The sequence below is a fragment of the Paraflavitalea devenefica genome, from assembly GCF_011759375.1.
In the GTDB taxonomy this organism is placed as follows: Bacteria; Bacteroidota; Bacteroidia; order Chitinophagales; family Chitinophagaceae; genus Paraflavitalea; species Paraflavitalea devenefica.
Genome location: NZ_JAARML010000001.1, coordinates 1,211,099 through 1,268,769, shown reverse-complemented (window position 1 = coordinate 1,268,769; position 57,671 = coordinate 1,211,099). Strand labels below are relative to the sequence as shown.

General features: G+C 47.1%; 47 protein-coding genes (1 of these 47 cut by a window edge). 15 read left to right on the top strand and 32 right to left on the bottom strand.

What is annotated here, in order from left to right; translation table 11 throughout:
* Window positions 1–185, bottom strand: the start of a protein-coding gene (locus tag HB364_RS05100; RefSeq protein WP_167286795.1) for a LytR/AlgR family response regulator transcription factor. 550 nt of this gene lie to the left of the window's left edge; 185 of the gene's 735 nt are visible here — the first part of the coding sequence; its start codon is at window positions 183–185; its stop codon lies beyond the left edge, outside the window.
* Window positions 178–1,332, bottom strand: a complete 1,155-nt coding sequence (locus HB364_RS32885) for a sensor histidine kinase (RefSeq protein ID WP_208419855.1) — start codon at window positions 1,330–1,332, stop codon at window positions 178–180. Before HB364_RS32885 ends, HB364_RS05100 begins: the two co-directional genes overlap by 8 nt.
* Before the next feature lie 121 nt (window positions 1,333–1,453).
* On the opposite strand from HB364_RS32885, the gene HB364_RS05090 reads away from it, so the two are divergent.
* A complete protein-coding gene (locus tag HB364_RS05090; RefSeq protein ID WP_167286794.1) occupies window positions 1,454–2,482 on the top strand; it encodes an LLM class flavin-dependent oxidoreductase in 1,029 nt (342 codons plus the stop codon).
* Window positions 2,483–2,539: 57 nt separating this feature from the next.
* Here HB364_RS05090 and HB364_RS05085 read toward each other — a convergent pair whose 3' ends face one another.
* Window positions 2,540–2,725, bottom strand: a complete 186-nt coding sequence (locus HB364_RS05085) for a hypothetical protein (RefSeq protein ID WP_167286793.1) — start codon at window positions 2,723–2,725, stop codon at window positions 2,540–2,542.
* A 118-nt stretch (window positions 2,726–2,843) separates the two neighbouring features.
* On the opposite strand from HB364_RS05085, the gene HB364_RS05080 reads away from it, so the two are divergent.
* Window positions 2,844–3,080 (top strand): DUF3820 family protein, encoded by a 237-nt coding sequence (locus HB364_RS05080; RefSeq protein WP_167286792.1) that lies wholly within the window; start codon window positions 2,844–2,846, stop codon window positions 3,078–3,080.
* On the opposite strand, the gene HB364_RS05075 is transcribed toward HB364_RS05080, so the two are convergent.
* Complete coding sequence (locus HB364_RS05075) at window positions 3,077–3,292, bottom strand: general stress protein CsbD (RefSeq protein ID WP_167286791.1); 216 nt, start codon at window positions 3,290–3,292, stop codon at window positions 3,077–3,079. The two genes, HB364_RS05080 and HB364_RS05075, sit on opposite strands and share 4 nt — an antisense overlap.
* 179 nt (window positions 3,293–3,471) lie before the next feature.
* Between HB364_RS05075 and HB364_RS05070 the strand changes: the two genes are divergently transcribed.
* Window positions 3,472–6,387 carry a DEAD/DEAH box helicase gene (locus HB364_RS05070; RefSeq protein ID WP_167286790.1) on the top strand — a complete coding sequence of 972 codons (2,916 nt, stop codon included), beginning with the start codon at window positions 3,472–3,474 and terminating at the stop codon, window positions 6,385–6,387.
* Between the two features lie 260 nt (window positions 6,388–6,647).
* On the opposite strand, the gene HB364_RS05065 is transcribed toward HB364_RS05070, so the two are convergent.
* The 5 genes from HB364_RS05065 to HB364_RS05045 form a co-directional block, all read right to left on the bottom strand.
* Window positions 6,648–7,481: an endonuclease/exonuclease/phosphatase family protein gene (locus HB364_RS05065; protein ID WP_167286789.1), complete on the bottom strand. Its 834-nt coding sequence runs from the start codon at window positions 7,479–7,481 to the stop codon at window positions 6,648–6,650.
* Between the two features lie 20 nt (window positions 7,482–7,501).
* Window positions 7,502–9,304 carry a RagB/SusD family nutrient uptake outer membrane protein gene (locus HB364_RS05060; protein ID WP_167286788.1) on the bottom strand — a complete coding sequence of 601 codons (1,803 nt, stop codon included), beginning with the start codon at window positions 9,302–9,304 and terminating at the stop codon, window positions 7,502–7,504.
* A 39-nt stretch (window positions 9,305–9,343) separates the two neighbouring features.
* Complete coding sequence (locus HB364_RS05055; protein WP_167286787.1) at window positions 9,344–12,604, bottom strand: SusC/RagA family TonB-linked outer membrane protein; 3,261 nt, start codon at window positions 12,602–12,604, stop codon at window positions 9,344–9,346.
* Window positions 12,605–12,679: 75 nt separating this feature from the next.
* Complete coding sequence (locus HB364_RS05050; RefSeq protein WP_167286786.1) at window positions 12,680–13,726, bottom strand: FecR family protein; 1,047 nt, start codon at window positions 13,724–13,726, stop codon at window positions 12,680–12,682.
* Window positions 13,727–13,833: 107 nt separating this feature from the next.
* Window positions 13,834–14,400 carry an RNA polymerase sigma factor gene (locus HB364_RS05045; RefSeq protein WP_167286785.1) on the bottom strand — a complete coding sequence of 189 codons (567 nt, stop codon included), beginning with the start codon at window positions 14,398–14,400 and terminating at the stop codon, window positions 13,834–13,836.
* 257 nt (window positions 14,401–14,657) lie between these two features.
* Between HB364_RS05045 and HB364_RS05040 the strand changes: the two genes are divergently transcribed.
* A complete protein-coding gene (locus HB364_RS05040) occupies window positions 14,658–15,257 on the top strand; it encodes a TetR/AcrR family transcriptional regulator (RefSeq protein ID WP_167286784.1) in 600 nt (199 codons plus the stop codon).
* 63 nt (window positions 15,258–15,320) lie between these two features.
* Entirely contained in the window at window positions 15,321–15,806 is a 486-nt protein-coding gene (locus HB364_RS05035) for an acyl-CoA thioesterase (RefSeq protein WP_167286783.1), read from the top strand.
* 1 nt (window position 15,807) lies between these two features.
* Here HB364_RS05035 and HB364_RS05030 read toward each other — a convergent pair whose 3' ends face one another.
* Complete coding sequence (locus tag HB364_RS05030; RefSeq protein WP_167286782.1) at window positions 15,808–17,256, bottom strand: PAS domain-containing sensor histidine kinase; 1,449 nt, start codon at window positions 17,254–17,256, stop codon at window positions 15,808–15,810.
* A 174-nt stretch (window positions 17,257–17,430) separates the two neighbouring features.
* Entirely contained in the window at window positions 17,431–18,318 is an 888-nt protein-coding gene (locus tag HB364_RS05025) for a DMT family transporter (protein WP_208419854.1), read from the bottom strand.
* Window positions 18,319–18,512: 194 nt separating this feature from the next.
* On the opposite strand from HB364_RS05025, the gene HB364_RS05020 reads away from it, so the two are divergent.
* The 3 genes from HB364_RS05020 (at window position 18,513) to HB364_RS05010 (ending at window position 25,086) form a co-directional block, all read left to right on the top strand.
* Complete coding sequence (locus tag HB364_RS05020; protein ID WP_167286780.1) at window positions 18,513–20,879, top strand: TonB-dependent receptor; 2,367 nt, start codon at window positions 18,513–18,515, stop codon at window positions 20,877–20,879.
* Window positions 20,880–20,890: 11 nt separating this feature from the next.
* Complete coding sequence (locus tag HB364_RS05015; RefSeq protein WP_167286779.1) at window positions 20,891–21,763, top strand: DUF4249 family protein; 873 nt, start codon at window positions 20,891–20,893, stop codon at window positions 21,761–21,763.
* 173 nt (window positions 21,764–21,936) lie between these two features.
* Window positions 21,937–25,086, top strand: coding sequence for an AsmA family protein (locus tag HB364_RS05010; RefSeq protein ID WP_167286778.1), 3,150 nt, complete (start codon window positions 21,937–21,939; stop codon window positions 25,084–25,086).
* Window positions 25,087–25,104: 18 nt separating this feature from the next.
* On the opposite strand, the gene HB364_RS05005 is transcribed toward HB364_RS05010, so the two are convergent.
* The 7 genes from HB364_RS05005 to HB364_RS04975 all read right to left on the bottom strand — a co-directional run bounded on the left by HB364_RS05005 (window position 25,105) and on the right by HB364_RS04975 (window position 33,773).
* Window positions 25,105–26,394, bottom strand: a complete 1,290-nt coding sequence (locus tag HB364_RS05005) for a sensor histidine kinase (protein ID WP_167286777.1) — start codon at window positions 26,392–26,394, stop codon at window positions 25,105–25,107.
* Entirely contained in the window at window positions 26,378–27,751 is a 1,374-nt protein-coding gene (locus tag HB364_RS05000) for a sigma-54-dependent transcriptional regulator (RefSeq protein ID WP_167286776.1), read from the bottom strand. The genes HB364_RS05005 and HB364_RS05000 overlap by 17 nt, the downstream gene beginning before the upstream one ends.
* Before the next feature lie 27 nt (window positions 27,752–27,778).
* Window positions 27,779–28,960, bottom strand: a complete 1,182-nt coding sequence (locus HB364_RS04995; protein WP_167286775.1) for an ABC transporter permease — start codon at window positions 28,958–28,960, stop codon at window positions 27,779–27,781.
* A 33-nt stretch (window positions 28,961–28,993) separates the two neighbouring features.
* Window positions 28,994–30,229 (bottom strand): ABC transporter permease, encoded by a 1,236-nt coding sequence (locus tag HB364_RS04990; protein ID WP_167286774.1) that lies wholly within the window; start codon window positions 30,227–30,229, stop codon window positions 28,994–28,996.
* Window positions 30,230–30,305: 76 nt separating this feature from the next.
* Window positions 30,306–30,971, bottom strand: a complete 666-nt coding sequence (locus tag HB364_RS04985; protein WP_167286773.1) for an ABC transporter ATP-binding protein — start codon at window positions 30,969–30,971, stop codon at window positions 30,306–30,308.
* 81 nt (window positions 30,972–31,052) lie between these two features.
* Window positions 31,053–32,516, bottom strand: coding sequence for a TolC family protein (locus HB364_RS04980; protein WP_167286772.1), 1,464 nt, complete (start codon window positions 32,514–32,516; stop codon window positions 31,053–31,055).
* Window positions 32,517–32,525: 9 nt separating this feature from the next.
* Window positions 32,526–33,773 carry an efflux RND transporter periplasmic adaptor subunit gene (locus tag HB364_RS04975; protein ID WP_167286771.1) on the bottom strand — a complete coding sequence of 416 codons (1,248 nt, stop codon included), beginning with the start codon at window positions 33,771–33,773 and terminating at the stop codon, window positions 32,526–32,528.
* A gap of 362 nt (window positions 33,774–34,135) precedes the next feature.
* Here HB364_RS04975 and HB364_RS04970 point away from each other — a divergent pair, with 362 nt between their 5' ends.
* From HB364_RS04970 to HB364_RS04960, 3 genes are all read left to right on the top strand, one after another.
* On the top strand, window positions 34,136–35,533 hold the full coding sequence (locus tag HB364_RS04970; protein ID WP_208419853.1) for an MATE family efflux transporter: 1,398 nt from the start codon (window positions 34,136–34,138) through the stop codon (window positions 35,531–35,533).
* A gap of 119 nt (window positions 35,534–35,652) precedes the next feature.
* Window positions 35,653–36,690 (top strand): AI-2E family transporter, encoded by a 1,038-nt coding sequence (locus HB364_RS04965; protein ID WP_167286770.1) that lies wholly within the window; start codon window positions 35,653–35,655, stop codon window positions 36,688–36,690.
* A 205-nt stretch (window positions 36,691–36,895) separates the two neighbouring features.
* Entirely contained in the window at window positions 36,896–37,672 is a 777-nt protein-coding gene (locus HB364_RS04960) for a murein L,D-transpeptidase catalytic domain family protein (RefSeq protein WP_167286769.1), read from the top strand.
* Window positions 37,673–37,773: 101 nt separating this feature from the next.
* On the opposite strand, the gene HB364_RS04955 is transcribed toward HB364_RS04960, so the two are convergent.
* The gene (locus HB364_RS04955; protein ID WP_167286768.1) at window positions 37,774–38,448 is read right to left on the bottom strand and encodes a hypothetical protein; all 675 of its coding nucleotides are present in this window, start codon (window positions 38,446–38,448) and stop codon (window positions 37,774–37,776) included.
* Complete coding sequence (gene rpoN / locus HB364_RS04950; protein WP_167286767.1) at window positions 38,448–39,935, bottom strand: RNA polymerase factor sigma-54; 1,488 nt, start codon at window positions 39,933–39,935, stop codon at window positions 38,448–38,450. The genes HB364_RS04955 and rpoN overlap by 1 nt, the downstream gene beginning before the upstream one ends.
* Before the next feature lie 95 nt (window positions 39,936–40,030).
* Here rpoN and HB364_RS04945 point away from each other — a divergent pair, with 95 nt between their 5' ends.
* A complete protein-coding gene (locus tag HB364_RS04945; RefSeq protein WP_167286766.1) occupies window positions 40,031–40,435 on the top strand; it encodes a hypothetical protein in 405 nt (134 codons plus the stop codon).
* 117 nt (window positions 40,436–40,552) lie between these two features.
* On the opposite strand, the gene HB364_RS04940 is transcribed toward HB364_RS04945, so the two are convergent.
* Genes HB364_RS04940 through HB364_RS04925 form a run of 4 tightly spaced genes read right to left on the bottom strand, consistent with a single transcriptional unit; the run spans window position 40,553 to window position 44,902 of the window.
* Entirely contained in the window at window positions 40,553–41,770 is a 1,218-nt protein-coding gene (locus HB364_RS04940) for a DegT/DnrJ/EryC1/StrS family aminotransferase (protein WP_167286765.1), read from the bottom strand.
* Window positions 41,771–41,819: 49 nt separating this feature from the next.
* On the bottom strand, window positions 41,820–43,367 hold the full coding sequence (locus HB364_RS04935) for a glycoside hydrolase family 10 protein (protein WP_167286764.1): 1,548 nt from the start codon (window positions 43,365–43,367) through the stop codon (window positions 41,820–41,822).
* Between the two features lie 8 nt (window positions 43,368–43,375).
* Entirely contained in the window at window positions 43,376–43,825 is a 450-nt protein-coding gene (locus HB364_RS04930; protein WP_167286763.1) for a MarR family winged helix-turn-helix transcriptional regulator, read from the bottom strand.
* A gap of 45 nt (window positions 43,826–43,870) precedes the next feature.
* A complete protein-coding gene (locus tag HB364_RS04925) occupies window positions 43,871–44,902 on the bottom strand; it encodes a radical SAM/SPASM domain-containing protein (RefSeq protein WP_167286762.1) in 1,032 nt (343 codons plus the stop codon).
* Window positions 44,903–45,024: 122 nt separating this feature from the next.
* Between HB364_RS04925 and HB364_RS04920 the strand changes: the two genes are divergently transcribed.
* The 3 genes from HB364_RS04920 (at window position 45,025) to HB364_RS04910 (ending at window position 48,178) form a co-directional block, all read left to right on the top strand.
* Window positions 45,025–46,986, top strand: coding sequence for a M1 family aminopeptidase (locus tag HB364_RS04920; RefSeq protein WP_167286761.1), 1,962 nt, complete (start codon window positions 45,025–45,027; stop codon window positions 46,984–46,986).
* Between the two features lie 54 nt (window positions 46,987–47,040).
* Window positions 47,041–47,844 (top strand): glycoside hydrolase family 25 protein, encoded by an 804-nt coding sequence (locus HB364_RS04915; RefSeq protein WP_246228320.1) that lies wholly within the window; start codon window positions 47,041–47,043, stop codon window positions 47,842–47,844.
* Between the two features lie 97 nt (window positions 47,845–47,941).
* Window positions 47,942–48,178, top strand: a complete 237-nt coding sequence (locus HB364_RS04910) for a hypothetical protein (RefSeq protein ID WP_167286760.1) — start codon at window positions 47,942–47,944, stop codon at window positions 48,176–48,178.
* Between the two features lie 19 nt (window positions 48,179–48,197).
* On the opposite strand, the gene HB364_RS04905 is transcribed toward HB364_RS04910, so the two are convergent.
* The 8 genes from HB364_RS04905 to HB364_RS04870 form a co-directional block, all read right to left on the bottom strand.
* Complete coding sequence (locus tag HB364_RS04905; RefSeq protein WP_167286759.1) at window positions 48,198–49,478, bottom strand: hypothetical protein; 1,281 nt, start codon at window positions 49,476–49,478, stop codon at window positions 48,198–48,200.
* 14 nt (window positions 49,479–49,492) lie between these two features.
* Window positions 49,493–49,921 carry a YybH family protein gene (locus HB364_RS04900; protein ID WP_167286758.1) on the bottom strand — a complete coding sequence of 143 codons (429 nt, stop codon included), beginning with the start codon at window positions 49,919–49,921 and terminating at the stop codon, window positions 49,493–49,495.
* 126 nt (window positions 49,922–50,047) lie between these two features.
* Window positions 50,048–50,911 (bottom strand): TIM barrel protein, encoded by an 864-nt coding sequence (locus HB364_RS04895; protein ID WP_167286757.1) that lies wholly within the window; start codon window positions 50,909–50,911, stop codon window positions 50,048–50,050.
* Between the two features lie 117 nt (window positions 50,912–51,028).
* Complete coding sequence (locus tag HB364_RS04890) at window positions 51,029–51,601, bottom strand: gluconate 2-dehydrogenase subunit 3 family protein (protein WP_167286756.1); 573 nt, start codon at window positions 51,599–51,601, stop codon at window positions 51,029–51,031.
* Window positions 51,602–51,627: 26 nt separating this feature from the next.
* On the bottom strand, window positions 51,628–53,343 hold the full coding sequence (locus HB364_RS04885; protein WP_167286755.1) for a GMC oxidoreductase: 1,716 nt from the start codon (window positions 53,341–53,343) through the stop codon (window positions 51,628–51,630).
* A gap of 201 nt (window positions 53,344–53,544) precedes the next feature.
* The gene (locus HB364_RS04880) at window positions 53,545–55,224 is read right to left on the bottom strand and encodes a GMC oxidoreductase (protein WP_167286754.1); all 1,680 of its coding nucleotides are present in this window, start codon (window positions 55,222–55,224) and stop codon (window positions 53,545–53,547) included.
* Window positions 55,225–55,272: 48 nt separating this feature from the next.
* Window positions 55,273–56,166: a hydroxypyruvate isomerase family protein gene (locus HB364_RS04875; RefSeq protein ID WP_167286753.1), complete on the bottom strand. Its 894-nt coding sequence runs from the start codon at window positions 56,164–56,166 to the stop codon at window positions 55,273–55,275.
* 75 nt (window positions 56,167–56,241) lie between these two features.
* Window positions 56,242–57,525, bottom strand: coding sequence for an MFS transporter (locus HB364_RS04870; RefSeq protein ID WP_167286752.1), 1,284 nt, complete (start codon window positions 57,523–57,525; stop codon window positions 56,242–56,244).
* Window positions 57,526–57,671: the final 146 nt, after the last annotated feature.

Below are 57,671 nucleotides of genomic sequence, written 5' to 3'. Positions count from 1 at the left end.
ATTCTGATATCAAGGAAAATAAGATCAACGGGCTGCTGCTGTAAAGCGGCCAATGCCTGTACGGCGTTGGCGCATTCCCCCGCCAGGTGGAGTGTGGGCACATCCTGCACATAACGCCTTATTACCTCCCGTGCCGGTGGTTCATCATCTACGATCAGGCATCGTATCGTCTTTAATTCAGTCATGATTGGTCAGTACAAAAATATTTTCTTCTTTCTTCCGGGCCACCTGGATCCTTTCCAGTTGTAAAGTCAGTTGCACTACAAATACCTCTTCTTCATCCATAATTTTCAGCACATGCTTTTCGGGATACAACAGGTCGAGCCGCTTACGAACATTCTGGATGCCGATCCCAAAGCTATTTGTTGGCTTTTTCTCTTTTGCTTTTCCATTCATCAGCCTCACTTCCATGGTATCTTCTTTCAGTTGTACCTGCAGGCTCAGCCAGGGCTGCTCCAGCATATTGCTGGTGCCATGCTTAAAACAATTCTCTACCAGGGGTAATAACAGCAGGGGCGCTATATGCAGGTTGCCGGTGTCTGTTGGAATATCCAGGTGAATATCAAATTGTTCATCATAGCGTATCTTCTCCAGCGTAATATAGTCCCTGATCAGCGTAAGCTCTTTGGATAAAGGTACCAATGGCTGATTGCATTCATACAACATAAAACGCAACATATCCGACAGTCCCATGACCAGTTGTGAGGCTACCGGCGCCACACCTTGTGTATGCGAATAAATATTGTTCAGCGTATTGAATAAAAAGTGGGGATGTACCTGCGCTTTCAATAATTGCAGTTGGGATTCCGCATTTTCTTTCTGCAATTGCAGGTTGCGCTGCTCTTTCACATACCAGTACTTCATCAGTTTAATGGCCGCCGCTAAACCACCAATGGTGATACCTCCCCGTAATCCGGCCAGCAAACCCAGGAAAAAAGTAAAATGATGCGATGGGTGCTGAAAGTTAGACCATTGGGGGAATATCATGCGCAACATAGGTATTACCACAAGCATCGAAAGCAGGGACGACAGTGCAGCAGTGGCCAGAAAAGCAACCAACACCCAGAAGGCTGTCAACAGGTATTTGTTTTTCAACAAATACCGTGGCAATACAAAATACATCAGTGTATAGGAAAGGAAAATATGGGCCACTAAGAAAATAGCCGACTCGATCAGGGACACCGGAAGCCGTTGGCTATAGGTAAGGCCAAACCGCGCCGGCGTAAAGGCATATAAAACCCCCTGGAACAACCACCAGAAAGTCCAGAAGGCTACGTGCCGGCGTATCCTGTACCGGGGCTCATTGGAAAATATAAAGGGATACTTGTTCATGGCTGCTTGCCTTAAAGGTACGCCACCTTTTACGTTACCACCCGGTCGCGCATCCCAATATCGCCGGAAGTACAGTTTTTGTCGACAAACATTTTTAGTCCCCAACTGTTATTAACCTACTATGTCCTTGCAATTAAGTGTTTTAGATCAAACTCCCATCCGGCGCGGGAGTAATGCGGTAGAAGCGCTGCAGGAATCTATCCAACTGGCCCGCCTGGCCGACCGGCTCGGGTATACCCGTTACTGGCTGTCTGAACACCACAATACCATCACGCTGGCAGGCGCAGCGCCTGAAGTATTGATAGCCCGGCTGGCGGGGGAAACCAATTATATCCGCCTTGGCTCCGGTGGTATCATGCTGCCGAACCACAGCACCTTAAAAGTGGCCGAAAACTTCCGCCTGCTCGAAGCCCTCTATCCCAATCGCATTGACCTGGGCCTGGGCCGCGCGCCCGGCGGAGACCGCATCACCGCTCAATTGCTCAATCCCTCCAATACATTCGATCCGCAGGAATACATCCGGCAGATCAGGGACCTGAAAGATTTCCTGACAGATGCGCCCGGCGAAGGCAATGTGGACGGGAAAATAAGGGCCATTCCAAGCATTAATACCGTACCGGAATTGTGGATGCTTACTTCCAGCGGGGAGAGCGCCTACCTAGCTGCCCATACCGGCATGGCCCTGTCGTATGCCCAATTCATCAATCCTGTTGGCGGCGCTGCTGCTATCGCCAGTTACAGGCAACGTTTCCGCCCTTCGGCACAGCTTTCCGCTCCCCAGGCCAATGTGGGCATCTTTGCTTTTTGTTCGGACAATGAACGTAAAGTACAGGAAGTGCAGGCCACCATGGACTATCGCCTGCTCAGTTTTGAAAAAGGCCGTTTTGATGAAATACCTACCTATGAAACGGCTAAAGCTTATAACTATACGCCAGGCGAATGGCAACGTGTATTATTCAACCGGAGCCGTATGGTGATTGGTACGCCGGAGGTGGTGAAAGAAAAGATAACAGCCCTGGCCAATGAGTTGGAAGTGGAGGAAGTTGTGATAGCTACTTTTGCAGACCAGGCAGAAGACCGGTTTCGCAGTTATGAATTATTCTCAGAAGTATTTGAGCTGGCAGAGCGGCAAACGCGGCAGTTTGCCTGAAACTGCTTAAAAAAGAGCAGGAAGCAGGTATCTTACACCGCTTCCTGCCGGATAATATTAGCCTGCCTTCCTGGGAGTAGTATTGGCATTACCACCCTTCTTACCGGAAGTGAAAGTTTTGTTGGGTATCATCGAAGATCCTTTCGACTGACCACCAGATGATGTATTTTTGACCACCATCCCTGAAAGGGGTGTCGTAGCCTTTTTAGTGGCTTTACCTTTTTTAGATTTTGATTTGCTCATAACTATAAAAACTTGTTGTTATTGTAAACTAATAAATTATACAATAACAACGTGCTTTTGACCAGGATATTTTTGACCGGAAACGGTTGGATAAAGAAAAATTTAACACCTTATAAGAATGGAAATAGATTCCCTGCAACCCAATCCTGATCTTCTGCTACAGTTGGTAACGATGAAAATGCCTTTTGGTAAGTATAAAGAAACGCTCCTCTGCGATCTGCCGGTATCCTATCTCGAATGGTTTCAGCGCAAAGGATTTCCAAAAGGAAAACTGGGCATGTTATTACAAACCATGTATGAAATCCGGTTAAACGGGCTGGTGTACCTGCTCGAACCATTGAAGAAAAAAAGTTAAGATGCTATATCCTGATTGTAAGAGATACTCTCAATAAACCGTTTTACCTCTTCTTTGCTTCTTTCCATTTTTACAGCCAATCTTTCCAGTAAAGCATCTTCCTCTCCCGGTTCAAAGTCCAGGTCTTCATCGGTAATACCGATATTCCTTTCTTTGATCTTTTCCTTTACTTCCTCCCAGGAAGAATGTAAGGTAAGTTTTGTTTTTTCCATACTATACCTGCATGCAATACACAGGCCACCCCATTCCATGTATTCCGACTGCCAGCGGTCATCTACAACCCCCTGATAATTAATTGCTAATAGCTAACGCCTAAAAGCTAATACCTGTATTCCAATGTGCATAACCCATCCTTGTCCCGTCAGAAAGTTTTTATCAAATTGCGGCAGATATGGATAATCAAAAGCCGGGACAGAAGACGATCATTATAACAGAACAATATAAAAAGCCACTGGAAATAGCCGGGCTGCTCCTCAACCTCGATCCCCGCAAACAGGTGGGGTTCTACGTGGAAGCGGTTGCGCTGAAAGATCCCAAACAACCACAAAGCATCACCAAGCAGCCACTTCTGGATAAAGTGGCCGTAAAAGGGCTTAAACCTACACCTTATATCCTGCAGGGTATCCTGAAACAGTTAACTGGTATTTCGGCAAGGCAGGAGCAGGAAAAGTGGCAGCAACGCTACCAGGAAGATGGCATCACGGCCGTTGACCAGGATACCTGGGTGCGGCATAAGATGTACCGCTATTTTTACCAGGCCTTACAGGACGTAAAACCTTTTGCCTCCCTGCTGAAATGGTATTATGAAACCACCGATGAACTGCTCAGCACTACTAAGGTGGTGAGGCCTGGCAGCATCAGCAACTATAGCCCTGTTATATCATTGCAGCTTATCCGTACCCCGGCCGAAGTAATGCGGATGCTGGTACTGGTAAAGATCAATGAACATTTATACCCGCTTACCGACTTTAAACGGCATGGCTTTTTGTTGCGGCATAAAAATGAGTTCTTCCTGCTCAAGCCGGAAGATGCAGTGTTGGCAGAGCGCTATCCGGAAGGGTTCCATGATATTCCTGCCGTCAATGAACAAGCTTTCCTGCAAAAGCAGTTGCCGGAATTGGAGCAGCAATACGCGATAGACCGCACGATGCTGCAGAAGCTGGAAACCCTTGCTGTTACGCCCCAATGCCGCATTCACCTCAGTGAATTGAACGGGAGCTTTTTAATGATCCGCACCCGCTGGCAATATGGTGATTTTGAGCTGGACAATGCTACTACCCCGGCAGAAGAGATCAATACACCGGATGGCCGGTACAGTATTGTAAAAGACCTGGCCGCAGAAAAAGAAACGCTTGATTTTATTCAGTCACAACACAAAAAGTTCAGCCAGCAGAACAATGGTTACTTCTACCTGCCTTTTGCTGATGCAGAGAAAAGCCAGTGGTTTGTAAAGTTCTATCGCAAGCTCAATGACCGCAATATACCGGTGTACGGCATGGAGTCCATGCAACATTTCCGGTACAATGCCAACCGGCCTGTGATACAATTCACACAAAAGGGCAATAGCATTGACTGGTTCGATCTTACTGTTCATATCTCCTACGGCGATCAAACCATTACACTGGCCGAATTGCAGAAGGCCTTACAGAACAAGCAACACTTTCTGCTCCTGAAAGATGGCACACTCGGTGAAATACCCGAAGAATGGCAGGCGCAGTTTGGCCTGCTGCTGCAGATGGGAGAGATTGACAAGGATAAATTACGCTTATCCAAACTGCACTGGACGCTCACAGAAGACCTGGCAAAGAACGGGCAGCTTATCGTACAGAACACCATAGAAACTTCCCGCCAAAAGTGGGAACGGATGCACCAGTCGGCCAATACTTTTACAGTGTCAAAGGCTATTCAGGCTACGCTGCGTGATTACCAACAGGCCGGCTTTGCCTGGTTCTGCATGCTGGATGAAATGCAGTGGGGTGGCTGCCTGGCCGATGATATGGGTCTCGGTAAAACCCTGCAGACCATTTCCTTCTTACAACACCTGCATGAAAAATACCCGGGCGAAACCCACCTGGTGATCTGCCCCACCTCACTGATGTACAACTGGGAAAATGAGCTGAAGAAGTTTGCCCCGGAATTGCGTTACCTGATTTACCATGGCAGTGAAAGAAAGCAGGCGGGAACAGATTGGAAGCATTACGACATCATCATCAGCAGCTATGGCAGTGTGCGGAATGATATAGAGACCATTAAACAATTTACTTTCGGCTACATTGTGCTGGATGAAAGCCAGGTGATTAAAAACCCGTCATCCCTTGTCACTTCGGCCATGATGCAATTGCAAAGCCGCAACCGGCTTATCCTTAGTGGTACGCCTATCCAAAACAATACGTTTGACCTGTACGCACAGATGCAGTTTGTGAATCCCGGCTTACTGGGCAGTCATAATTTCTTCAAAACAACTTTTGCGGTGCCGGTGGATAAATATGGAGATACGGAAAAGACCCAACAACTGCGTAAACTGATCTATCCTTTCCTGCTGCGCAGGACCAAGGAACAGGTGGCTAAAGACCTGCCACCCAAAACAGAGATCACCTTGTGGTGTGAAATGGGAGAAGAGCAGCGGCGGGTATACGATGAGATCAAGAACTATTATCGGGAGAACCTGCTGGAACGCATACAGCAGGAGGGAATGGGAAGCAATACCATTTTGGTATTGGAAGGCTTAACCCGCTTACGGCAGGTGTGTAACGCACCCAAACTGCTCAATGGCGGTAATAACAGCTACACGGATGAGTCGGTAAAACTGGAGGAATTACTACGTGAAATTGAGAACAATACCGGCCGCCACAAAGCATTGGTCTTTTCACAGTTTACCGGCATGTTGCAGTTAATTGCGGCTGCTATGCAGGAGCGCGGTATTCCTTTCCTGTACCTCGATGGCAGCACCAAAGCCATCGACCGCCAGCAACTGGTAGAGCGTTTTCAAACGGAAGAAAATCTGCCTGTATTCCTTATCAGCCTAAAAGCCGGCGGTGTAGGCTTAACGCTTACTGCGGCTGACTACGTGTACCTCGTTGACCCCTGGTGGAATCCCGCCGCGGAACAGCAGGCGATAGACCGTACGCACCGCATTGGCCAGCAGAATAAGGTATTTGCCTATAAAATGATCTGCAAAGACTCTGTGGAAGAAAAAATATTAGCGTTGCAACAGCGTAAAAAAGCCCTGGCGGAAGAACTCATTACAGAGGATACTGGCTTCGTCAAGAACATGACTGCGGAAGATGTAGACTTCCTGTTTAGTTAACGGATGGGCCCGGGCCGGTAACTTGCAGTCTAATGGGCAGGGAATGCCCTAAGATAGCTCTAAGATAGTACTGGGATAGCCCTAAGATAGCACTATGCATAAGGCCATTCCCAGGCAATACTTAGGCCATTCTCAGGCAACTCTTAGGCAACCCCCAGGCAACTTCACTAACATAGTACTATCTATACAATAAAGGGCGAGCTACCACAGAAGGCCGCCCACCCTTTATTCTTATCTTGTGTGCTTTCGGTAAACGCTCACTATTTCAACGTCACATCAGCCACCACCGGGAAATGGTCTGAAGGATACTTGCCATAATAGGTATCTGTGAGAATACCCCATTTTTTAACAGTAAACTGTTTGGTCACAAAGATGTGATCAATGATAGCGGGACTGTTGGATACCCGGAAGCTGTTGAAAGAACCATTGTTGGCATACGGTGATTTCACTAACCTGTAAGTATCGGCCAGCACATCAGAAGTCGCAATAAGCTGGTACCATTGGCTGTTGTGATCACCATTAAAATCGCCGGTTAAAAGAACCGGGTTGCTGCCGGCAATGGTCTTGATCTTTTCAAGGATCAGCTTGCTGCTTTCCTGCCTTGCTTTTACCCCCTGGTGATCATAATGCACATTGAACACGTAAAACTTCTTTTTGCTTTTCACCTCCTGCAACTGCACCCAGGAGCAGATACGGTTAAGGCGCGCATCCCATCCGGGACCAGGCTTTTCCGGTGTTTCCGACAACCAGAAATCTCCCTTATTCAGCAGTTTGTATTTGTCTTTCTTATAAAAGATCGCTGAATGCTCGCCTTTGGCCTGTCCGTCATCACGACCCAAGCCATACCAGGCATACTCGGGCAGGTTGGCGCTCAGGGTATCTATCTGGTGTCTCAATCCTTCCTGTGTACCAAAAATGTCGAAATCATGGAACTGTACCAACGCCTTGATAACAGGATACCGGCTTGTCCAGAGATTACCACTATCCCCTTTGTTGTCATAACGGACATTGTAAGTAGCAATACGGATATCCTGAGCATGTAATGTTGAAGAAAAGAACAACGCAAGGCAAACAATAATGCTGATCTGTTTCATAGTATGTTTTAAAATTTAACTTATTTCCACAACAGGTTCTGACCCAGCTTCGAATTCAACTGAAGGTCGGCCTCAGGTATCGGATACAGGTAGTGTTTCTCTTCCCAGGCCCTTTCTACATTCGTAAGCCAGGTAAGCTCTCCTTTGGTATCGTTCGATAAACGTTGCGGATTCTTTGTTCCATTGGCCAGGGTTTCCGCTACGTTTATGTAAGTAACTCCCGACACTTGCGTAGCAGGTTTTACTGTATAAAAGTAAACATCATTTTTCCCATCGCCATTCAAATCCATCATTACATCAAGGGCCGGTACATAAAATCCATTCCAGGGAAGGTTCATTAGTTCACCGTGATGCCAGCGTACAAGATCATAAAAACGCAATCCTTCCAGCGCCAGCTCTATGCCCCGCTCGCGGCGTATTTCCAGCAGGACGGGCTTGCTGCTGATATCAGGGAAATAATTGGTAGCCAGGTAAGGGTCTGCTACAGTGGGCAGTGCATCGGCAGCAGCAGCGGCTATGCCTGCTCTTTTGCGCAGGGCGCCTATGGTTTTAATCCAGTCGCCTGCCTCAAAAGTTCCCAATTCAGCCCTGGCCTCTGCATAGTTCAACAACACTTCGGCATAACGTATCATGGAGATGGAGTTATCATTACGGCTGCCGCCATCAAAATAAGTATCGTCCAGGCACCATTTGATGGGTTGATAACCTGTATAGGTATAGGAAAATACGGGAGGCGCCGGTTCTGTTTTGCCGCCATTGATCCTTTTATAATCTCCCATGCGGATGGTTTGCTGCAGGCGCATATCTCTGTCTTTCACCTCATCGGCAAAGACCATCGTTTTATAACCGGGCTTGTCGGTAAAAGGGGTTCCATCAATGTTGAGGTAGGTATTCACGAATGTGCGGGTAAAGCTGATGCGGGCCCCATAGGTAGCACTTGTCCACCACCAGTTGGCATCATTGAATACACTCAATGCAGGGTCACAGACTGCCGCCAGGATGATTTCGCTGCTAACAGGCGCTTTGCTGGTAAATAACAGGCGGTAGGCTTTGGCAGGTCCATCGGCTGTATTAAGGCTGTATCCGCCTTTTTTGATTACTGTATCAGCGGCACTTACGGCTTCATCCAGCCAGGTATTGGCTGTTCCGCTTAAACCCTGCGCCAGTCCGCCACTATAATCATGGTACTTTCTGAATGTTCCTTCAAACAGGCATATGCGTGACTTATAAGCATACGCTACCATCTTGGTAACGAGACTGCGTGTTTTGTCGTCTGATGCTTTAATATTTTCGCAGGCAAAGTTCAGATCAGCCAATACAGAGTCCATTACTTTGGCCCTTGGATCACGGCCATTGAACAGGGCTGGGTCTTCTACGGTCATTGCCTTGGTGATCCAGGGAACGTCGCCAAAGCGTTTTACTTTGTCAAAATAAAAAACCGCCCTGAAGAACCGCGCCAGGCCAATGTAATGTTGTTTTACAGGGTTGGCTACCTTAGGACTGTTGCAGTTCTCTATAAAATAGTTGATGTTACGCAGGTTTCTCCAATCCCATCCACTGCTTTGGCGGGAACCAAACCCGCTTCCCTTCCGGTAAAAATCTGGCGCCTGGGTGCGGGCCCCGTAATCACTCATTTCATCGCCCCGGTGTACGGCATTGGCATCGGGTAAAACATCATAAAATGAATACGCATAGGTTTCCAGTCCTTTCTCGCTGCCGAATACAGCTTCTTTCGTGGCGGTAGCTTCCGGTACCTGGTCCAGTTTGCGGCAGCCGGTCAGCAGACCACCTGCCAGTAAAAACCATAAATATTTTTTGTTCATACGTTTAATGATAAGTAGTTAAACATTCTTTTAGTGCGTCTATAATGTCACCGACAATCCAATAGTCACACTCTTCAGCATGGGATAGTTATTTCCATTACCATTGGTGCCATTGGTCAGTACGCGGTCGGAGCCGCCGGTATTTTCGGGGTCAATATCTTTCGTGATCTTGTACATAGGCGACCAGGACCACAGGTTTTCACCGGATACATATACCCGGGCATTGCTCATCTTTAGCTTACTTACAAGCCTTGCGGGCAGGTTATAACCTACCTGGATATTCTTCAGGCGGATGTAGGCAATATTCTGCAGGTACTTTGTTTGCACCGTGGTGAGCTCACCGCCACCGCTTTGCGCTGAATAACCACGCAACCTGGGGAAGTAAGCGTTGGGGTTTTCTTCAGACCATATTTTATCTACCATTGATTTCGGAACGCGGTTGTAAGGCCTGTTATAGGGGCCCCAGAAATAATCAGCTTCTGCACCCGGCCACCAGTCTTGCTTACCCACACCCTGGAAGAAGGCAGAGAAGAAAAAGCCATTCCAGTCTGCATCGAGGTTAATGCTGTAGCTATAGCGGGGCGTTGAATTGCCGATCACCATCATATCACCGGAGTTGCCTACTTTATTGTCGCCATTATTGATAGTGGTATCTCCATTGAGGTCTTTAAATTTAATATCCCCGATCATGGCCTGGCTGGTGGTAGATGCTTTGTATAATTTTTGATATTTGGCGTCACCAATATTGTCTTTGGTGAAGAATCCGTCTGTCACGTATCCCCATATCTCACCCAGCTTCATGCCTTCATAATAAGTATCGGCCAGCTTTTTATCAGGATTGTTGAACTTGGTAACCCGGGCCTGGTAATCAGACAAGGCAACACGTACCTGGTAGTGCACAGGTTTGGAGGCAGTAGCGATCTGATCTTTCCAGGTTAATGATACTTCCCAACCTTTTGTCTCCAGGTCGGCATAGTTGCCTTTGGGCACATCTGTTCCGAATACTGCCGGCAAAGGCATGCCCTGCGTAAACATGTCGGTGGTTTTACGGATATAATAATCTCCTGAGAAGATCAGGCGGTTAGAAAGGAGTGACATGTCCAAACCGATATCCGTGGTAGTGGAGGTTTCCCAGGTAAGCCCATCAGGCAAAACACCCGGCATGCTGGTACGTTGGGGCCTTATGCCATTCAACACCCTGCCCGACTGTGAAATACCGAATTGTTCCTGGAAGGAATACGATCCAATATTCCCATTACCCAGCGAACCATAGGAGCCCCTGATCTTAAGATCGGAAATGATGGTGCGGGGGACATTCCAGAAAGACTCATTCGATACCCGCCACCCTGCAGAAACGGAAGGAAAGAAGGCATAACGCTCATTGGCCGGAAATTTGGAAGAACCATCATAACGGCCATTTACTTCTACAAGGTACCTGTCTTTAAAAGCATAGTTGAGCCTGAAAAACCCACCTGCAATACTCCACCGTTCCCAGCCGCCGCCCGTTACAATGGACTGACCCAATGCCAGGTTAATATCCTGCGCATCTTCATTGATCAGTACGTTCCTGAGCGTTTGTAATCTTTTATACGTGGATTGCTCATAGTTGAAACCGGCCATGGCCTTGAAATAGTGGCCGCCTTTGAACTTGTTTTCAAATTCACCATACAGGTTGGTGGCGATATACTGGGTTTCCTGATAAGTATCCTGGATATCGTTGGTATTGGTGCCCACATATTCTATTACACCTGGTATCCGGCTATAAGGTACCGGCACCCGTATTTGTTTCTGGTTATTATCAGTATTCTGGATGGTGAAATCACCTTTGATCCGTACCTTATCACCGAACAATTGCGCCAAAAAGCCCGTGGTGTTTTTGATGATACGCCTGTCCATATCAATACCATTCTTGCCATACCAGAAATCACCTACTGTATACGCTGCTGAATAGCTCAACGTACCATCGGGGTTGAACATAGGCGCCATATTATGCCCTTCATCTGCAATATTGCGCCAGATACCACCACCTTCACCCACATTCAGTGGGTTATGGTATAATACGTTGGAGTAATCAGTATTATTCTCTATCCGCAGCCAGGGATACAACTGGATAGCACCTTTGGCGCGGAAATTATACATGCGGTAGTCGTCGGAATTGTAACGGAATAAACCTTCCTGGCCAAAATACCTGCCGGTAACCATAAAGCTGGACTTGCCGGTACTGCCCGAGAAGGAAATATTATGCTCCATCGCATTATGGGTTTTCTTATACAGCTCCTTGAACCAATCGGTGTTGTCGTAGTATACATATTCACCGGTAGGCCCTACTTCTACTTTGGACAGGCTGGGGTCTTTTGATCTTCTTTCCAGCTCGGCCAGGTAAGCCGGTGAAAACTTTACTGTTTTGTTCACGTTCTGAGGTGTCTGCGAGTAATCATTCCAGGCAGTCCAGGCTTCGTTGAATAGTTTGGCAAACTGGTAGCCATCTGTTACCAGGTCAGGCACCCTGATAGGCTGTTTAATAGCATAATTGGCCGAATAGGTAATACTGGTCCTTTCTTTCGTTGGGTTTTTGGTGGTGATCAATACCACGCCAAAAACACCGCGGGCGCCATAAATAGCTGCTGAGGCAGCATCTTTCAGCACAGATACCGTAGCCACATCATTGGGATTGATCAGGCTGGGATCTCCTTCCACACCATCAATCAGTACCAGTGCATTGCCGCCCTGTCCGATAGAAGTATTTCCACGGATATTGAATGCCGCCGCCTGGATGGGTTTTCCATCGCCCGGCCTGATATTGAGGTTAGGAATAGTACCCTGCAAGCCCTGGTTAATATTGGGCAGCGAACGGTTATCAAATACCTCCCCGCTCACCTGGTCTACTGCACCGGTAAGGTTCAATCTTTTTTGGGTACCATAGCCTACTACCACTATCTCATTCAGGCGGTTGGCTACCGGCTCCAGCTTTACCGATAAAGTGATCACTTCACCGTTCTTATACTGGTAACCCTCCAATATTTTCTTATCATAGCCTATAAAGGAAAAAGTAAAGGTGTAAGGACCACCTGCTTCCAGGCTGTTGAACGTGAAAACCCCTTCCACATTCGTTTGTGTGGAAGCAGAAAACTGGTTACTCTTGTTTTGTACCGTTACCGATACTGATGGCATGGGCATGCCTTTTTCATCTTTAATAATACCTTTTACCGCAGGATGCTTTTCCTGGGCAAAGCTTTGCCGGGCCAGCAGTAGCCATAAAAGGCAAACAGCCAGCTTTAAACAGTAGTTTAATTGTTTCATAATTATGGTTGGTTTTGGACAATACAATGCCTGCTCCCTTCCGGGAGATTTTTTGAACTGAATAGCAATAACTGATTATTGAATGGTTAGCCGGTAAACAGTTCCCTCCTGTACAACCACATAATTGTTTAATTCCGCAATCGTGGACAGTACCTCATCGGCTACCTGCTTTTTTAAAAAGCTACCTGTAAACTTTCTTCCTTCCGGTTTAGCTTCATCTGTATTAATGGTTATCTTATATACCTCACTGATCTTCTTCAACACTTCAGTTAGGGGGGTATTGGAAAAGCTGATGGCTGCTGCTGTTTCAGTAATGCTGCCGTCTACCTGTATGGGTGCAGTGATTTTCGCCGGTACGGGAGGTTTGGGGGTAATGCTCCGGAAACTATTGCTGTTATGAGAAAAATTGTACGCATCACCCGGATGCAGGTACACCGGTTTGCCGGGATGCTGTAAGTTCTGTAATACTACCTTTCCTTCTATCAGTTTTACAGTTGCTATGCTGCTGCTGTCATACGCCTTGATCCGGAAGGTAGTGCCGAGGGCTGTAGTGGAAAACCCTTTTGTGAATACCGTGAACGGACGGGATTTGTCTTTTGCTACACGGAATAATCCTTCTCCATGTAGTGTTATGTTTCTTTCCGATAAATCAAAAGGTTGTTGGCAGATCAATAAACTCTTTGCATGAAGTGTAACAGTGCTTCCGTCATCTAAAACATAAGTTACATTTTTTAGACTATTGTTCCGGAATATTTTTGGAGTGCTTGCGGGAATTTGCGGACTACTATTTTTTAGGATTGCTTTTTTTGAAGCCGGTTGCACAAACTGGTAAATAGCCACGAACCCGGCTGCTATCAATACGGCTGCTGCTACCTGCACCCACTGCCGCAAAATGACCCGGGCGCCTTTTTTATCTTTGTTGTTCTCAATGTGCTCAAACCAGGTATTGCTTTCAGCCGTGCTTAATGCCATGCCATGCACAAATGATTCCCATTCCCGTTCAGGAAGCCATTTATCCAATTGCTCTGGATGATCCAGGAAATACTGGTGCACCAGGATTGCTTCTTCTTTCGTGCAATTGTTTTCAAAAAAACGCTTTATCGCGGCTTCGCTTACTTCCATACGCTTGGTGTGCTGTGTGCTTTATATAATACGTTCCATCAACTGCTTTGCACCCACCGGTAACAATCAGTTAATATTAGCATGACATAAAAGCGCGCGTGATATAATTACAGGAACATTTCAGGGCCCGACAGCAGGAGCAGCAGTAAAGAAGCAGGCTCATTCATCTTGCGGATTTCACGTACTGCCCGGTTTACCTGGTTTTCAACGGTCTTTTTGGAAATGGAAAGTGAATCTGCTATCTCTTTATTCGATAATCCTTCCAGGCGAAAGCGGATAATGCGCCGGCGCATAGGCGGCAGGTGGGCAAGGCTTTCCAGTACGGTAGTAAGCTGATCATCATTGGTGGGCAAGGGTACCATCACTGAAGAGGAGTCTGTTTGCTCAATGGCCTGCAGGGGGACCGTTCTGCTGACGGCATGTTGGCGGAGCATATCAATCAGGCTTGTTTTTGCAATGCGGAATATTTGTGCAGACAGAGAAAGTGCCGGGTTCAGTTTACTGCGGAAACGCCACAGTTTAATGAAAGTCAATTGTACCAGTTCCTTTCCCTCATCGGCCGATTTTGTTTTAAGCAGGAACCAGGCATACAGTTTTTCATGAAACAAATCATAAGCCTGCCGGAACGCAAGTTCATTACCGGCGCGAATGCTATTTATCAGTGCCCTATCCATTTCCATCCATTAATTCCCGTGCAAGTTAGCCACGATACAAAAGCTGCCGGATTAAGTCATTGTTAACAAGAATACTTGCGCAAACGATTGATTTCCGTTCCCTCACTTGCAACGTTCCTCCCCTTCTGTCATTTCGAATCCCGCCTGCGCACTGGCCTTTTAGCGATGCAGGCGGGATGAGAAATCTGTTGTCGAAGCAAAGGCAGGCCATTCAAAATACATTTGCAAAATAAGACCAATCGGTCTAATTTTGTCCCGTGGCTACCAAAGCAGAGAAAACGAGAGAATACATCATTGAAAAAGCAGCTCCTCTTTTTAATAAGAAAGGATATGCCGGTACTTCTATGAATGATATCATGGAGGCTACCGGACTGGCCAAAGGCGGCCTCTACGGCAACTTTAAGAATAAGGACGAAATCGCTGCCGCTGCTTTTGAATATTCTTACCAGCGCCTTAAAGAAGACCTGGGCGCCAGGGTAGGGCCTAAGAAAACAGCTATGGAAAAGCTGTATGCCATTTTACAGTATTACCGGAATTATACGGTGGATCCCCCCATACCAGGTGGATGCCCGTTGATGAATACGGGGCTGGATGCTGATGACAGCTATCCGTTCCTGAAAAAGAAAGCAAAGGAAGCCATACTGGAAATGCTCCATGTGCTGCAGCGTATCCTGAAAAAAGGAATAGATAACGGTGAAATAGATCCCGGTATTGATGTGAAGAAAGAAGCGGAGATCATCTATGCGCAGATCGAAGGCGGCATTATGATGGCCAAGGTAGCGGACGATGTTTCCATGCTCAACCGCATGCTGGATAACCTGAAGGAGCGAATGAAAGAGAATTACAGGAGCCAATAATTTTTTTGCCTATAAAAAGACCGATTGGTCTAATAATAGTAATCATTAACACATCTATCAACTATGGAATTACAAAGCACCTACACCATTCGCTTCAATGACTGTGACCCGCTTGGGCACCTCAATAATGCGCGGTACATTGATTATATGCTCAATGCCCGGGAAGACCACCTTAGTCAATTCTATCAGCTTACGCTTCCCCAGTTTCACCGGCAGGGCCTTGCCTGGGTGGTAAGAAAACATGAAATACAATATGTACGTCCTGCATTTTATACGGAGAAAGTAACCATCATTTCCCGCCTTATAGAGTTAACAGAAGCACATATTCTGGTGGAGCTTTTAATGTATGATGAAAAGCAGCAATCGCTCAAGGCTGCCATGTGGACCAATTTTACCAGCATTGATCCGCAAACCGGTAAACGTAAGGACCATACACCTGCATTTATGGAGCTTGCCCGGATCATGGACCTGCATACGGTAGACCTGGCTGCCGGGATCGGGGAGCGGGTGAAGCAATTACAGGCACAGGTGAAGGCTGCTGCAGCCTGATCTATATCCTGAAATTCACCAGCATGCGGCATCCTTTACCCGGTGCAGAGTCAATCTCTACATGACCATTAAAGATCTCTGCCCGGTTAATAATATTGGTAATGCCGATACCCGTGCGTTTTTGTTGTACATCGAATCCTTTACCATCATCAGCCACGCACAGGCTCAGTACATTACCCAGTTGCCTGATGCTGATATCAATATTACCGGCGTTTGCGTGGGTAAGAATATTATTAAGCTGTTCCTGTATAATACGGAACAGGGTCATCTTTAATTTGTCGTCCAGCCGGTTTTCCTCCATTACCGAAAAGTCAAACTTAATATGAAAACGGTTGGCAATACGGATACTTTCCAACAGGTTGTCAATAGACAACTGCAGGCCTATTTCCTGCTGGTACCCCTGTATTAATGATTTCGACAGCTCCCGGAGTTCTGCAATGGCAGTATTGATCATTTCTGCGGCCCGCCGCACCATATGCTGCTGTACCGGCTCATTGTCTTTTCCGTGTTCAAGACATACCCGGGCGATGCTGAGTATTTGTTTTACATTATCATGTAATTCACGGCCAATATGGGCCCGCTCTTTTTCCTGTGCGTCAATGGCTGCCTGCATGATCTCCTTCTGTCCGTTTATCTTTTCTTCCATCAACTGGTGGCGTAGGCGTATCTTCTCTGTAATATCATTGGCTACAATAAGGTAGCAGTTATGTCCTTTATAATTAATGGTATGGGCCAGTACCTCTGCAAAGATGATCTCTTTGTTCTTTTTCACATGCCTGCGTATCAACTGCTGGTGCAGTGTTATATCGCCTGAATGCAATAGTTCTTTTAATTCATACTGGTTTTCTGCCGGCGTTATATCAAACGCTGTACGCTCCAGGAACTCTTCCCTGCTGTAGCCATAATGCTGTACCGCTGCCTCATTCGCTTCCAGGAACCGGAGTGATTCCGTACAGCATACCCAGGTAGGTAAGGGACTCTTATTAAACAGGTTCTTATACAGGTCTTCCGATTCCTGTATCCGTTTCTCCACCATCACCCGCTCTGTTATATCACGGAAGTTGCACACAATGCCGTTCACTCCTTCCGTTTCCATCATATTTGTTACGATGCCCTCTACCCATATTAATTGGTTGCTCTTGGTATAGGCCCTCGATTTAACAGAAATAGACACGCCCGGACTGCTCAGCACCTGCATAAATGTTTCCATATGTTCTGCTATATCGTCCGGATGCATAAAGCTAAAAGCGCTGGCGCCGGTAAGATCTGTCAGTTTAGTCCCAAAAAACTTTTCAATGGAAGGGCTTCCATAAACAATATTGCCTGTACCATCTATTACTAAAATAATATCAGTGCTGTTCTCGATCAGCGAACGGAACCTTATCTCGCTTTCCTCCAGTTTACGGCTGTATTCTGTATGGGTGGAAGTATGGTGGGAGAATATTTCCATAGAAACAGGTTGTATTTCAGGTAATCAATAAGAGAACAACTGCCTGAATCAGAAATCTTTAGCCAATCGTTATCCTGTAAATCCTTTACACATGGTCATTCACGCAAACATATAAAATTAGAAAAATATAGGGTAAACTACTAATACTCTTTTAGGGGTAAGCATGTAGAAGGATCAGGCCTGTTTTTTTCTTTGCACGAGGTAGAGGCCGGCAATTACCAGGGCCATGCCCGCTATCGTAAATAATCCGATCGGATCATTCATGAGTACATTGGCAATAATATAACCCGACACCGGGCAGAGGAATAGCCAGAAGGATGCTTTTACCGCATTATCACGCAATAAATACAACCATAACTGAACGGCGAGGATAGATACCGGGATGGCCAGCCACAATACAGCACCCGCAAAATGCATATCCCATACATTTTTGGCAGGCTGGTAGGTAATAGCCGCTGCCGGTAGCAGAAAGATTCCGCCAAGCAAGGTTTGCCAGCCATTGATCGTTAAAATATGCAGGTCGCTCCACCGTTGCCGCGAGAAATACAATACACCCACAGAATAGGCCAGCATACTGCTCATCAGCAAGCCAATGCCAAAGGGCGTAGAGGTACTGGAATGCATGGAGGGCCAGGCCGCCAGCACCACCCCAGCGCTGCACAACAATAAACTGATAACTGTAATGGCCCGTAAACGTTGGCCAAACAATAAAGTAGACATCAGACTGATGAAAACAGGATTGGTAGCCACTGCCAGTGAGCCCAGTCCCGGTGCCACTTCCTGCATCGCTACGATATATACGCCCAGGTAAATGGAGATATTGAGTAATCCATAAATAGCCAGTTGCTTCCACTCCTTACCCCGTGGTAAACGCTTACCCAGTACCACATGCGTAATCAATAACATGATCCCTCCTGCCAGGAAAAAACGCGCAATACAAATGATAAATGGCTGCGCTGATTGCAACCCGATCTTTGTAGCGGTAGAAGCTGAGGACCATAACACCGCGAAAAGTAATCCTGCTATAAACAGCAGTACTCCTTTGGACTGTTCATTTTTCAAAACCACTTCTTTATTGTCCATGCGGCGCAAAAATACTATTGTATTATTATAATGATAACACAGGCTTTGTAATATATCCCTGGCAGTGCCGACTTATTGGCGTTCATTCAGTCTATGTTAATATTTTCTAAATAGTAGGTACAGCGTAGGGGTAAACAACTGCTACGTTGTCATACTGCAAACAAAATTCCCGTATGTTACGTTCCACCATTCGCTTTTTATCCTTGTTCCTAACCTTGTTAACTTTTCATGAGGCCGTACTTGCCCAGACTGGAAAACCATTGACCGTCAGCGGCTATGTCCGTGATGCCGCCAGCGGCGAAGTGCTGATCAACGCTACGATTAATGTGAGCCCGACAGGCGCCACCGTGCAATCCAATGCTTACGGTTATTTTTCCATTACGCTGCCGGCCGGCAAGTATACCATCAATGTAAGTTATACAGGGTATAGCCTCTACAAAACAGAGATAGACCTTACAGCCAGTAAAACATTGGAAGTTACCATGCAAACTGCCGCCGCTGAAATGGACCAGGTAGTAGTGACCGGCGAAAAAAGATTGCGCAGAACCAATACCGTGGCATTGGGCATCCAGCAAATGAGCATGGCGCAGATCAAAAAAATACCTGCTTTCATGGGCGAACCGGACGTGGTGAAGGCATTATTGACATTACCCGGTATCACCTCCGTAGGGGAAGGTGCGGCAGGATTTAATGTGCGGGGAGGTAATGTAGATGAGAATCTTATCATCATGGATGAAGCGCCTGTCTATAATTCTTCCCACCTGCTCGGTTTTTTCTCCGTTTTCAATCCCGATGCGGTGAAGAATGTAACCCTGTATAAAAGCGCCTTCCCGGCCGAATATGGTGGCCGCACCTCTTCTGTGTTGGACATTCGCATGAAAGAAGGCAACAACCAAAAACTCTCCGTGAATGGCGGTATCAGCACCATCTTTAGTCGCATATCCATTGAAGGCCCTATTCAGAAAGATAAATCCTCGTTCATTGTGGCTGCCCGCCGCTCTTATATTGATGTATTGGCCAAACCCTTCCTCGAAGGTGATAATAAATTGTACTTCTATGATGTCACTGCCAAGGCCAACCTGGAGATCAATGATAAGAATACCATCTACCTCAGTGGTTATTTTGGACGTGATGTATTTGGTTTTGGGGGTGATGCCGGTTTCGAATGGGGCAATACCGCCGGCACCTTTCGCTGGAACCACCTTTTTACGCCCCGCCTCTTCCTGAATACCAGTGTATATTATTCAAAATATGACTACAAGCTGTTCTTCAGCAATGCGGACAACGAGCTTAGTGAAAGATACGATTGGAAATCAGACATCCAGACCTACGGCGTAAAACCATCGCTCACCTGGTTCATCAACAACAAACACCAGTTAAAAACAGGTGTGAACGTAGTATATTATAATTTTTATCCCGGCCAGGGGATAGCCTTCAGCGAAGGAATTAAAAATGATATTACGCTCAAAAAGCGGTATGGCTCAGAAATGGCTGCCTGGGCAGAAGATACCTGGAAACTCAGTCCCAAATGGCAGATACAGGGTGGCGTGCGGTTCAACCGCTATTCTTATCTTGGCAATACTACTTTGTATCATTTCCGCGATACTACGGCCAATGTTCGTAAGCCGCTGGACCGGGAAGAAGTGGTGACCAGCAAAAAGCCCGTTATCTCCTGGAACTTCTTTGAGCCCCGCCTTTCTGTGCGGTATGAATTAAAGAAAAACACTTTCCTCAAAGCAGGTTATGCCCGCAGTTCCCAATACCTGCACCTGTTGTCCAATACCGCGTCGCCTACACCGGTCGATCTGTATTTCCCCAGCACCAACAACATCAAACCTTCTGTGACCGATCAGGTATCGGTGGGTGTGGTTACCATCCCGGAGTCCCTTCCCCTTGAGTTCTCTGCCGAAGTATTCTATAAAAAGATGGATGATGTGCTCGATTATATAGACAATGCCAACCTTGAACTCAACCAATTGGTAGAAGGTGATCTGTTAACAGGCAAAGGCAGGGCCATGGGCCTTGAGCTGGAGGTGAAAAAAGAAACCGGTAAATGGCAGGGATGGGTGAACTATACGCTGTCAAAATCAGAACGTAAAACACCGGGCATCAGCAAAAATGAATGGTACCTCAGCCGCTATGACCGTACCCACGTAGTTAATGCGATGGTCAGTTATTCACACAATAAGAAATGGGACTTTTCCGCCACCTTTAATCTTGGCTCAGGAACACCCGCTACTTTCCCCGATGTCCGTATGGACATACAAGGCATGCCTGTTCCCTATAACAGCACCGAAAAAAGGAACAACTACCGCCTGCCTGCCTACCACCGGTTAGATCTGGCAGCTACGATGAAGGGCCGCCAGGGTAAAAAGTTCAAACAGGAATGGGTATTTGGTATCTATAACGTGTATGCCCGTCAGAATGCGTACACCGTCTATTTCCGGCAAAATGAAGATGAGCCGCAGAAAAAAGAAGCTGTCAAGTTAGCTATTATCGGTTCTATCATGCCAGCCATCACCTGGAACTTTAAATTCTAAAAAGTATTACCATGAAGCATTATAAATTATATATAGTTGCACTCATAGCATTGTACAGCCTTTCTTCCTGTGAAAAAGTAATAGATCTCAATGTGTCCGACGGACAGAAGCTGCCCTATGTGGATGCCTGGATCACCGACAAACCGGGTAAGCAGGTCATCAAATTCCAGCGGGCAGTCAACTATCTCGAAAACAAAGAGCCCGAAGTGATCACCGGCGCACAGATCGCTGTGACAGATATTACAGATAATAAGACGTATAATTTCACCTTCCAGAACGGCGCCTACGAATACGATGCCGGCGCTGCCGCTATCGGCATTGTTGGCCACGAGTATAAATTGACCATTAGCTGGGATGGCCAGCAGTTTGAAGCTACCGATAAACTGAACCGGGTAGCCGCCATTGATTCCATCGTTTATAAATACCAGGAAGGGGACGATCTGGAAGCCGATGAAGAAGTTGGTTATTATGCAGATTTCTATGCAAGAGACCTGCCCGGCGCTACCGATTATACCTGGATCCGCACCTATAAAAATGGCAGCCTTAATTATCATGTTAATGAAATGGTGGCTATTGACGCTTCCTTTTACGAGGACGCTTCTGATGGCTACACCTTCATTGAGCCTTTCCGGGAAGGCATCACCTCTGGTGAACACCCCTACCAAAAAGGAGATGTGGTAAAAGTTTTGCTCCGTTCCATGAGTAAGCCTACCTATGATTTCATGGATCAGTTGCTGGATCAGTTGTACAGTGGCGGACTGTTTGCCGAAGTATTACAAAATGTACCCTCCAATATTTTTAATAAACAAACAACCGGCAAAACGAAGATCTATGGTTGGTTTGGTACCGTAGCCGAATCCGAACTTTCTAAAACAATACAATAAGTACAGGTTAACGGTTATTGCGTGTAGTGCATCCCCTGGTCAGGCGATTATTGGTGTAAGCCTGCGGGATGCACTACACATAATAAAAATATCCTCTGTTTACGGCATAACCGGTAAGGGTATCGTACTTTTGAACGGGATTATAACTCCTGCGTACACCTAAATACCTAGTTATGTCATCGTCCTTCAAAAGGATAACCGTTAAATTGCTGAAGCTGACCGGTATCTCTTTCGGCATTGCCCTCCTGTTAATGTTTCTGCTGCCCTATATCTTTCCCGGCTTTGTTTCTACCAAAATCAAGCAATGGGCCCGGAGCAGTATCAACGCAGAGCTGGATTTTTCCAAAGCCCGCCTTTCCTTTTTCCGCCATTTCCCCGCTCTTACCCTCACCTTATACGATCTTTCGCTCAAAGGTTCTGTCCCCTTTGAAAAAGAGACACTGGTACAATCAGAAGAGATCTCCCTGGGGGTAGACCTGTTCAGCCTGTTCTCCAGCGAAACCAGTGTTGACAAAATATTCCTTACCAATGCCAATATCAATATCCTGGTAGATAAAGATGGCCATGCCAACTACAACATCTATCAGTCCAAAAGCAATGACACCACTAAGGTGTCCACAGATTCTTCCGGCGTAGCCCTGAAAATTGAAAAGATCCTCATTGAGAAAAGCCGCCTTGTATACAATGACCAGTCCATTCCCATGCTGCTCAACATGAAAGGACTTTTCTATGAAGGTACCGGCGACCTCAGTAAAGCGATCTTCGACCTCCATACTCACATGGAAGTGGACTCCCTCGACTTTTATTATGACAGCCAGCCTTATGTGGTTTCCAAAAAGATCAATGCCGACCTCATTACCAAGATCAATACCAACTCGCTGGCCCTCTTCTTTGAGCAGAATGACCTTACCATTAATAAGCTCCCGCTCCGGTTCAATGGGAAATTCGAATTCCTCCCTAATGGCTATGACATGGACTTTATGTTGAAGTCTGCGGAGAGTGACCTGCATGATATCTTAACCGGCCTGCCGCCGGAAGTGACCAAATGGCTCGACAAAACAGATGTAAAAGGTTTTGGCGACATTGACGCCACCCTGAAAGGCAAATACATAGCCGATAGCAGTATCATGCCCGACCTGACCCTCAATGTGAAGATCCGGAACGGGTACATTGCACATGCTGCTGCTCCATCACCAGTCACCAATCTGTTCCTTAACCTGCAATCCAAACTCCCCCAATTGAATACCGACAGTCTACAGGTGACCGTTGATTCCATCTTTTTTAATATAGACAAAGACTATTTCAGCTCGGTCATCCGCCTCAAGGGGTTGAACACGCCCCAGGTATATGCTAAGGTGAACAGTGAAATGGACCTGGAGAAATGGGACAGGGCTATTGGGTTTGATCAGTTTGACCTCAAAGGGAAATACAAGGTACACCTGCTGGCGGACGGAGTGTACGCAACGGCTGTAGTACCCAAAGGCGTCCGCGGTACCGATACCATCGTAAGCAGTATTCCCCGGTTTACCCTGCGCTCATCGCTGTCTAACGGTTATTTTAAATACAATTCCCTGCCTCAGGCGGTCAACAATATCAGCTTTAATCTCGATGCTTCCTGTCCCGATCACAACTATAAGAACACCAACCTCTCCATAGAAAACATCAATGCCTCGGTATTGAACAACTTTATCAAAGGCTTTGTGAAATTGGGCAACAGTAAGGATTTCCCGGTAAATGCACATTTGCAAAGCGTATTTAACCTGGCAGATATAAAAAGCTTTTACCCGCTGGACAGCATGACCCTGGCCGGTAACCTCCATATTGATGTACAAACCAATGGAAAGTACATCCCTGCCAAAAAGGTTTTCCCGGTAACGCAGGCCACGCTTACCGTACGGGATGGCAGCATTCAAACAAAATACTATCCGGCCCCCTTAGAAAATATACAGGTAAGCGCTGTGGTTACCAGCCGCAAGGGCTCTATGAAAGACCTGTCGGTACAAATTACCCCGGTCGCTTTCCGTTTTGAAGGGCAGCCTTTCTTTGTAAAAGCCGATCTGCAAAACTTCGACAACCTCCGGTACAATATTGCCTCCAAGGGAACGCTGGACATTGGAAGAATATACAAGGTCTTTGCCCGGCAGGGATATGACCTCAAAGGATTTATTGAAACCAACCTTTCCCTGCGCGGCCTTCAGAGCGACGCCACAGGCGGCCACTATGATCGGTTGTTTAACGCCGGCACCATGAAGCTGCACGATGTAACGCTTCGCGCCGATATCTTCCCCGTTCCTTTCCTTATCCGTTCAGGTGTCTTCCGGTTTCAGCAGGATAAAATGTGGTTCGATGCTTTTAAGGTAAACTATGGTAAAAGCCAGCTCACCCTCAATGGCCACCTCTCCAATGTGATTAATTACATGATGGAAAAAGGCACGCCCCTGAAAGGAGAATTTGACCTGAAAACCAATTACCTGCTGGTAGATGAATTCATGGCTTATGCCGGTACTACGGGTACTGCGCCTGCAGGCAATGGAGCCCCTGCAATAGCGGCTACAGGCGTGGTAATGGTGCCGGATGACCTTGCGGTAACATTCAGGGCCGATGCCCGCAAAGTACACTACAATGGCATAGACCTGAAAGATTTCAAAGGGTTGGTCAGTATTGACAGCGGCGCCATCAAACTACAGGAAACCGGCTTTCAGCTCATTGATGCCCCGGTGGTCATGAGCGGAAGTTATAAGAGCCTTACTCCCCGCAAAGCAGTATTTGATTATCACCTGAACGCGAAAGAGTTTGATGTAAAGAAGGCTTACAAGGAGATACAACTGTTCCATGACCTGGTACCTGCGGCTGAAAAAGCAGAAGGTATTATTTCGCTGGACTACCAGCTTGCCGGCCGGCTGAATGAAAACATGCAACCGGTTTATCCTTCCTTAAAAGGCGGGGGTGTGTTATCGGTGAAGAAAGTAAAAATGAAAGGGTGGAAGCTGTTCAGCGTGGTCAGTAAAGAAACAAGCAAAGACATTGACAATCCCGATCTGTCTAAAGTAGACATAAAATCTGCCATCAATAAGAACCTCATCACTGTTGACCGCACACGCATGAAGGTATCGGTATTCAAACTGCGCTTTGAAGGTCAAACCAGTTTCGATGGAAAGCTCAACCTGAAACTGAGGGTAGGGCTTCCCCCGTTTGGCATCATCGGCATTCCGGTGCATGTAACAGGTACGCAGGACAAGCCGGTCGTACGTTTACGCAGGGGCAAAAATGGTGAGCTTGAACAAACTGAAGACGCGGAAGAGGGCAAGGAAGAACTGCAATAAAGCAAGCGCACTCACTACTCACTTTTCAAACTGTATCCTGAACTCCGTTACCCCCGGCTCAATGGTCTTCAGTGAGAACTCATACCCATGATTCAATAATATCTCCCTGGTAAGCGTAAGCCCGATACCCTGCCCATCCTTTTTGGTGCTGAAGAAAGGGGAGAATAACTGTTCGGCAATAGGAGGGGCAATCCCTTTCCCGGTATCCCGTACGATCAATTCTTTTGGCCAGGAGCGGGTAATAAAGCTGATCGTTCCTTTTTCCGGAATGGCCTCAATGGCATTCTTAATAATATTAATAAGCGCCTGTTCCAGTTGCAGTGTGTCGGCCTGGATCTGTACAGGTGTTGAAGATAACTCAAATGCAAAAGCAATTTGTTTTTCTCCGGCCTTCAGCTCCATCAGCTTACCGGTGCTTTGTAATAACTGGTGAAGGTCTGTGTTTTTCTTATGTGGCTCCGGCAATCTTACAATATCCGCAAAATTGCGCATAAACACATTCAGGTTATGGTTGCGGTCAATGGCTACCTGCAGTGCGTTACTGATCGTGGTGCTGTTTTCATGGGCCTGCAGGGTAGACTGTAAGATGGAGTTAACAGGTCCTACTGTATTATTTACCTCATGCGCCATCATCCGGATCACCTTGCCGTATGCTTTCTTCTCTGCAGCCAATAGCTCTGCCGTCAGCTCTTCCAGCATAATAAAATACCGGGCGAAGCCGCGGTCTATAAAATGGGACTTCTGTAGTTTATAGGTCTCAATCCCATTCACAGTAACTGTTTTACTTTCCCCTGATGACAGCCGGCTGATCTCCTGCAGCAATGGATGGAAAATCGTATGTATAGGCTTGCCCAGCAAGGCCTGCTCTTCCACACCCAACAGTAACAATGCCTGCGGATTCAACTGGTGAATACACTCATCCAGGTCAAGTATAATAATGCCGGTGGGCGAAGTGTTGATCAGCTTCTCCAGGAAAAAATGTTGTTGCTCCTGTTTGGTCCGTTCTTCTCTCAACTCGTCGATCATTGAATTATATACATTAATAAGTTGGTCCATCTCATACCTGCCGGTGGCCAGGAACTTTACATTGAAGTCCCGGTCGCGGATAGCATCCACACCCTGCATGAGCGTTTTAAGCGGCCTGATCAATTCTTTGTACAATTGCCAGGATATAATGGCCGACAGGAGCACCAATACCTCTGAAGCAATAAAAAGGATCTTGTTATCATTGAAAATAATAAACGTAAGAGCCAGTGTAACCAGGTGAATAATGCCAACAAACAGGATATATTTAGTCCGTAGTCTCATCGTAAGGAATATTGTATTTCTCCAGTCGCCTGTACAGGGCGCTACGCGTAATGCCCAGTGCTTTGGCTACTTTCGTAATACGGCCTTTATGGAATTCCATCGCTTTGCGGATCATCTTTTTTTCGAGCTCTTCCAGGGTAATACTGCCTACTTCCGGCAATTCGATATTTCCCTTTTGCCGTGGCGAGGTTTCCAGTTGCGATTGAAAATCTTCCACATCAAGATACTCTTTTTTGCTAACCAGTACCGACCGTTCCACCAGGTTCTTCAATTGCCGGATATTGCCGGGCAAAGGCAATTGCTGTAACCACTTCATCGCTTCCCGGCTTATGTTTAATTGGGGGCGGTTATAGATCTCCCGCAGGTTATTCACAAAAAAGTTGACCAGCAGGGGAATATCGCCCGGCCTTTCCCGTAAAGCCGGCAGCCGTACCGTGATCAGGTTAATACGGTACAGCAGGTCTTCCCGGAAACTGCCTTTGAGCACCATTTCTTCCAACGGGCGATTGGTGGCACAAACAACCCGCACATCCACCGTCTTTGTTCTGCTGCTGCCCAATACTTCATACGTTCTGTCCTGCAACACCCGCAGCAGCTTTACCTGGCTGCCCGGATCAAGGTCACCGATCTCATCCAGGAAGATCGTTCCCTTATTGGCCATCTCAAACCGGCCCGTCCTGTCAAAGCGGGCATCTGTAAAGGCGCCCCGTACATGGCCAAACATTTCACTGTCAAACAAAGAAGTGGAAATACCGCCCAGGTTCACTTTTACAAAAGGCTTGTTGCTGCGCAGGCTGTTCTGGTGTACACTCTCTGCGATCAGTTCTTTGCCGGTGCCACTTTCTCCCATGATCAGTACAGAAGCATCAGTAGCAGCTACCCGGCCAATTGTTTCCAGGATGTCCAGCATGGCGTCATCTTCACCAATAATATGCTGGAAATTATAAATGCTGTCCAGTTTTTTACGGTTCAGCTTCTCCGTTTTCTTTTCCTGCAGGTTCAGTAAAGTTTTCACCGACTGCAGCAAATGGTCATTGCTCCAGGGCTTATTAATAAAGTCATTCGCGCCCAGCTTCATGCCCTTTACTGCCAGCTCAATAGTGGCCCAGCCGGTGATCAGGATCACAGGTACGGCAGGATGTAGTTGCCTGATCTGTTGCAGCAGCAACATACCTTCATCGCCCGAAGTATCAATAGAAAAATTAAGGTCCAGGATAATTAAGGAAGGGGCCTGTTGTTGCAGCAGATCTACTGCTGCTGCAGGCGTATCCACAGCAGCAGTAGCATATCCCTGTTGTTCCAGCAATAGCACCAAAGAAGTCCTTACTGCAATATCATCGTCTATAATTAAGATCATAGCTATCGAAAAAAGTCTAAGTTACTGCTAATCCTCATGCAAAGCCACCGCCGGATAAATAGCCGCCGCTTGTTTGCCCGGATACAACGCACATACCACTACCAGTGCATAGATAAACAAAACAGATAATCCTATTGCAATCAGGTACACACTGGCCGGCATATCAAATACATTGAGCAGTGGGAACTGTACAGCAAAAAAGCAGCCCACCAGCAAGGCAATAGTAGACAATACCAGTGCCTCACTCACCAATTGCCGGGAAATAGATTGCCCGGTAGCCCCAACAGCCCTGCGCAAACCGATCTCACTTTTGCGCCGGTTAATATTATACCATAAAACCCCAAACAGGCCAAGCGCCACATTGATCACCAGAAATCCGGCCACGATCATCATAATGATCATAGGCACCAGTGTCATATTATTCCTGGCCCTCCGTTTATCGGTCAGGTGCTCGATCTCTATCATCGCACTTTTTAAATGGCTGGCCAATGCCTTATACAGCCTGCCTTCAAAAGCGACATTGGCCCCGGGCTTCACCCGTATCAATAGCTCCTCCATCCAGTGATAGGAGCTGGTATCCGCCCGCCTGTAAATAGCAGATTCCACGGATTGGTAGTCACCATGCTCTTTTATGTCATTGATCACGCCTACTATTTTCAAAGGGCGTTCAGATCCCTTATCCAGCAGCTTGCCAACAGCCTCTCCGCTGCCAAACAACCGCTCTTTCAGAAAATGATTGATCACCACCGGCCTGTATTTGGCGCCGGCATCCTCCTTGGAAAACCACCGGCCCGATTGCAGGCTAAGGCCCAACACATTATCATAATCATCCTCCGCCGTATAATCATTCACCTGTTGAATATGCAGGCCTTCATAATTAACATTGTTCTGCGTACTGCTCATAGCAAAGGGAATATTATTGCTGGTAAAGCTGACTGCCTCTACCTCCGGCATAGACTTCAATTGGTTCTGCAGTGTTCCAAAGAATAAATACATGGAATCATATGTCGTAGGCCTTTCTTCTATACGGAATTGAACAGCCCATACCCTTTCATAATCGAAATTCATGGGTTTCCGGTAATTCTGGTAATAATAAACTACCAACGTAAAAACAGCAAAGATCACCAGGAAGGAAACCAGGATCTCCAGCATCAGTACAAAATGCTGTTTCTTTTTATTCCAGATCAGTTTAAACAAATGCTTCAGCATAATAAGCAATTAAATAAGATGATAAATAAGCTTCTATTGCGCTTTTAAGGCCGTCACTACCTGCAATCTCGACATACGCCAGGCCGGATATACGCCTGAGAACAACCCAAACACCAGGCAGGCTAGCAATGCCCAGGCCAGTACCGTGAAATTGATAGTTAGGTAAAGGTGGGGCAGCATCTGGCTGTTGTTGATAATGGCAATAATGATCGCGGAAAATACAACACCCAGTATGCCGCCTATCAGTGTAAGGATAATATTCTCAATAATAAACTGGTATACCAGTGTCCTGGAAGAGGCGCCGAATGCCTTGCGTACCCCTATCTCTGACGATCGTTCCATAATACGGCTGATATTAATATTGATCAGGTTCAGGGTGGGCAGCAGCATAAAGAACAAGGCAAAAATGCTGATGATAAGAATAAAGGTTCCAACGCCGGAACTCTCGTCCTTTCCAAACAGGGTACGTGTAAAACTGGTCAGGTAAGGATCTACATAACTAAGTAACTTGTCATACTCATTATCTGGTAAGGGTACCCGGGCAATTACCTGCTGGTATTCTTCCTGTATTTTAGACATATCTGCTTTTGATCTGGCCAATATAATAGCCGTGTAGCTGCCACCAATTCCTGTATTGCCTATCTCCGTTTTAGACAAGGTATAAGGCACATACATGTTGCCATAGGAGAATAATAAAGTAATAGGAACGCTTTTTACTACACCGGTAACCCGGTATTTCACATTATCCGCTTCAATATATTTACCGGCAGCGGTTTCTTCTCCAAAATATTCCCGTTTCGTTTCTTCCGTTATCACCGCCACGTGGTCCCTATTGGCAATCTCCTGCGCTGTATAAGGTCTTCCTTCGAGGAACTCAAACTCCTGTACGTCCCAAAACTCGGCGTTGGTATACTTCATATCAATCACCATCTTCTTATTATTGACATAAGTATTTGTGGGAAGGAAGATGGAGGCTATGGCCACCTTTTCAGGCGTTTTCATACTATGCACATACTTATTCAGAAAGTAAAAGCTCATGGGGCCATTGCTGTAAGACTGGTGCTTTGTATGAATACGTGTTGTGGTGTTGAGGTACAACGACCGGCCCCGCTTCGTGTCGGGATACTGGGGATTGATCAGGTGGTCCAGGAAAGCCGTCAGCACGATCAGGATCGTCAGCGTAAAGCTGATACCAAACAAGCTGATAAACGTAAAAAACTTACGCCGCTTCAGTACCGCGATCGCTATCTTAAAATAATTCTTTAGCATAAGAAATAAATTGTTCTTGGTTAATACTAATATGGTTGGGCCGCAGCTCAAAGCTCGAAGCCCAAAGCTGTTTTCCTCAGCTTACCTGCGATCCATCAAACAACCTCACCAGCCGGTGTGTCTTGCGTGCCATATTCTCATCGTGCGTTACCATCACGATCGTCGTATTCTCCGTCTTGTTCAGGTGTAAAAGGATCTCCATGATCTCGTTCCCCATAGCACTATCCAGGTTGCCGGTAGGCTCATCGGCCAGGATGATTTCCGGTTCGCCCACAATGGCCCGGGCAATGGCTACCCGCTGTTTCTGACCGCCCGAAAGTTGGGTGGGAAAATGTTTAATGCGATTGCTCAGGCCCACCTTCTCCAAAGCAGCCTTGGCCAGTTGGGTACGTTCTTTGGCAGAGCTGGTGCGGTATAGCAGGGGCAGTTCCACATTGTCCAGCACCTTCAGGTCATTGATCAGGTGATAGCTCTGAAAAATAAATCCCAGCTTCTTATTCCTGAAATGCGCCATCTGCTTATCCGACAAATGGGAGGTAGCTTCATTAGCAATCTTTACATCTCCTTTGGAAGGGGCGTCCAGCAATCCCATAATATTCAGCAGCGTACTTTTGCCACAGCCGGAAGGACCCATAATAGAAAGGAACTCGCCTTTTTGAACGGTCAGGTTCACATTGTTCAGGGCCAGTGTTTCCACCGTACTGGTGCGGTAAACTTTTTCGATATTCTGTAACTGTATCATACGGTTGTATTGTCTGGTTTAATAATAGTTTTAAAATTATATTTCTATTGCTTCAAAGCTTGCAGCTCAAAGCTCACGGCTTTATTTATAACTGATCTTTTCATTTTTCTCAAAATCATACAGGGAAAGATAGCGAAGCTGATAATACGCGCCCCACAGATCACGCAAGGCATAAATATAATCGCGCTTTGCCTGGTCCTTCTCCTGGAAAGCAATGCTCAGGTCGGTAATACTTAAATGTCCCAGCACATACCGTTCCCGCGCAATCTGGTACTTTTCCGAAGCAATACTGTCTGCCTGCGCAGTCAGGCTCAGTTGGTCCTGCATCATAGAAAATAAAGTCACCTGGGTAAATATCTCCTGCCGGAATACCTGTTGTTCCTGTTCCACCTCGTAGGCTATAAACTTCTGATTGGCCTGGGCTGTCTTTAACCGCGAGCGGGAACGGCCCCAGTCCAATATAGGAATATCAAATGCCAGTTGAAGCTGCTGTTGGTCTTTGGGCGATTTGTAAACACCCGGTAAATTAAGCGCGCTCTTGGAAAATCCCAGCCGGGCAGTAAGGGTAGCATTTAAACTATTATCACCTTTTGCTTTTGCTACATCCCGTTTCGCCTCAATGATCTTTCGCTGGAATGCGATGGCGTCAGAACGGTTGGCAAAGGCCTCTGTCAATACCTTGTCGGCGGATACTGCTACGTTAATGGCATTCTCCGGCAATTTCAGCGCTATCTTATCATCACCCGACAATCCCATATAAGCACGCAGGTTCAAAACGGCGATCTCCATATCCCGCCTGGCGCTGGCTACCGACTTTTGCGACTTCAGCAGCTCAAGCTGAAGCTGTAAGATCTCATTGCGCGATATTTTACCCAGCTCAAACTTCTCATTGGCAATACGGAGGATATTCGTTGTATTATTAAAATTGGTTTCTGCGATCTGCAGGTTTACCTGTGCCAGCAGCAGGTCGAAAAAATAGCCGCTTGCATTAATAGCGATCTGTTCCATGGATTCAATATACTCCTGCCGGCTCTCCTGGTATTTCAGGGGTTCAATGCGTTTATCCCATTTCAGGCTGTTGAACATAAACAGGGGCTGACTGTATCCCAACGCATACGGAACACCATTGTACAAAGTATTCTTCCGGTCAAAATCATCGAACCGCTGCAACTGCGTGGTGCCGAAAATGGTACCGCCGGTTTGGGCAATACTTTGTTCCAGCGACAAGTTCAGGGAGGAGTTATTATTCTTCACCGGTTGAAAGTCAATGGTCCCATTGGGTTGCAGGATTTCCTGGTAAGTTTTGCTGTAGCCCGGCAACCTGCCGTCCAACACCAGTTGTGGCTTGTAATTGGATTGATAAGTACGCCATTGCCAGTACCGGTTTTCTTTTAAAGTTACAGCCTGCTTGGCAGCAATAGACTGATTCCGGGCCATTTCCACTACCTGGGGCAACTGTAGCCATAGGGTGTCTTTGACTGTCTGGGCCGTAAGCCGGTAACCTGTCAATATCAATAAAAGGCTTGTATAGCTGATCCGTTTCATAAATACCGCTTAATCTTTAATCGTAATTTCCTTCAGGTGTTTGTACTGGCTCATATCCGTTGTAATAATCACCTCACCTGGTGTAACATTATCTTTCAGTTCCACATAATCAAAATTGGATAATCCCACGTGGACCATTCTGCGGATAGCCTTGCCGTTTTGCACCACAAAAAAATCCTGTGTCGCTGCCCCCTTATAAGCAGGCCCGTTGGCAATCCGCATTACTTGTTTGCTGGTAGCCGTCACCAGGAAAATTTCCAGTTTCAAATTGGGGCGTAACAGCTTATTGCTGCGGTCGTCCAGTTGCACATCGAAAGACAAAACGTTATTTTGTATAGCAGGATGAACATTGATCACTACCCCTCTTAGCAGGGAGTCGTTAATCCGGGCAATCACAGGCATGCCAATGCGCACCTGGTTGGCAAACGCATCAGAAATATGGCCCACGATCTTAAAACTTCCCAGGTTGGCTACTTTTACCAGCGACTCTCCTTCACTGATCTTGGAACCTATATTTTTATTCACCCAGGTGATCACGCCGTTACGGGTAGCCACAATATTGGCCTGTACCAGCTTCCGTTCCAGCTCATCCAGGTCCTTATATTGTATCTGGGCGGCTATCTCCGATTCGCGCATGTCGGCGTGCATTGTCATCTGTTTATTCCGGATCTCATTTTCCAGTTGCCGCTTTTCCAGTTGGGCCACCTTCAGGTCCAGCTCTGCCTGTTCTACTTCCTCGCGGGTACCGCCACCTGCTTTAAACAATCGCCTGGCATCCTGTACGGCTGCCTGGAGACTATTGATCTTTAGCTGTTTGATCGAGTCGTTCGCTTTCATGTCATAAAAACTCTTATCCAATTGCAACTTCAACTTGGTGATATTATTCTGTTTCAATTCCAATTGGAACTTCAGCTTTTCCAGTTCCAGCTTTGTAAACTCCTTGTCCAGTTCCAGTACAGATTGTCCGGCATTAACGGCAGTACCCGCATCCAGCAGCACATTTTTGATCACGGCATTAATGGGACTGGTAATCACCTCTTCAAATTCAGGCAATATTTCCCCGGTGGCCGTAAGGGTATTCTCGACATCGCCTTTTTCCACTACCGCCGTTGTGATAGCCGATCGTTTAACCGATGAGGATAAAGAATGCTGTAGCAGCCACAGGCTTGCTACAAGAAGTACCACGATAAGGGCCACCGAAAGAATAACCTTTCTTCTGCGTTTTCGGATAATGTCGGGGGATAATGCGCTGTCCATGCGATTGTTTCAGTTTGGCTTATATCTTCCAAGCCGGATGCCAATCGCAGATCGGTTATAATCAATGCTTTATCATAAAACAGAAAACAGAAAATGTCCGGTATCGAACATTTTGACCGATAAATTATTTTATCAAATCCAGTAGATCCCCAAAATCAAGGCGCAGACAATCTTGGTTCAGATAGTTAATTTCTTTAGTTTTGAAAATCTCAATACCATTGTAATATGAAAGTCTCCACGTTCGCCGGATATATCGCTTAAGTAAACCGGGAACATATTTATTACCCCCTCTGTCCGCTTTATGTAGCGGTCTTCACAGCTATTATCTATTTTATTAATTCAAACTCAAGAAAGGAGTTCGTATGCCATTGAACCAAACAACCAACAAAACGTCTGTGTTTTCATTTATCATACAGGCGCTGAAAGGAGAACACCAGGATTTTACACAGGGCAGCATTCGTAAAGGAGTGCTCCTGCTTGCCATTCCCATGATCCTTGAAATGGTCATGGAAAGTGTCTTTGCGCTGGTCGATATGTACTTTGTAGGCAGAACAGAGCATGGCCGGCAGGCTGTAAACACAGTAGTATTAACAGAATCTGTACTTACCATCCTATACTCGGTAGCCATTGCGCTCAGTATGGGAGCCACGGCTATAGTGGCCAGGCGGGTAGGAGAAAAGAACATTGACCTGGCTGCCAAATCGGGCGCACAGGCTATTAACCTGGCCTTACTCATCACCGTCGTTATTAGCTTGTCGGGGGCCTTTTTTGCGCCGTATATCCTGCAGATCATGGGTGGGTCTCAGGAAGTAATAGCGCTTGGTACGCCTTATACGCGCATCATGTTTGGCGGTTCTGTTGTCATCATGCTCTTATTCCTCATCAACGGTATCTTCCGCGGTGCCGGCAATGCGGCCATTGCCATGTGGTCATTGTGGATAGCCAACGGGTGCAACATCATCCTCTGTCCTATCCTCATCCATTACTATGGATTGACCGGTGCGGCCATTGCTACTACCATTGGAAGGGGCGTTGGTGTCCTATTCCAGTTATACCACTTATTCAGGGGGAAAGGGCTGCTGCGTATCAAACGTTCACATTTCACACTCGATTTGGGTATTTTTAAAACGCTCTTCGATCTCTCATGGGTAGTTTTTATCCAGTTTTTTATTGCCTCTGCCAGTTGGATGTTCCTGGCCAGGCTCATAACCCGTTTTGGCGAAGAGGCGGTAGCTGGTTATGGAGTAGCTATCCGCATCCTCATGTTCTTCCTGCTACCGGCCTGGGGCATGAGCAATGCGGCCGCTACACTGGTGGGGCAAAACCTGGGTGCACAGCAGCCGGAACGGGCCGAACAATCCGTATGGAAAACGGCCAAATACAACGCCATCTTCATGGCTGTCGTCATTCTTATCTTCCTGGTAGGGTCCGAATACATCACCTCCTTCATGAACAAGGATGCCGGCGTGGTAAAAGTTGCTACAGAGGCGATTCATATAGTCAGTCTCGGCTATATCTTTTACGGGGTAGGGATGGTAGTCACCAGCGCTTTTAACGGAGCGGGCGATACCAAAACGCCCACCTTCATTAATTTCTTTGGCTTTTGGCTCTTCCAGATCCCGGTTGCTTACCTGCTGTCCATTACACTGCAATGGGGGCCTACCGGCGTATTCATCGCCATACTTACCGCCGAAGCAGGCATTAGTATTGCTGGTGTCATCATCTTCCGGCGGGGAGCCTGGAAAAAAGTAAAGATTTAAACCTGCTACCGGTTACCGGTTTCTGGGACTTTATGTGTAGCTTGTCGCATCATATTAAATGATGCGGCAGGCTGCCCATAAGGGCCGGTTTACCAGTAACCAGAAACCAGTAACCAGCTATGAATTCCATTTCGAACAACGCCATACGCCAGATATTATTACTCATTACCATCATTCTCATTGGCATTGTACTCTTCATTCACTTAAAGATCTTTATTCCTGCATTCCTCGGCGCCTATACCCTCTATGTGCTCATGCGCAAATACATGTTTATCTTACAGGGCAAGCACAAGTGGAACAAGAACCTCGCTGCTGCTATTCTCATGCTGCTCTCTTTCCTGATCATCATGCTGCCAATACTTGTATTTGCCAACATGATGACCTCCAGGATCGCCTTTGCCATCGAACACTCCTCCGAACTGCTCACTTCTATCCAGGACTTCATCAATAAATATGAACAACGGTACGGTATTAACATCATAACCGATGAAAACATCCGCCGCCTTTCCACCATAGGAGCAGAAACACTGCCTAAAATATTAGGCGCTACCTTCAATACCCTTACCACCGTAGTCATGATGTATTTCATTCTGTACTTCATGCTGGTGGATGGGCGTAAAATGGAATCCCATTTCTATGAATGGGTGCCACTCAAAGATGAAAACATCCTGCTGCTGCGTAGGGAACTCAACCTCCTGGTTAACTCCAATGCTATTGGCATACCGCTTATTGCCTTGCTACAGGGATTGGTAGCGCTGGTAGGCTACATCTTTTTGGGTGTGGAAGAACCCGTCTTCTGGTTTGTCATCACCTGTATTGCCGCCATGCTGCCGGTGGTAGGTGCTGCACTGGCCTATATCCCCCTCAGCCTTGTCTTCTTTGCCGAAGGTAATTCCGGTAAAGGGATCATTATGCTCATATATGGCTTTGGTGTGGTAGGCGTGGTAGACAATGTGTTCCGCTTTTGGCTGCAAAAAAAACTGGGCGATGTACACCCCATGATCACCGTCTTTGGGGTCATCATTGGTGTCAGCATGTTTGGCTTTATTGGCCTTATCTTCGGCCCCATTCTGATCTCTCTTTTCTTGCTCATGATCAAGATTTATGTCAATGAATTCAGTCAAAGAACAGGCTCTAATGACATCCCGGTAAAATAACTCCCTGATAGTTATTGCATTCAACCTCAACCAGGCCCGTGCTCATATAGTCATTGAAAATATATTAAGGGGTTCCCTCAAATTACTACACAATAAAAATCCCTGCTGCGGAGCCCGGAGATCCTATACTATTTCCTCCCTGCCTGCCGTTTATAAACCGGTAAATAACCACGCATCATAAAATAGTTGATGTACCCTTAAATCCATGTACCCCTTCTTTCGATCCATATTGGCTGTTACCCTGGTATGCCTTTTTGTAGCATGGCCGGTATTCATGTCCGGTAACAACAGGGAAAACCATATAGGGTTTAAAAAGCCGGTGTCCTTAATACTCTACCATTCCCCCGCCAATACAGTTGTCAAATCCGCACAGGAACGATTGTGTGAAGAGGTGACCTTTCTCTATGACAGTTTACACCTGCAACGCCTGGGGCTTAAAAGGGAAGCGCTGGAATATGCCCTCAAAGGATACAAAAAGCTCATGCGCGCGGAAAGTCTTGTCAATGATAGTGTATTATCCATTTGCGATTTCAGCCAGTCATCGCGCAAAAAAAGATTGTATGTAATAGACCTGGCGCATACAAAGCTGCTCATCAATACCTATGTAGCACATGGAAAGCGCTCTGGTAAAGAATATGCCTGGAAATTTTCCAATAAACCGGATTCTTATAAAAGCAGCCTGGGCTTTTACATCACCCGCAATACCTATCAGGGCGCCAATGGCCTTTCATTAAACATTGATGGATTGGAAACAGGGATCAATGACAAAGCATTTGAGCGGAGGATCGTCATCCACAGTTCTACCTACGTGGGAAAGCGCTGGCTAAAGGAAAATAAGTTCCCTGGCCGCAGCCTCGGATGCCCGGCTGTACCGGTCAATCAATTAGATCAGGTAATCGAAACAATTAAAGATGGTTCATGTCTCTTCATCTACCATCCTACAAAATACTATCTGGCAAAGTCCAACATATTGAACGGCTAGGCTTGGACATAAACTTCAGATGGTTTGAAGGCGGGAAAGCTCAATATAGGTTCGTACCCTATGGTTGGGCTTTTCTTTTTGTATTCGGTCGCCAGCCTCTATTACAACCACCAGGCAACCAACTGGCAGGCCATTCCTGTAAACAAGCCGATATAAATCTCCTGCCGGCTATGATTACTCACCATCAGGCGTGAAGTGCAAACAATACCGGCTACCAGCAGGGCCACCGCTAAATATTGGCCCGTTACTTCCTGGCGGTTCAATACCTGCAACAGGAAAAACATCACCATGCCGCCTACTGCAGTAGCATGCATGCTCACCTTCAGCCGGATATTCCACATCCAGGCGCCGCATACGGCCAGGAAGCTGCCCAATAAAAAATGTACAAAGAAAACAGGCGTCTCATGCTGGTTACGGAAAACATACCATACCCAGAAATAGAAAATAATAGCAGCAGCATAGGGAATGATCCGTTCCTTTTGGGTGCGCAGGAAGATAGACTCAATAAATCCCAGCCTCCACATCAGGAAAACAGAAAAAGCTGGTAAAAAGCTACTCGTGAAAAATACAGCGATCAGGGAAAAGAACTTCCGCTGGTCAGAATAACCCGCAAAAGCCAATGGATGGATATATAAAAGAAAAGCGGTTACATACGCCGGGATAAACAGGGGATGGAACACATAAGAAAAAAAATGGGCCAGGAAGCGGAGTGTCGCTGGCTGCCGGTAATCTTCGCCACCGTTTAAAGGAGGGGGATGAGCAACAATATTTTCCATCATAATTCTTTGCGCAGTCTCGCTACCGGGATATTCAATTGCTCCCGGTACTTGGCTACAGTTCTGCGTGCAATATTATAGCCTTTTTCCTGGAGCATATCGGTTAATTTTTCATCGCTCAGCGGTTTCTTCTTGCTTTCCCCTTCAATCAGGTCGCTTAAGATCTTCTTCACCTCACGGGTGCTCACCTCTTCTCCGCTATCGGTGCTCAAAGATTCACTGAAGAAAAACTTCAGCCGGTAAGTCCCGAACTCTGTTTGTACAAACTTGCTATTCGCCACACGGCTCACCGTAGAGATATCCAGCCCGGTGCGTTCTGCTATATCCTTCAGGATCATGGGCCTTAATGTTGTTTCATCACCGGTGAGGAAAAAATCCCGCTGATAATCCATGATCGTTTCCATCACACTGGTAAGTGTGTGTTGCCGTTGCTTGATCGCATCAATAAACCATTTGGCCGCATCTATCTTTTGCTTAATGAACAGTACCGCTTCCTTCTGCCGCTTATCCTTCTTGCTGCCCTTATCATATTCCTTCAGCATCTCCCGGTATCCTTCACTGATGCGGAGATCAGGCGCATTCTTTGAGTTCAGGGTCAGTTCCAGCTTTCCGCCATTATTGAAAATGAAGAAATCCGGCACCACATAACTTTCCGCCTTGTTAATATCCCCATGATTGCCGCCGGGCTTGGGGGTAAGACGGATAATATGGCTGATCACGTCCTTCAATCCTTCATCACTCAGGTTCAGTCCGCGCTGGATCTTATCGTAATGCTTCTTGGTAAACTCGTCAAAATAATTCGTCAGCACATCAATCGCGGTGTCAACCCTCCTCCCATGTACCTTTTGCCGCTGTAATTGCAGCAGCAGGCATTCCTGCAGGTTGCGGGCGCCTACGCCGGGCGGGTCAAAATGTTGTATCAGCCGTATCACACCTTCTACTTCCTGCTCATTGCTGTCAATATTCTGCCGGAAAGCCAGGTCATCCACAATGGCCGAGGCCTCACGCCGGAGGTATCCGTCATCATCAATACTACCCACGATCTGCTCAGCGATCCGCCGCTGGCGGTCATCCAGCTTCAGCATGCCCAGCTGCTCCAGCAGGTGCTCATGAAAAGACGTCTCTACCCGGTACGGGATCACCTTATTATCATCCACTTCCGGATAATTGTCGTCCTTCATCTTATACTCTGCTATCTCTCCGTCATCATCACTCACATATTCGCTGATATCAATATTACCATATTCATCTTCACTTCCATCCGGTTCAAAGTCGTCTTCTGCACTCTCAAATTCATCCTTTACCTCTGATTCAAACTGGTCTTCATGATCTTCATCAGAAACCTCCAATGCCGGGTTTTCCTCCAATTCCTCCTTGATCCGCTCTTCGAGGTTGGCAGTAGGCACCTGCAGCAGCTTCATTAATTGAATCTGCTGGGGCGAAAGTTTTTGTAATAATTTTTGTTGTAAGCTTTGACTCAGTGCCATGTTCGTCAGGGGGTTTTATCCGCCTTTCCTGCCAAAAAAAATGGAAAATCGGCGGCAACCACAAAAATCAGGCCGTAAATTTACGGACAAATGTAATGAACGTGCTCCAACGATTTTATAAAATTATTGTTGCCTTGGCATTTTCTTTAAAAATGTTAATGTTACAGGCACAGCAAAATCAACCACCAGCGGCCCCAATCGCAGTGGTGGGGCCGGTTTCAGCCAGTTCGCATAAACCATGGCGCCTGGCGCACCAATCATTTTTTAACAAATCACCACAGTCTGCGCTCACCAATCGCCCGTTCACAGCAAATGGGTTACCAGGGTCCTTGGTACCAACACGATGGCCTGCTCAGACAACTGTCATTGGCCAGAATTTCTATACACAGCATTTTGGCTTCTTCTGCAGGCAGGAACTCCGGCTGGAAAAAGCATCCGGACTACCCCTGCGCTTCCGGCTGGGCTCATTAAAAGATTGCAATTACCTCGAAGGCAAATAAAAATGGTGAGCCGTCCTGACTAAAGTGCGGGACGGCATAAAGAAAAATGGTGGGTCACCTTCTAAAAGGTGGCTCACCATTTTTCTTTAAGTTTAACTATTGGCCACTCGCCTTGCCCTACACCGTCGCCTGCTGCGCTGCCAATACCTTCTTCACCGCAGCCACCATCTTCTCTCCCTTCTCTTTGATCTGTTCGGCTGTCCAAACCAGGCTGATAGCAGTGGAAATGCAACGGCTCATAATAGCATCGCTGGCTGCGAAATCCTTATTGGCCTGCTGCATCACGGCTGCTTTGTGCTCGGGATGCAGGGCATTCAGGGTCAGGGATTTTTTAAGATGGTCCCATTTGCGGATATAATGCCAGTTATTATTGTACCAGTAAAAATTGCCGGCCAGGATACCCTGGGCCTTCAGCTCTGCTACCACCGCTTCTGTGATCTCCTGCGAAGGCAGGAACCAACTGATAAACGTGCAGCTATCCCCTGCCGGATCGGGAATACGGCGGAAACTGATCTCCGGGACCTGTGATAAAATGGCTTTCAGGGCGCCGTGGTTCCTGTGCTGGATAGCCAGGAATTCCTGCAGACGCTGTACCTGGGCCAGGCCTACGGCAGCATGCAATTCTGAAATACGGTAATTATAGCCAATAAAAGGATGCAGGTCGGCCCCGCGGTCTACGCCTTTGTGATCATGGCCATGATCGCTATACCCGTCGCTCTTAATATATACATCTTCATTATTCGTCAGCACCACGCCGCCTTCAGCACAGGTCATCGTTTTTACAAAGTCGAAAGAAAAAGTGCCCGCATCTCCGATCGTTCCCAGGTACTTTCCTTTATACATAGCGCCGATGCTCTGACAGGCATCTTCCAGTAAAAGCAGCTTATGCTCTTTGCAAATAGCCTGCAGGGCGTCCAGATCGGCCATACTGCCACACATATGCACAGGCATAATACACTTTGTTTTGGAAGTAATGGCTTTACGCACGGCATCAGGGTCCAGTGTCAGCGTATCATCTACATCCACCAGTACCGGCACAGCGCCTACACTCAACACAGCTTCAAAGCTTGCCACAAAAGTGAACGAAGGCATAATCACTTCGTCGCCATAGCCAATACCCAATGCGCTCAGGGCTGTGGTAAGGGCTGCCGTTCCGCTGGATACAAGCTGTGCATACTGCGCGCCAAATACCGTGCAAAGGGCCTGTTCCAGCTCCTTCGCCTTCCAGATACCTTTGCGCGGACCATCAAAGCCATACCGCATCAGGATACCCGTTTCCATCACATCGTTAACATGTTTGCGCTCCGAAGCACCAAATAATTCATAACCAGGCATATAATTAATTTTTGTAATTGCAGAATTGTCACAAAGGTAAAAAATCATTTTACTGCACAATCCACGCCTCATTCTCCAGCTTCTCAAAACGCAAAGGCAGGGGCCAGTCGGCATACGGCAGACTTTCATTCCCGGCTTCATCCAGCGTCGTCAGGTAAATACTGGCATACCGTTTATCGGCCGGCAACTGGATTCGGAAAATGCAGGAGTCGCTGCCGGGTTGTACATCCACCGGCCGTGCACTGTAAAAATTAACAAAAGCATCCGTGCTATCCGCGCTCAGGTAGGCCTTAAAAGACTTGATATGCTTTTTTTCTATGCCCGACCTCACAACGGTGATCTCGAAAGTAGAGCTGTCAACAACCGTGAAAGACTTTACCGTAGGGCTTGATGGCCGCAGGGAATCAAGCCAGATCATACCCGGTATCAACGCAGGCTTCCTGTAATAATTCATCCGCAGGCTATCGCTCCATCCATTGGGATTATTCACAAACGATTTACTGCTGAAATAAATAGCCCCCTGTATCCCGGGGTAATCGCGCAATGCCTCAATTTGCCGGGGTAACATCGTCTTGTCACGCCAGGCGGCATTGCTGTTGGCCCGGTAAGGCGCCAGCCCGATATAGCAATGCCGGCCATAACTGTGCTTGCTCCACCAGTCCAGCAATACCTCGTAAGGAGCCGCTTTATGGCCAAACTCCCAATACAACTGAGGCGCTACATAATCAATCCATCCTTCCCGCAGCCACAACAAAATATCTGCATACAGGTCATCATAATTCGTTTGTCCGGCTGTCGTAGCGCTCCCTTCCGGGTCATCGCTTTGGTTCCGCCATACGCCAAAAGGGGAAATGCCAAACTTGCAATACTTATTCTCCTCCCGGATCACACGCCCCAGTTTCACAATAATGGAATCCACATTACTCCTGCGCCAGTCATCCTTGCTCAGTCCGTTGCCATACTTTGCATACGTCTTATTATCCGGGAATTCCTTGCCCGCAATACGGTAAGGATAAAAATAATCGTCAAAATGGATCGCGTCTACAGCATAGCGGTGTACTACATCCCGGATCACCTTCACCACAAACTCCTGGGCTTCCTTATTACCGGGATCAAAATAACGTTTCCCCCCATAGGCCAGGAACCAATCCGGATGCAGCTTTGTAACATGGTTGGCAGCTATAGAAGACTTGCCAATGCTGAACTCAGCCCTGTAGGGATTGCACCAGGCATGAAACTCCATACCCCGCTTATGTGTTTCCTCGATCATGAACTGTAAGGGATCGTAATAAGGAGAGGGGGCCTTGCCTTGCTTACCCGTGAGCCATTCGCTCCACGGTTCATATGGCGAAGGGTAAAAAGCATCAGTAGCGGGCCTTATCTGCACGATCATCGCATTCAGGCCATTGCGCTTGTGCATATCCAGTTGGGCAATAAACTCTGCTTTTTGCTGAGCGGTATTATAATTCCCTTTACTGGGCCAGTCAATATTATCTACGGTTGCTATCCAGGCGGCACGGAACTCATATTCCGGTTGGGAAAATGCGGTAACGGATGCCCAAAGGCAGGCAGCAAAAGTCAAAAAATGTTGTTTCATAATTCGGATTAACTTCCTCTCATTTTGTCCAGCAGTCCATTCAGTATGACGGCTTCCTCTTCTGTAAGGTTGCCAACAGAAGCGTCCATATCATGGTTAAATCCATCCAGCCCTTCTAATAAACTCAAACCCTTCTCTGTTATTGTTACATCTACCAGCCGGCGATCTGTTTTACAAATAACTTTCTTCACCAGCTCCTTCTTCACCAGCCTGTCTACGATCCGGCTGGTGTCGCTCATCTTATCCAGCATACGTTGCCGTATCTGTAAAGTAGAAAGCGGTGTGCCGGCCCCACGTAAAATACGCAGGATATTAAATTGCTGCGGAGTGATATCAGCGTTATCAAAAAACTGCTTATTCTTCTCCATCAGCCAGTTCGATGTATAGATCAGGTTCACTGATACCTTATGGTATTCATTGCGGAACTTCGTTTGTTGGATGTCATTTTCTATACTCATATGGGCAGTAGTTTGGGTTATAAAAGTAGCAATTTTGCCTCCATGCTAATCACTCCACACCTTTGTTCCCTCACTGCAGTTGGCGCAGATATCAATATTCTTGCGGCTTTGTAAAATTTGCCGGCGAAAGTTTACATAATCATCACTGTGCCATACCTCCTTAAAGCTTTTTCCTTTCAGGTCGCCCAGGGTGTGCTGCGCATCCTTGTCAAAACAACAGGGCACCACCAGGCCATCCCAACTGATCACCGTAGCATGCCATAGCCGCCAGCAGTGATTTTGCAGGGAATTTTTAAAAGCAAACTCCCCTTTTTCATTCCGGCGGTAACGGCTATACTTATCCAGCGTAGGGATCAGGTTATTGGGGTCCTGCTCATAATCATACACCTGGGCCGTCTTAAAGCGCACATCATCCACACCGATCTCCGCCGCCAGCCGCTTCACATCTTCAATCTGGTGCTCATTGGGCTTCACTACCAGGAACTGGAAAAAAACAAAAGGCGTTTTACTGTTCAGCTCCTTCTTCCACTTCATAATATTACGGGCTCCTGCCAGCACCTTTTCCAGCTTGCCACCTACCCGGTATTGCTGGTATACGTCCTGGGTGGTGCCGTCAATTGAAATGATCAGCCGGTCAAGGCCGCTTTCCACCGTGCGGCGCGCATTGGCATCATTCAGGTAATGCGCATTCGTGGAGGTGGCGGTATAGATCCCTTTTTGCGAGGCATACTTCACCATCTCCAGGAAATCGGGATTCAGGTACGGCTCGCCCTGGAAATAAAAGATCAGGTACAGCAAGTCCCCCGAAAGCTGGTCAATCGTATCCCGGAAAAAATTCTTTTGCAACATCCCTGTAGGCCGGGTAAAAGCCCGTAGGCCACTGGGGCATTCCGGACAACGCAGGTTACAGGAAGTAGTAGGTTCAAAAGAAATGGATAAGGGGTATCCCCACTGTACAGGTTTGCGTGTCCATTTACTTAAATAATAGCTGCTCAATACCTTACCCGCGTTCCATAAGCGGCGGAAAGTGAGCTTGGACATCAGATTGATACTATCGTGCCAGTTAAATGAGGGCATTACATTATAAAATTAGGGATACCTGCTTAATGCGCAATGTTTTATACCCGGTAACGTTTAAATTAGCAGATTGTTGGGCCAACCACCGGGGCCTGGTATACCGTAACTTAATCCATTATACCATGAAAAAAATATACATATTCCTGTTATTGGCAACAACAGCGGCAAAAGCCCAGCTCCCCCCTTCCGGTGCCGCCCTTATGGACGAAACAGAGGCCATCGCTACAGCAGAGGCCCGGTCATTTCAGCGCCTGAGGGATGTTCAGGGCAACAACAGTGTATACTCCACAGTGGCTTCCAACAACTTCAATGTGAGTTTCTACCGCTGCGAATGGCAGGTAGACCCCGCCATAAAATACATCACCGGTAAAGTAACCTCCTGGTTCCGGATTGCAGAAACGACCGGCTCCATTACCTGGGACCTGCTGCGGCAATTGACGGTTGACAGCGTGCTTTACCACAACAACAAAATAACGTTTGATCAAACGGCCAACCATGCCCTCACCGTCAACTTCCCGGCTACCATTAATGCAGGGACCCTCGATTCCATAACTATCTTTTACCAGGGCATTCCCGATCCGGCAAATACCAAATCCTTTGTGCAATCCACCCATGCGGGTACACCCATTATCTGGACGCTTTCCGAACCTTTTGGATCAAAAGACTGGTGGCCCTGCAAAAACGGGCTCAATGACAAGGCTGATTCTATTGACATCATCATTACATGCCCCCAGCAATATACAGCCTCTTCCAATGGCGTAGTGGTCGGTGAGGAAATAAATGGAACCAACCGCATCACCCGGTTCCGCCACCGGTATCCTATTGCATCCTACCTCGTGGCAATGGCTGTTACCAATTATGTGGTTTGGCAAACCTCCGTTACCATCAACGGGAAGGCCATGCCTTTGAAAAGTTACTTTTATCCGGAAACCAATCTTTCAGGAAGCGAGGCCAATACACAAATCGCTTTACAGCAGTTTAGCCAGCTTTTTGGCGACTATCCGTTCGTCAATGAAAAATATGGACATACCCAATGCGGCATTGGTGGTGGCATGGAACACCAGACCAATAGCTTCATGGGCGCAGGTGCATTTAATCACTCTATTATAGCGCATGAGCTGGGCCATCAATGGTTTGGCGACAAAATTACCTGCGGTAGCTGGAGCGATATCTGGCTCAATGAAGGATTTGCCACCTACACGCAGCACCTGTACACTGAAATTAACTTCCCTGCCGCAGCTCCCGGCGGGCTGCGGAGCATTACCAATAACGTTACTTCCCTTCCCGATGGTTCTGTATACGTAGTGGATACTACCACCTCCTCTCGTATCTTCAGCAGCCGCCTTAGCTACTACAAAGGATTCTATGTAGTATACATGTTACGGGGAATAATGGGCGATTCTGCTTTCTACAGGGGGGTACGCCGTTACCTCAATGATCCTGCTGTCCGGTTCGGGTTTGCCCGCACAGCCGACCTGCAGCGTAACCTGGAAGCAGAGTCCGGCAAAGACCTTTCCGTCTTCTTTCAGCAATGGATCTATGGCCAGGGATTTCCCAACTACCAGCTCGACTGGTCACAGAATGCCAATCAATGGATAAAGCTCCGGTTGAACCAAACCACCTCACATACTTCTGTGCCCTTTTACCAAATGCCTGTACAGCTTCAACTGCATAGCGCCACAAAAGATACTACCATAACCGTTGAACACGGGTTTAGCGGACAGGAATTTTGGGTCAATCCCGGCTTTGTGGTAGACACCATAATGATAGATCCTAAACTGTGGATCCTTTCAAGGGTAAAAACCTCCCGGAAAATACCGGGAAGCACCACCATCAATGAACTGAAAATATATCCCAACCCCGCACCTGAAATATTGAACATTGTGCTCAACAATCCCGGGGAGAAAAAAATGATGGTCTGGCTGTACAATACCCTCGGCCAGCGGATATACTATAAGGAAATACCTTTGTCCGGGCGCGATGAACAACTGCAAATACCGGTACTGGGCCTGGCAAAAGGCATCTACTACCTCCACGTGAAGAGCGGCGAAAGCATCAACATCACCCGCAAAATATTGCGATAGGTAAAGGACGCACAGTTTTATGATTACTGCAACGGAATAATCTCCAAAAAAGAAATGCTGACAACTATATTTGCAACCGCGGGCATGGCAGATAAGAAAAAAAGAAATATCGGCTGGATCATCTTCATATCCCTTATACTGACAGGTATATTGGTGATGCTCGGTTTTCAGCTATATGAATGGTGGCTCGCCCGCAGGGCCCATTTTGTCCGCTACCAGGCCTTCGGCATAGATATCCCCACCAATTATGGCATTCACGGCATAGACGTCTCCAAATACCAGGAAATTGTAGACTGGGAAAGTGTAAAGGGTATGAAAGTGGAAGATGTGCAGATCGGTTTCGCATTCATCAAAGCCACTGAAGGGATTGTCAACGAAGACCGCTGTTTCAAGCGCAACTGGAAAAAAGCCAAAGAAGCCGGCGTTACACGCGGCGCCTATCACTTCTTCATCGCGACCAAAAGCGGGAAAACACAGGCCGAAAATTTTATCTCTACGGTTGAACTGCAACCCGGCGACCTGCCACCTGTACTGGATGTGGAGCAATCCTATGGCGTTAGGGGCGATAAACTGCGCCAGCGGGTAAAAGAATGGCTGGAAACAGTCGAAAACTACTACGGCGTAAGGCCTATCCTGTACACCAACGTAGACTTTTACAAGCAGATCCTGAAAGATGAATTCGATAGCTATCCCCTCTGGGTAGCGCATTACCTGCAAAAAGAAAAACCGCGCATCTACCGCGACTGGCATTTCTGGCAGCATAGTGAACAGGGTCATGTCAATGGTATCCTGTACAAAGTAGACTTCAACGTATTCAACGGCGACTCCACCGAATTCAAAAACCTCCTGATTAATTAAGCGCAGCTAAAAATAACAGTCTGTAGCCAAATAATCAGTGCTGTTCAAAGCGCGGCAGCAATCCTGAATCCTACATCCTAAATTCGTAATTTTAATCATGGCCTACGAACAAGATGATCCCCGGGATTTCCTGCGACGGATAGTATGGACACTGTCCCTGGGATTGGTGTGGCTTGTAGGCACCATCGGTATCGGCACCTATGCCGGCCTCATGGTGCCGGAAAAAAAATTGACCATCGGCAACATCATCTTCTATGGCTGGATGCTCATCAGCCTGGCTGGTTTAATATGGGTCAACTACAGGATCTGGAAAAAGAAATTCCCGCATGGATGATCAGGAAATGGGCCTGCGTTCAATCATACTTATTAAGGATATAGAGGGCTTCTTTATCAGGAATAGGAGGGTCACCCGGCTTTCTCATACCAAAATGGGCTTCATATTCCAGTTCCCACTTCCCCTTATCATGCCTTGTTAAAAAATACTCCCGGTCAAAAGATGTACGGGTATAATGCCCCAATACGAAAATACCGGAGGCTACATAATACAGAACATAACCCTTCCGGGCCACATCAAAAAAAGGCTTAGGCGTATAGGTTCGTTGCAGCAGAACAGCGGCCACCAAAGGCATGATGGGCAACCAAAACCGCCCGTCAACAAAGGGCCAGTTAAAAATTAAGACGATATAAACAACAAGGTATACCGAAACACTGGTAGGAATATATGGGCGGTTTTTGATCAGCCTGTATACAATCAGTCCCATGAAAAACACCCCCGTGAGTATATAAATGATTTCACCGATGCGTGGGGGGACCAGAAAGCCCGTTTTCGATAACGGAATATTGATGAAAAGTTCAGTCCAGTCTGTAAAATGAATGCGCATATTGTAACTGAAAAAAGTAAGAGGATCATGTAGCAGCGGGCCAAAAAGATAAGATAAATAAGTAACCACGGTTGGCCTGGTGGTCAAAAAAACCAGCAGTGCGCATGCTGCAACAATAATGGCTGTCGCATAAAGCGGGTACTGTCTTGCCCATAAGGCCATCTTCTTTCTGTTACTCAATAAAAAAGAGACCAGGCAGGCCAGCACCAGGGCTATTCCCGCTGTGCGGGTGCTAATACACACATAGCACAGAACAGCAGTGAGCAACAGCAGTCCTATACTTCTTTTAGCCAGGAACGACTCATAACAATAAAGCGTTGCGGTGGAGAAAAACAGGAACTGCATCTCTGATAAAGGAATCAGCATATACTTAATAGCTGTCCAGCTTAGCAGGGTAAAAAACAGAAGAGGGAATACATGAATAGTCGCGCCAAACAGTTTTTTTACAAAATAAAGACTGCCACACAAATACAGGAAATGGCAAAAGGCAATAGCAAAAGGCGATAGCAGGTGTAACTTCGATAATATTGCCAGGAAATAAACATATCCATAAGGTAAAAAATCATTCCGCTTTTTTAACGTGGCTGGCCATGTTCCTTCCAGGTCTTCCAGCAGGGCAAAATAGCGTACCGTATCATTTGTCAAACGAAAAGATGTAGCCACACAATTAACCAGGTAAACACAGAAAACAATCCCAATACCTATTACCCACCAACGTTTATACAGAAGAGAAGACGTAACCGTTCCTTGCATACATATATTATTTTCTAACTGCTATGGTCTGCTATAATCACCCACTTACCTTTGATCTTCCGGAACAACAGATTATAATGACCGCTCACATCTCCTGCATTGCGTTTCAGGTGCCATTTACCTACCACAAAATAATACTCCGGGCTTAGCCGCTCTACCTTGATCAGGTTAAAAGTAAGCGTGCCCATCAGGTCGGGAGTGCCGTAATTCTTCTTGTAATTATTCAGGGTATTCTGGTAGCCATAAGTCACGCCATTCTTGCCAACAAACATCAGGGAATCATGATCCCAGTAGCCTTTCATAAAATCATCAATATTGCCGGCATTCCAGGCAGTTGTTTGGTCGGTTAGTATTTGACGTACCGCTTTTTCATCAGCAGATTGTGCCCCGCAAATGGCCGGAAGCAAAAAGACCAGGCAGGCGATAAGCAGTAAACTTTTCATATCTGGTAAATTATAACAGTAAGATACACCGTTTAAATAAAAAAAGTGAGTCCCTTTTCAGGCAACTCACATCGTATCAGTAATATATCTGTGCAGATCCGTGTAATCTGTGGCCCCTTCCCGCCCCTAAAAACTCAGCTTCTTCATATACACGGCATCCGCTTCTGCTGCCTTCAGTGGGGTAGTGCCTTCATAGCGCTCCTGCTCTACAATATAATATTGCATGCCATTCGCCTTGGCAGTCTTTAATATCTTGCCAAAATCAAGATAGCCGGTTCCCAGGTTTACAGAGGCTTCATGCTGTTTCGGATCAGCGCCTTTTTCCCGGTCCTTAACATGGCACAAACGGAAACGGTTGGGATACTTCTTCAGCCAGGTAATCGGGTCTTCACCCGGCGTAGCTACCCAGTAAATATCCATCTCAAAATCTACCGTGTCAGCATTCGTGTTCTGCATCAGCGTATCCTGTGGCATCACACCATCCAGGGAAACAAAAGTATACCCGTGATTATGGTAGGCAAAGCGCAGACCGTTCTTCTTGCAAATGTCGCCGCAGGCATTAAACTTCTCTGCATACTTCTTATAATCATCAAGTGTTTTCTGCGCACCGATATAAGGGCAGATCAGGTACTTCATACCAATCTCACCAGCCTCTGCTGCTTTCTTCTCAAAGTCAGCATTAATATTGCAATGGGTCGACACCATCGTCATGCCCAGGTCGTCCATATACTTTTTAAACTCTTTATGGCCCATACCCCAGTAAATACCTTTAGGGCCTTCATAACCTTCTATCTGCTTATAACCAAAAGAGGCGATCTGCTTTAAAATACCTTGCGGGTCTTTAGGCAGGTCCTCACGGAGGGTGTACAATTGTAATCCGAATTGCTTAAGCGGTTTATTGGCGGCAAACAGGTCCGTGGCCGAACCCATCGCCAGGGCAGAAGCAAATACGCCTCCGGTCTTCAAAAACTGTCTCCGGTTATAACTCATGGGATAGACAAAAATTAAAAATAAAAGAATAAGGAACTTAAAAACAATGTTGCCTGCCATTACTCCACAAATTCCGGGCATCAGAACCCGGAACCACAAACGCGAAACCCGGAACCACTATGTGGCCCACGCCCTGTCACCTTTCTTATACGGCATGCAGCCGTCATAACGTCCGGGTACTGCTTCATAACGCAACGCCTGGGTGGCGCCAATCTCAGAAGTGAAATAGCCCAGCAGCGTCAGTTGCTTCAGTTGGGAGAAATAATGAGCAGGGTCTTCTTTCTTTTTATCCTTATTATATTCTTTCTGTTCATTATCAAGCGTCACCAGCAAAGCCTTCCGCTGTTCGGGTGTAGCCTTCATAAACGACGTTTCATGCATCTTGTGACAGGCGTCATCCAGCTTGGTCATACCTTCCAGGAAGATTTGTTGGTTCTTCTCGTCATAACAATCCTTCACCATCACCGTCATAAACGTTCCTACGCCGGCTGCTTTGGCGCCGGGGGTATTCGTGGTAGGAATAATGGTCTCGGCAATCTCGTCCAGGTAGGCAATATCAGTTGGTTTAAAGTCCAGCGTGGTAGCGTGCTTATCATCGCTGGCCTTACAGCCCGACAGAAAAAACTCAGCTCCGATAACCGTGCTACCCAGCAACAGGGCAACCCTCGATACGGCTTCTCTTCTGTTCATATTATATCAATTTAATAATGTACAAATTATAAATTCCCTTTCTTCAGTTCCTCTACTGCATAATCCGCTGCTCTCGCAGTCAGCGCCATATACGTCAGCGATGGGTTCTGGCAGGCCGATGAGCTCATGCAGGCGCCATCAGTAATAAATACATTCTTTACGTCATGCATTTGGTTCCACTTATTCAGTACCGACGTCTTCGGGTCGCGACCCATACGCGCGGTACCCATCTCATGGATACAAAATCCGGGAGGCGGTGCATTATCAAAGGACTTCACATTCTTGGCTCCTACAGCTTCCAGCATCTCTACGGCGCTGTTCTTCATATCCTCCCGCATCTTCATCTCATTCTCCTTGAACTCGCAGTCTATATCCAAAGTGGGCAATCCCCACTTGTCTTTCTTTTCCTTATTCAGGGTCACCTTATTTTCATAATAAGGCAAATGCTCACCCCATGAGCCCATACCCATCGACCAGGTGCCGGGTTCCAGTAAACTTTCCTTCAGATCTACGCCAATACCGTCATGCCCACGGGCACGCCCGCGGTTGGCGCCACCCTGGTAGCCAAAGCCCCGTACATAATCAGTACGTTTGGTGGTTTCGCTGATATTGCGGAACCGGGGAATATAAATGCCATTCGGCCGGCGTCCAAAAACATACTTGTCGTCAAAGCCCTCTATCTCACCGTTGGCACCTACACCGTAGTGATGGTCCATCAGGTTATGGCCCACCTGCTCACTCGTATTGCCCAGGCCATTGGGAAACGCATCCGAAACAGAATTCAATAAAATAGACGTAGTGCCCAGGGTGGAAGCATTCAGGAAAACGATCTTCGCATAGTATTCCTCAGTCTTCATCGTTTCTGCGTCCAGGATGCGCACGCCTTTTGCACGTTTCGTGTCTTTATCATAAATCACTTCCAGTACAATAGAATAAGGGCGTAAAGTCAGGTTGCCCGTCTTCGTGGCGGCCGGCAGGGTGGCCGAATTACTGCTGAAATAACCACCGAATGGGCAGCCTTCATGGCAACGGCTCCTGTACTGACAGGGACCGCGGTCGCCTACCTTAGCCGTGTGGTTAGCGGAGCGGCCAATGATCATGGTGCGTTCTTTAAAACGGTCTTTGATCCGTGCGGCCACATGCTTCTCCACGCAGTTCATTTCCATCGCCGGCAGAAACTCGCCATCAGGCAGTTGAGGCAATCCCTCTAAGGAACCGCTGATACCGGCAAATTTCTCGGCATAACTGTACCAGGGTGCCAGATCTTTATAACGGATCGGCCAGTCTGTACCATAACCATCCTTCGCATTCGCAGCAAAATCAATATCACTCCACCGGTAACTCTGGCGGCCCCACATCAGGGAGCGGCCCCCCACATGATAACCGCGTATCCAGTTGAATGGCTTTATCTCGTTATAAGGATTCTCAAGATCATTTACAAAGAACTTCTTCGACACCTCATTAAAAGCATAACACTTGCTTTGAATGGGACTATTATGTCGGTCTTCCTGGGAAAGATTACCATGGTGGGGTAACTCCCAGGGAGCTTTATCCGTGTCTTTATAATCCTTGATATGTACCACATCCCGCCCGCGTTCCAGGACCAGTGTCTTCAGTCCTTTTTCGCAAAGCTCTTTGGCGGCCCAGCCTCCGCTGATACCGCTGCCTACAACAATTGCATCATACGTGTTTTGTGCAGTTGCCTTATTATTAATGTTGACGTTCGTTGAATCCCCGGGCATAGATTAAAATTATAATAGAGTTTATAGTTAACCATCCTTTGATTACTGCTCTGCGAGGCTGCAAGCCTCGCAGCCCTATTCCAGGGCTTCCAGCCCTTCACCATCGCTGGCGCAACTTGTCCCGCTCTGCGGAGCCTGTCCCGATTTACGGGAAAGTATGCAGCTAAGCCACGTGCACAGGGTACTTGTGCCTTATAGAAACTAAAGATTCCCCTTCTTCAATTCACTCACAGCAAAATCCGCTGCTCTGGCTGTCAGCGCCATATAAGTAAGGGAAGGGTTCACACACGCAGCAGATGTCATGGCAGCTCCGTCTGTTACAAACACATTCTTGCAATCCCATACCTGGTTATGGCCATTTAACACAGAAGTCTTCGGGTCTTTTCCCATCCGGGCCGTACCCATCTCATGAATACCCATGCCCATGGCATAATCGCCTTTATAGCCATGTACATTCTTTACGCCGGCAGCTTCCAGCATCTCAACGCCATCCTGCTCCATATCCTTTTGCATCTTCTTTTCATTCTCTTTGATCTCGGCATCTATGTCCAGTACTGGTAAGCCCCATTTATCCTTCACATGCTTGTTGAGCGTGATCTTATTATCATGGTAAGGCAATACCTCGCCAAAGGCAGTCATACCAATCGTCCAGGGGCCTGGTTCTGTCAAAGCATCCTTCAGTTCGGCGCCAATGCTCAGTTCGGCCACACTACGGCCCCAGCCTTCACGGCTGGCCCCGCCCTGGTAGCCAAAACCACGCACATAATCCCGCTTTTCGCCAAACAGGTTACGGAACCGCGGAATATAAAAGCCGGTCGGACGTCGGCCGAAATAATACTTGTCCTCATAGCCTTCCACCGTGCCGGAAGCGCCCACGCGGAAATGGTGGTCCATCAGGTTATGGCCCAGCTCACCGCTGCTGCTGCCCAATCCGTCGGGCCATATATCGGTGGCAGAATTCATCAATACCCAGGTACTGTTCATGGCCGAAGCGCACAGGAAAATCACCTTGGCAGTATATTCAATCGTTTTATTCGTTTCTGCATCAACAATCTCTACCCCTTTCGCTTTCTTGCTATCCTTGTCGTACAGGATCTTCGTTACAATAGAGAAGGGGCGAAGCGTCAGGTTGCCGGTAGCGCGTGCGGCCGGCAGGGTAGAAGACTGGGTGCTGAAATAAGCGCCGAAGGGACAACCCAGCCAGCATTTATTGCGGTATTGGCAATTCGTGCGGCCCGGTAAAGGCACCGTAATATTGGCTACGCGGCCAATCGTCAGCAGGCGCTGGCCTTTATAGTGATCTTTAATACGGGCTGCTACATCTTTTTCCACGCAGTTAAGGTCCATGGGCGGCAGAAACTGGCCATCCGGTAATTGCGGAATGCCATCTTTATTACCACTGATGCCGGCAAACTTCTCTGCATGGTCATACCAGGGAGCAATATCTTTATAGCGGATCGGCCAGTCTACGCCATGGCCATCCTTGGCATTCGCTTCAAAATCAAAATCACTCCAGCGGTAGCTCTGGCGTCCCCACATCAGGGAGCGTCCACCCACATGATAGCCGCGGAACCAGTCAAATCGCTTCGTTTCAGTATAGGGACAATCCTTTTCATTCGTCCAGTACTCAAGATTCGTTTCATTCAACGGGTAATCCCGGTTCAATACGGGATAGGCTTTGATCATCTCCTGTGTTTTGCCGCCACGGTGCGGGAATTCCCAGGGATTTTTGCTGGCGTTCACATACCCTTTCACATGTTCAATATCATTCCCGCGTTCCAGCATCAACACCTTCAATCCTTTTTCGCAAAGCTCTTTGGCTGCCCAGCCGCCGCTAATGCCGCTACCTACCACAATCGCATCATATGCATTCTCTGCCATAGTATTCGGAGTTTAAATAGTTGTCGTTCTTTATTTATGCAACCCTAATCACACATCACAAATCTTCACCGCTTTTTCCAGCGATGCCAGCCTTTCCTCATTCGTTTTGCGGTCAGGAATAAACTCCTGGGCCACATACCCTTTAAAGCCGGTTTCAACGATCGCTTTCATAATAGCGGGGTAATACAGCTCCTGCGTATCATCAATCTCATGCCTGCCCGGAACACCGCCGGTATGATAATGGGAAATATATTGGTGGCTGCTGCGGATCGTAGCGATCACATCGCCTTCATCGATCTGCATATGGTAAATATCATACAGCAGCTTGAAGTTCTCAGAGCCTACACGCTTGCAAAGCTCCACACCCCAGGCGGTTTTATCACATTGGTAATCCTTATGGTTCACCTTGCTGTTCAACAATTCCATTACCAGCGTCACCTTATGCTTTTCGGCCAGTCCGGTCAATTGCTTCAATCCTTCGGCGCAATTATTCCAGCCTGTTTCATCATCAATGCCCCGGCGGTTGCCGCTGAAGCAGATCAGTTGCTTATAACCTGCCTTGGCTACCAGTGGGATCATCTCAGAATAATTCTTGATCAGTTGCGCATGGAACTTCTTGTCATTAAAGCCATCCACCAGGTTGATCTCGGCGCCATTGCACATAGAAGAGAACAGGCCATACTTTTGCAGTACAGGCCAGTCCTTTGGACCTACCAGGTCAATAGCTACAATGCCCATCTTTTTGGCGGCTGCACAAAATTCTTCCAGTTCAATGCTACTGTAGCACCAGCGGCATACGGAGTGATTAATATTTCCTTTCAAAGTGTTTGATTTAGTCTCATCGCAGGAGGTGAAAGAGGATAGCATACCGGCAGTGCTGATGGCTGCTGTTCCCGCTACAATATTCTTTAGAGCAAGCCGGCGTGATTGATTATTGGACATGTGAATCGTTAAGATTGAAAATTACAAAAATGTTATCACTGACGTCATTAAAAACACATTATTAACAGTTCGTTCCTAAGCGCCTGCTACAGTCAGTTGCTGTGGCTTCTTCTTGCCGCGCATATAAATCACCAGGAAGGCAAATGCCACTGCTAATACAATGGGGATCACCAGCGTCGCATTCAACACCTCAGGTCCCGCAGCCTTCTTCGCTTCGCCAAGCGCTGCAGCCATGGGTGATCCTGCGGGGGCTGCATTATAATCAGCCAGGATAGCGCCTGCAGGTAACTTTTCGGCTACCAGTTTATCATAATAGCCGCCCATGAACATCATATAGATGGATACGGCAAACATGCCCGCGCCACCCATCAGGTTCAGTCCCACGGCGCCCGTCTTAGGAAGGTTCTCCGATACAAAACCGAGCATCGTTGGCCAGAAATAACAAACACCCATACCAAAAACCAGGGCGCCCACAAAAACCATATTACCCGAAGTGTGGCCAAGTAAATAAATACCGGCAGCAGCCAGGATCGCCGAAATAAACAATACGCCCTGCGGCGACAGCCGGTGCACAACAGGCTCAGCCAAACCACGGCCTACCACCATCACACCAGTCGATACTGCCAGTATCAGGATCGCATTATCGGTAACATTCCTTAACAATACATCAATCCATTGGCCGGTAAACAACTCGGTAATGGCCGTACCGAACATGCAGATGATCATAAAAATGAACAATGGATTCCCCAGCGAACGGTACATTTCGCTGGTCGAAACACCAGCAGCAACGCGCTCGGTAACAGGAAACTTCAGGCGGGAGAACAAATAACCATAAACAAGGGTTGGCAGCAACATCGTGCCCACTTGAACCTGCCAGCTAATGGCAGCCTTATCAAAGAAATAAACGATCAGTGTACCGACTACAATACCACCTGGGAACCAGAGATGGAAGTGGTTCAGCTTCGTGGTCTTATTTTCAGGATACAACGCAGTAACCAGCGGGTTACAGGCCGCTTCAACGGTACCATTGGCAATACCAATAAGTAAGGTGGAGAAAAATAAGGTCCAGTAACCGGTCGAAAAGATCGTAAGCAGAATGCCCGCCAGGTGAAACAGGAAGGCCAGCATCAGTAACCGCTTCATACCGATAGCATCTACCACCATACCGCCAATAATTACGGCAAGCGGGAAACCCCAGAAAGCAGTAGCGGAAATAACACCGAGCTGTGAAGCATTCAACTGGAAATCAGTGCCAAGTTTATTTAAAATACCGGCTCGTATACCAAAAGACAAAGAAGTTACCAAAAGGGCTAAACAACTGGCCCAGAATAATTGACCACGTTGGATGGTTGATTGCATGGCAAGGAGGTTTTATTTATAATATCGTTAGGATCCCAATTAAACATTGTACATGCTGTTATCGAAGCAAACGCTCGTTCGTTATCACGCGCAACTTCTATTTAATTTGCAAAACTCATCAGTTCCTGCTTAACTTTAGCACCCGT

Excerpts from the sequence above, each read along its gene's own strand:
- HB364_RS32885 (WP_208419855.1), bottom strand. The coding sequence starts at position 1,332 with ATGAACAAGTATCCCTTTATATTTTCCAATGAGCCCCGGTACAGGATA.
- HB364_RS05090 (WP_167286794.1), top strand. The coding sequence starts at position 1,454 with ATGTCCTTGCAATTAAGTGTTTTAGATCAAACTCCCATCCGGCGCGGG.
- HB364_RS05085 (WP_167286793.1), bottom strand. The coding sequence starts at position 2,725 with ATGAGCAAATCAAAATCTAAAAAAGGTAAAGCCACTAAAAAGGCTACG.
- HB364_RS05080 (WP_167286792.1), top strand. The coding sequence starts at position 2,844 with ATGGAAATAGATTCCCTGCAACCCAATCCTGATCTTCTGCTACAGTTG.
- HB364_RS05075 (WP_167286791.1), bottom strand. The coding sequence starts at position 3,292 with ATGGAAAAAACAAAACTTACCTTACATTCTTCCTGGGAGGAAGTAAAG.
- HB364_RS05070 (WP_167286790.1), top strand. The coding sequence starts at position 3,472 with ATGGATAATCAAAAGCCGGGACAGAAGACGATCATTATAACAGAACAA.
- HB364_RS05065 (WP_167286789.1), bottom strand. The coding sequence starts at position 7,481 with ATGAAACAGATCAGCATTATTGTTTGCCTTGCGTTGTTCTTTTCTTCA.
- HB364_RS05060 (WP_167286788.1), bottom strand. The coding sequence starts at position 9,304 with ATGAACAAAAAATATTTATGGTTTTTACTGGCAGGTGGTCTGCTGACC.
- HB364_RS05055 (WP_167286787.1), bottom strand. The coding sequence starts at position 12,604 with ATGAAACAATTAAACTACTGTTTAAAGCTGGCTGTTTGCCTTTTATGG.
- HB364_RS05050 (WP_167286786.1), bottom strand. The coding sequence starts at position 13,726 with ATGGAAGTAAGCGAAGCCGCGATAAAGCGTTTTTTTGAAAACAATTGC.
- HB364_RS05045 (WP_167286785.1), bottom strand. The coding sequence starts at position 14,400 with ATGGATAGGGCACTGATAAATAGCATTCGCGCCGGTAATGAACTTGCG.
- HB364_RS05035 (WP_167286783.1), top strand. The coding sequence starts at position 15,321 with ATGGAATTACAAAGCACCTACACCATTCGCTTCAATGACTGTGACCCG.
- HB364_RS05030 (WP_167286782.1), bottom strand. The coding sequence starts at position 17,256 with ATGGAAATATTCTCCCACCATACTTCCACCCATACAGAATACAGCCGT.
- HB364_RS05020 (WP_167286780.1), top strand. The coding sequence starts at position 18,513 with ATGTTACGTTCCACCATTCGCTTTTTATCCTTGTTCCTAACCTTGTTA.
- HB364_RS05015 (WP_167286779.1), top strand. The coding sequence starts at position 20,891 with ATGAAGCATTATAAATTATATATAGTTGCACTCATAGCATTGTACAGC.
- HB364_RS05010 (WP_167286778.1), top strand. The coding sequence starts at position 21,937 with ATGTCATCGTCCTTCAAAAGGATAACCGTTAAATTGCTGAAGCTGACC.
- HB364_RS05005 (WP_167286777.1), bottom strand. The coding sequence starts at position 26,394 with ATGAGACTACGGACTAAATATATCCTGTTTGTTGGCATTATTCACCTG.
- HB364_RS05000 (WP_167286776.1), bottom strand. The coding sequence starts at position 27,751 with ATGATCTTAATTATAGACGATGATATTGCAGTAAGGACTTCTTTGGTG.
- HB364_RS04995 (WP_167286775.1), bottom strand. The coding sequence starts at position 28,960 with ATGCTGAAGCATTTGTTTAAACTGATCTGGAATAAAAAGAAACAGCAT.
- HB364_RS04990 (WP_167286774.1), bottom strand. The coding sequence starts at position 30,229 with ATGCTAAAGAATTATTTTAAGATAGCGATCGCGGTACTGAAGCGGCGT.
- HB364_RS04985 (WP_167286773.1), bottom strand. The coding sequence starts at position 30,971 with ATGATACAGTTACAGAATATCGAAAAAGTTTACCGCACCAGTACGGTG.
- HB364_RS04980 (WP_167286772.1), bottom strand. The coding sequence starts at position 32,516 with ATGAAACGGATCAGCTATACAAGCCTTTTATTGATATTGACAGGTTAC.
- HB364_RS04975 (WP_167286771.1), bottom strand. The coding sequence starts at position 33,773 with ATGGACAGCGCATTATCCCCCGACATTATCCGAAAACGCAGAAGAAAG.
- HB364_RS04970 (WP_208419853.1), top strand. The coding sequence starts at position 34,136 with ATGCCATTGAACCAAACAACCAACAAAACGTCTGTGTTTTCATTTATC.
- HB364_RS04965 (WP_167286770.1), top strand. The coding sequence starts at position 35,653 with ATGAATTCCATTTCGAACAACGCCATACGCCAGATATTATTACTCATT.
- HB364_RS04960 (WP_167286769.1), top strand. The coding sequence starts at position 36,896 with ATGTACCCCTTCTTTCGATCCATATTGGCTGTTACCCTGGTATGCCTT.
- HB364_RS04955 (WP_167286768.1), bottom strand. The coding sequence starts at position 38,448 with ATGGAAAATATTGTTGCTCATCCCCCTCCTTTAAACGGTGGCGAAGAT.
- rpoN (WP_167286767.1), bottom strand. The coding sequence starts at position 39,935 with ATGGCACTGAGTCAAAGCTTACAACAAAAATTATTACAAAAACTTTCG.
- HB364_RS04945 (WP_167286766.1), top strand. The coding sequence starts at position 40,031 with ATGAACGTGCTCCAACGATTTTATAAAATTATTGTTGCCTTGGCATTT.
- HB364_RS04940 (WP_167286765.1), bottom strand. The coding sequence starts at position 41,770 with ATGCCTGGTTATGAATTATTTGGTGCTTCGGAGCGCAAACATGTTAAC.
- HB364_RS04935 (WP_167286764.1), bottom strand. The coding sequence starts at position 43,367 with ATGAAACAACATTTTTTGACTTTTGCTGCCTGCCTTTGGGCATCCGTT.
- HB364_RS04930 (WP_167286763.1), bottom strand. The coding sequence starts at position 43,825 with ATGAGTATAGAAAATGACATCCAACAAACGAAGTTCCGCAATGAATAC.
- HB364_RS04925 (WP_167286762.1), bottom strand. The coding sequence starts at position 44,902 with ATGCCCTCATTTAACTGGCACGATAGTATCAATCTGATGTCCAAGCTC.
- HB364_RS04920 (WP_167286761.1), top strand. The coding sequence starts at position 45,025 with ATGAAAAAAATATACATATTCCTGTTATTGGCAACAACAGCGGCAAAA.
- HB364_RS04915 (WP_246228320.1), top strand. The coding sequence starts at position 47,041 with ATGCTGACAACTATATTTGCAACCGCGGGCATGGCAGATAAGAAAAAA.
- HB364_RS04910 (WP_167286760.1), top strand. The coding sequence starts at position 47,942 with ATGGCCTACGAACAAGATGATCCCCGGGATTTCCTGCGACGGATAGTA.
- HB364_RS04905 (WP_167286759.1), bottom strand. The coding sequence starts at position 49,478 with ATGCAAGGAACGGTTACGTCTTCTCTTCTGTATAAACGTTGGTGGGTA.
- HB364_RS04900 (WP_167286758.1), bottom strand. The coding sequence starts at position 49,921 with ATGAAAAGTTTACTGCTTATCGCCTGCCTGGTCTTTTTGCTTCCGGCC.
- HB364_RS04895 (WP_167286757.1), bottom strand. The coding sequence starts at position 50,911 with ATGAGTTATAACCGGAGACAGTTTTTGAAGACCGGAGGCGTATTTGCT.
- HB364_RS04890 (WP_167286756.1), bottom strand. The coding sequence starts at position 51,601 with ATGAACAGAAGAGAAGCCGTATCGAGGGTTGCCCTGTTGCTGGGTAGC.
- HB364_RS04885 (WP_167286755.1), bottom strand. The coding sequence starts at position 53,343 with ATGCCCGGGGATTCAACGAACGTCAACATTAATAATAAGGCAACTGCA.
- HB364_RS04880 (WP_167286754.1), bottom strand. The coding sequence starts at position 55,224 with ATGGCAGAGAATGCATATGATGCGATTGTGGTAGGTAGCGGCATTAGC.
- HB364_RS04875 (WP_167286753.1), bottom strand. The coding sequence starts at position 56,166 with ATGTCCAATAATCAATCACGCCGGCTTGCTCTAAAGAATATTGTAGCG.
- HB364_RS04870 (WP_167286752.1), bottom strand. The coding sequence starts at position 57,525 with ATGCAATCAACCATCCAACGTGGTCAATTATTCTGGGCCAGTTGTTTA.